Annotated in this window: 47 protein-coding genes and 2 pseudogenes (2 of these 49 running past the window's edge); 25 read left to right on the plus strand and 24 right to left on the minus strand. The window is 62.1% G+C overall.

Annotated features, from left to right (window positions below; all coding sequences use genetic code 11):
* The 8 genes in view from C4J93_RS26405 to tagH are tightly spaced (at most 56 nt apart) and all read right to left on the minus strand, a layout consistent with a single transcriptional unit that may run on beyond the window.
* On the minus strand, positions 1-903 hold the 5' portion of the coding sequence (locus C4J93_RS26405; protein WP_124372294.1) for a serine/threonine-protein kinase. The gene continues 2,076 nt to the left of window position 1, outside the view; the window shows 903 of its 2,979 coding nt (coding positions 1-903); its start codon is at positions 901-903; its stop codon lies beyond the left edge, outside the window.
* Complete coding sequence (locus C4J93_RS26410; protein ID WP_124364994.1) at positions 900-1,619, minus strand: PP2C family serine/threonine-protein phosphatase; 720 nt, start codon at positions 1,617-1,619, stop codon at positions 900-902. The genes C4J93_RS26405 and C4J93_RS26410 overlap by 4 nt, the downstream gene beginning before the upstream one ends.
* Entirely contained in the window at positions 1,620-2,273 is a 654-nt protein-coding gene (gene tagF / locus C4J93_RS26415; protein WP_124372295.1) for a type VI secretion system-associated protein TagF, read from the minus strand.
* A complete protein-coding gene (gene tssM / locus C4J93_RS26420; protein WP_124372296.1) occupies positions 2,270-5,770 on the minus strand; it encodes a type VI secretion system membrane subunit TssM in 3,501 nt (1,166 codons plus the stop codon). Before tssM ends, tagF begins: the two co-directional genes overlap by 4 nt.
* Positions 5,767-7,056, minus strand: a complete 1,290-nt coding sequence (locus C4J93_RS26425) for a DotU family type VI secretion system protein (RefSeq protein ID WP_124364997.1) — start codon at positions 7,054-7,056, stop codon at positions 5,767-5,769. Before C4J93_RS26425 ends, tssM begins: the two co-directional genes overlap by 4 nt.
* A gap of 6 nt (positions 7,057-7,062) precedes the next feature.
* Positions 7,063-8,397: a type VI secretion system baseplate subunit TssK gene (gene tssK, locus C4J93_RS26430; RefSeq protein WP_124368840.1), complete on the minus strand. Its 1,335-nt coding sequence runs from the start codon at positions 8,395-8,397 to the stop codon at positions 7,063-7,065.
* Between the two features lie 18 nt (positions 8,398-8,415).
* The gene (tssJ, locus tag C4J93_RS26435; RefSeq protein WP_124364999.1) at positions 8,416-8,925 is read right to left on the minus strand and encodes a type VI secretion system lipoprotein TssJ; all 510 of its coding nucleotides are present in this window, start codon (positions 8,923-8,925) and stop codon (positions 8,416-8,418) included.
* Positions 8,926-8,981: 56 nt separating this feature from the next.
* On the minus strand, positions 8,982-10,310 hold the full coding sequence (tagH, locus tag C4J93_RS26440) for a type VI secretion system-associated FHA domain protein TagH (protein WP_124372297.1): 1,329 nt from the start codon (positions 10,308-10,310) through the stop codon (positions 8,982-8,984).
* Between the two features lie 389 nt (positions 10,311-10,699).
* Between tagH and tssA the strand changes: the two genes are divergently transcribed.
* The 12 genes and pseudogenes from tssA (at position 10,700) to C4J93_RS26500 (ending at position 27,978) form a co-directional block, all read left to right on the plus strand.
* Positions 10,700-11,719, plus strand: a complete 1,020-nt coding sequence (tssA, locus tag C4J93_RS26445) for a type VI secretion system protein TssA (RefSeq protein WP_124372298.1) — start codon at positions 10,700-10,702, stop codon at positions 11,717-11,719.
* Between the two features lie 54 nt (positions 11,720-11,773).
* Positions 11,774-12,280 carry a type VI secretion system contractile sheath small subunit gene (gene tssB / locus C4J93_RS26450; protein WP_003195557.1) on the plus strand — a complete coding sequence of 169 codons (507 nt, stop codon included), beginning with the start codon at positions 11,774-11,776 and terminating at the stop codon, positions 12,278-12,280.
* Between the two features lie 2 nt (positions 12,281-12,282).
* Entirely contained in the window at positions 12,283-13,779 is a 1,497-nt protein-coding gene (gene tssC, locus C4J93_RS26455; RefSeq protein WP_065953261.1) for a type VI secretion system contractile sheath large subunit, read from the plus strand.
* Positions 13,780-13,927: 148 nt separating this feature from the next.
* Positions 13,928-14,416 carry a type VI secretion system tube protein Hcp gene (locus tag C4J93_RS26460; protein ID WP_124368844.1) on the plus strand — a complete coding sequence of 163 codons (489 nt, stop codon included), beginning with the start codon at positions 13,928-13,930 and terminating at the stop codon, positions 14,414-14,416.
* A 78-nt stretch (positions 14,417-14,494) separates the two neighbouring features.
* The gene (gene tssE / locus C4J93_RS26465; protein WP_042945974.1) at positions 14,495-15,010 is read left to right on the plus strand and encodes a type VI secretion system baseplate subunit TssE; all 516 of its coding nucleotides are present in this window, start codon (positions 14,495-14,497) and stop codon (positions 15,008-15,010) included.
* Entirely contained in the window at positions 15,007-16,866 is a 1,860-nt protein-coding gene (tssF, locus tag C4J93_RS26470) for a type VI secretion system baseplate subunit TssF (RefSeq protein ID WP_124430781.1), read from the plus strand. The genes tssE and tssF overlap by 4 nt, the downstream gene beginning before the upstream one ends.
* Positions 16,830-17,873 (plus strand): type VI secretion system baseplate subunit TssG, encoded by a 1,044-nt coding sequence (gene tssG, locus C4J93_RS26475; protein WP_124430782.1) that lies wholly within the window; start codon positions 16,830-16,832, stop codon positions 17,871-17,873. The genes tssF and tssG overlap by 37 nt, the downstream gene beginning before the upstream one ends.
* A pseudogene (gene tssH / locus C4J93_RS26480) lies at positions 17,866-20,519 on the plus strand (type VI secretion system ATPase TssH). The gene tssG and the pseudogene tssH overlap by 8 nt, the downstream one beginning before the upstream one ends.
* Positions 20,520-20,674: 155 nt before the next feature.
* Positions 20,675-22,615 carry a type VI secretion system Vgr family protein gene (locus C4J93_RS26485; RefSeq protein WP_124372302.1) on the plus strand — a complete coding sequence of 647 codons (1,941 nt, stop codon included), beginning with the start codon at positions 20,675-20,677 and terminating at the stop codon, positions 22,613-22,615.
* A 14-nt stretch (positions 22,616-22,629) separates the two neighbouring features.
* Positions 22,630-23,064: a DcrB-related protein gene (locus tag C4J93_RS26490; RefSeq protein ID WP_124365007.1), complete on the plus strand. Its 435-nt coding sequence runs from the start codon at positions 22,630-22,632 to the stop codon at positions 23,062-23,064.
* A 12-nt stretch (positions 23,065-23,076) separates the two neighbouring features.
* Complete coding sequence (locus C4J93_RS26495; RefSeq protein WP_124430783.1) at positions 23,077-27,465, plus strand: RHS repeat-associated core domain-containing protein; 4,389 nt, start codon at positions 23,077-23,079, stop codon at positions 27,463-27,465.
* A 15-nt stretch (positions 27,466-27,480) separates the two neighbouring features.
* Entirely contained in the window at positions 27,481-27,978 is a 498-nt protein-coding gene (locus C4J93_RS26500) for an Imm26 family immunity protein (RefSeq protein ID WP_256660118.1), read from the plus strand.
* Positions 27,979-28,123: 145 nt separating this feature from the next.
* Here the strand turns inward: C4J93_RS26500 and C4J93_RS26505 are convergent, their stop codons facing one another.
* The 3 genes from C4J93_RS26505 to C4J93_RS26515 form a co-directional block, all read right to left on the minus strand.
* Positions 28,124-28,399, minus strand: a complete 276-nt coding sequence (locus C4J93_RS26505) for an HU family DNA-binding protein (protein WP_003195589.1) — start codon at positions 28,397-28,399, stop codon at positions 28,124-28,126.
* Between the two features lie 190 nt (positions 28,400-28,589).
* Positions 28,590-29,738 (minus strand): NAD(P)/FAD-dependent oxidoreductase, encoded by a 1,149-nt coding sequence (locus tag C4J93_RS26510; protein ID WP_124430784.1) that lies wholly within the window; start codon positions 29,736-29,738, stop codon positions 28,590-28,592.
* 36 nt (positions 29,739-29,774) lie between these two features.
* On the minus strand, positions 29,775-29,942 hold the full coding sequence (locus C4J93_RS26515) for a rubredoxin (RefSeq protein ID WP_095093029.1): 168 nt from the start codon (positions 29,940-29,942) through the stop codon (positions 29,775-29,777).
* A gap of 195 nt (positions 29,943-30,137) precedes the next feature.
* On the opposite strand from C4J93_RS26515, the gene C4J93_RS26520 reads away from it, so the two are divergent.
* Entirely contained in the window at positions 30,138-30,701 is a 564-nt protein-coding gene (locus tag C4J93_RS26520) for a chorismate lyase (protein ID WP_124368850.1), read from the plus strand.
* Complete coding sequence (ubiA, locus tag C4J93_RS26525) at positions 30,701-31,591, plus strand: 4-hydroxybenzoate octaprenyltransferase (RefSeq protein ID WP_124405691.1); 891 nt, start codon at positions 30,701-30,703, stop codon at positions 31,589-31,591. The genes C4J93_RS26520 and ubiA overlap by 1 nt, the downstream gene beginning before the upstream one ends.
* Positions 31,592-31,710: 119 nt before the next feature.
* Here ubiA and C4J93_RS26530 read toward each other — a convergent pair whose 3' ends face one another.
* Positions 31,711-32,088 (minus strand): hypothetical protein, encoded by a 378-nt coding sequence (locus C4J93_RS26530; RefSeq protein WP_124430785.1) that lies wholly within the window; start codon positions 32,086-32,088, stop codon positions 31,711-31,713.
* Between the two features lie 154 nt (positions 32,089-32,242).
* On the opposite strand from C4J93_RS26530, the gene phoB reads away from it, so the two are divergent.
* The 3 genes from phoB to C4J93_RS26545 all read left to right on the plus strand — a co-directional run bounded on the left by phoB (position 32,243) and on the right by C4J93_RS26545 (position 35,910).
* Positions 32,243-32,932, plus strand: a complete 690-nt coding sequence (gene phoB, locus C4J93_RS26535; protein WP_003195617.1) for a phosphate regulon transcriptional regulator PhoB — start codon at positions 32,243-32,245, stop codon at positions 32,930-32,932.
* A gap of 85 nt (positions 32,933-33,017) precedes the next feature.
* Complete coding sequence (gene phoR / locus C4J93_RS26540) at positions 33,018-34,304, plus strand: phosphate regulon sensor histidine kinase PhoR (protein ID WP_256657513.1); 1,287 nt, start codon at positions 33,018-33,020, stop codon at positions 34,302-34,304.
* A 265-nt stretch (positions 34,305-34,569) separates the two neighbouring features.
* The gene (locus C4J93_RS26545; protein ID WP_124365015.1) at positions 34,570-35,910 is read left to right on the plus strand and encodes a hemolysin family protein; all 1,341 of its coding nucleotides are present in this window, start codon (positions 34,570-34,572) and stop codon (positions 35,908-35,910) included.
* Between the two features lie 121 nt (positions 35,911-36,031).
* On the opposite strand, the gene C4J93_RS26550 is transcribed toward C4J93_RS26545, so the two are convergent.
* From C4J93_RS26550 to C4J93_RS26575, 6 genes and pseudogenes are all read right to left on the minus strand, one after another.
* Positions 36,032-36,934 carry a response regulator gene (locus C4J93_RS26550; protein ID WP_124372310.1) on the minus strand — a complete coding sequence of 301 codons (903 nt, stop codon included), beginning with the start codon at positions 36,932-36,934 and terminating at the stop codon, positions 36,032-36,034.
* 166 nt (positions 36,935-37,100) lie between these two features.
* A complete protein-coding gene (gene phoU / locus C4J93_RS26555) occupies positions 37,101-37,862 on the minus strand; it encodes a phosphate signaling complex protein PhoU (RefSeq protein WP_124372311.1) in 762 nt (253 codons plus the stop codon).
* Positions 37,863-37,932: 70 nt separating this feature from the next.
* A complete protein-coding gene (pstB, locus tag C4J93_RS26560) occupies positions 37,933-38,766 on the minus strand; it encodes a phosphate ABC transporter ATP-binding protein PstB (RefSeq protein WP_048723523.1) in 834 nt (277 codons plus the stop codon).
* 118 nt (positions 38,767-38,884) lie between these two features.
* A pseudogene (gene pstA / locus C4J93_RS26565) lies at positions 38,885-40,554 on the minus strand (phosphate ABC transporter permease PstA).
* A gap of 15 nt (positions 40,555-40,569) precedes the next feature.
* Entirely contained in the window at positions 40,570-42,603 is a 2,034-nt protein-coding gene (locus tag C4J93_RS26570; RefSeq protein WP_164487700.1) for an ABC transporter permease subunit, read from the minus strand.
* A gap of 422 nt (positions 42,604-43,025) precedes the next feature.
* Positions 43,026-44,012: a phosphate ABC transporter substrate-binding protein PstS gene (locus C4J93_RS26575; RefSeq protein WP_124430786.1), complete on the minus strand. Its 987-nt coding sequence runs from the start codon at positions 44,010-44,012 to the stop codon at positions 43,026-43,028.
* A 372-nt stretch (positions 44,013-44,384) separates the two neighbouring features.
* Between C4J93_RS26575 and C4J93_RS26580 the strand changes: the two genes are divergently transcribed.
* Both C4J93_RS26580 and C4J93_RS26585 read left to right on the plus strand, forming a co-directional pair.
* Positions 44,385-45,443: a helix-turn-helix domain-containing protein gene (locus C4J93_RS26580; RefSeq protein WP_124430787.1), complete on the plus strand. Its 1,059-nt coding sequence runs from the start codon at positions 44,385-44,387 to the stop codon at positions 45,441-45,443.
* Positions 45,444-45,549: 106 nt separating this feature from the next.
* Positions 45,550-45,930 carry a PIN domain-containing protein gene (locus C4J93_RS26585; RefSeq protein ID WP_256660119.1) on the plus strand — a complete coding sequence of 127 codons (381 nt, stop codon included), beginning with the start codon at positions 45,550-45,552 and terminating at the stop codon, positions 45,928-45,930.
* Between the two features lie 45 nt (positions 45,931-45,975).
* Here the strand turns inward: C4J93_RS26585 and C4J93_RS26590 are convergent, their stop codons facing one another.
* Positions 45,976-47,265: an MFS transporter gene (locus tag C4J93_RS26590; RefSeq protein ID WP_124365020.1), complete on the minus strand. Its 1,290-nt coding sequence runs from the start codon at positions 47,263-47,265 to the stop codon at positions 45,976-45,978.
* A gap of 405 nt (positions 47,266-47,670) precedes the next feature.
* On the opposite strand from C4J93_RS26590, the gene C4J93_RS26595 reads away from it, so the two are divergent.
* Together C4J93_RS26595 and C4J93_RS26600 are read left to right on the plus strand one after the other, a co-directional pair.
* On the plus strand, positions 47,671-48,075 hold the full coding sequence (locus C4J93_RS26595; protein ID WP_003176975.1) for an acyl-CoA thioesterase: 405 nt from the start codon (positions 47,671-47,673) through the stop codon (positions 48,073-48,075).
* Positions 48,076-48,134: 59 nt separating this feature from the next.
* Positions 48,135-49,034, plus strand: a complete 900-nt coding sequence (locus tag C4J93_RS26600) for a D-hexose-6-phosphate mutarotase (protein WP_124430788.1) — start codon at positions 48,135-48,137, stop codon at positions 49,032-49,034.
* A 120-nt stretch (positions 49,035-49,154) separates the two neighbouring features.
* On the opposite strand, the gene C4J93_RS26605 is transcribed toward C4J93_RS26600, so the two are convergent.
* From C4J93_RS26605 to C4J93_RS26625, 5 genes are all read right to left on the minus strand, one after another.
* A complete protein-coding gene (locus tag C4J93_RS26605) occupies positions 49,155-49,691 on the minus strand; it encodes a DUF3299 domain-containing protein (RefSeq protein WP_124365022.1) in 537 nt (178 codons plus the stop codon).
* Between the two features lie 77 nt (positions 49,692-49,768).
* Complete coding sequence (locus C4J93_RS26610; RefSeq protein WP_057006311.1) at positions 49,769-50,014, minus strand: GlsB/YeaQ/YmgE family stress response membrane protein; 246 nt, start codon at positions 50,012-50,014, stop codon at positions 49,769-49,771.
* Between the two features lie 105 nt (positions 50,015-50,119).
* A complete protein-coding gene (locus tag C4J93_RS26615; RefSeq protein ID WP_124430789.1) occupies positions 50,120-51,205 on the minus strand; it encodes a 5-(carboxyamino)imidazole ribonucleotide synthase in 1,086 nt (361 codons plus the stop codon).
* Positions 51,206-51,216: 11 nt separating this feature from the next.
* A complete protein-coding gene (purE, locus tag C4J93_RS26620; protein ID WP_003195648.1) occupies positions 51,217-51,708 on the minus strand; it encodes a 5-(carboxyamino)imidazole ribonucleotide mutase in 492 nt (163 codons plus the stop codon).
* 331 nt (positions 51,709-52,039) lie between these two features.
* A complete protein-coding gene (locus C4J93_RS26625) occupies positions 52,040-52,948 on the minus strand; it encodes a LysR substrate-binding domain-containing protein (RefSeq protein ID WP_057726084.1) in 909 nt (302 codons plus the stop codon).
* Positions 52,949-53,129: 181 nt separating this feature from the next.
* On the opposite strand from C4J93_RS26625, the gene aspA reads away from it, so the two are divergent.
* The 4 genes from aspA to C4J93_RS27545 form a co-directional block, all read left to right on the plus strand.
* Positions 53,130-54,554 carry an aspartate ammonia-lyase gene (gene aspA, locus C4J93_RS26630; RefSeq protein ID WP_124368861.1) on the plus strand — a complete coding sequence of 475 codons (1,425 nt, stop codon included), beginning with the start codon at positions 53,130-53,132 and terminating at the stop codon, positions 54,552-54,554.
* Between the two features lie 392 nt (positions 54,555-54,946).
* Positions 54,947-56,392 carry a sodium:alanine symporter family protein gene (locus C4J93_RS26635; RefSeq protein WP_124430790.1) on the plus strand — a complete coding sequence of 482 codons (1,446 nt, stop codon included), beginning with the start codon at positions 54,947-54,949 and terminating at the stop codon, positions 56,390-56,392.
* A 77-nt stretch (positions 56,393-56,469) separates the two neighbouring features.
* On the plus strand, positions 56,470-57,447 hold the full coding sequence (locus C4J93_RS26640) for an asparaginase (protein WP_124430791.1): 978 nt from the start codon (positions 56,470-56,472) through the stop codon (positions 57,445-57,447).
* Between the two features lie 115 nt (positions 57,448-57,562).
* Positions 57,563-57,671, plus strand: the 5' portion of a protein-coding gene (locus C4J93_RS27545; RefSeq protein WP_256660120.1) for a hypothetical protein. 962 nt of this gene lie beyond the right edge of the window; 109 of the gene's 1,071 nt are visible here — the first part of the coding sequence; the start codon lies at positions 57,563-57,565; its stop codon lies beyond the right edge, outside the window.

The raw sequence follows: 57,671 nt of genomic DNA on the forward strand, positions 1-57,671 counted from the left end.
CTGCGGCTGTGGTTTGTCGGTGGGTATGTCGACGGTGACAGGCGTAATGCCCGCCAGGTCAAAACTCAGTGGAATCGGCAGCGGCCGCACCAAGGTGGCCTCCGGCGACTCCGCCGGCAGGTTGTCCAGGGCCCGCAGTAATGCATCGGCATCCGCGAAACGCTCCGCCGGGTCCTTGGCCAACAACTTGCGCAGCACCTCCTGGTAACGGCCGTGGTGCACCGGCAATTCCGGCAACGGCTCAGTCAGGTGTGCGAGGGCCGTGGAAAGCGCATCGGTTCCACGGTAAGGCAGCTCGCCGACCAGAATCTCGTAGAGCACCACGCCCAGCGCATACAGGTCGGCGCGACCGTCGATCTCCTGGCCGCGCGCCTGTTCCGGGCTCATGTAGCTGGGCGTGCCCACGGCAAAGCCGGCCTGGGTGAATTGGGTGCGGTCGTCCAGGGACTTGGCGATGCCGAAGTCCGACAACACCGCCGTGCCATCGGCGCGGAACAGAATGTTCGCCGGCTTCACGTCGCGGTGCACCAGGCCCTGGGCATGGGCATAACCCAGCGCCGAGGCGATCTGGCGGATCAGCGTCACGCCCTGCTCCGGGGTCAGCCCGGCGGCGATGCGCTCCTTGAGCGTGCCGTTGGGCAGGTATTCCATGGCCATGTAGTACAGCTCATCGACATTACCGATGTCATGGATGGTCACCGTGTGCGGGTGCGACAAGCGCGCCAGGGTCTTGCCTTCGCGCAGGAAGCGCTCGCAGAAGCTCGGGTCAGCCGCCAGCGCCGCCGCCATTACCTTCAACGCCACCTTGCGCTCCAGCGAACGCTGGGTCGCCAGGTACACGTTGGCCATGGCGCCTTCGCCGATCTCGCCCTCGATGTCATAGCCGGGGATGACGATGTTCATGGCGACACCTTCACGACGATGGTGGTGATGTTGTCCGGTGCACCGCGATTAAGCCCCAGGTGCACCAGGCTGCGCACGATTTCATCCGGCGCGTCGTGGCCGAGGACTTCACGGATTTCGTGGTCCTCGACGGTCTTGGTGAGGCCGTCGCTGCACAGCAGGAAGCTGTCGCCGGGGGCGATCAGCAGATCGACCGCCGCCACGTCCAGTTGCGCTTCCACGCCCACCGCACGGGTCACGATATTGGCGCGCGGGTGCACACGGGCATCGGCTTCGCTGAGCAGGCCGCTGTCTTGCAGGTCCTGCACGTAGCTGTGGTCGCGGGAGATGCTTTCCAACTCGCCGTCGCGCAGGCGGTACAGGCGGCTGTCACCGGCCCACAGGCACACCCCGCGCAAGCCGCGCGCCGCCAGCACCACGACGGTGCTGCCCATCATGGTCACACCACGGTTGGCGGTTTCTTCACGGACCGCCGCATTGATGCGGATCAGGTCGTTGCGCAAGGCCGCCGCGTATTCTTCAAGGGAGCGCCCCACCGGCACATTGCGCAGACTGTCGACAATCAGGCTGCTGACATAATCCCCCGCCGCGTGGCCGCCCATGCCATCGGCCACCACCCACAAACGGTTTTGCGGCAGGTCCAGGCACGCGTCTTCGTTGACCTGGCGCACCATGCCCACATGGCTTTTGCTCGCCGATTGATACGTCGCCCCCATCTACACCACACCTTCTTGTCCGAGCAAAAACTGCGCAAAATCGCGGGCGGCAGGCAAGCCCTGACACCGTAATAAACCGGGGGAAATACGCTGCGAACCCCGTCCCCACCAGAGGCTGGCCCCTTCGCAGGCCTGTTCGGCGAGCGCCGTCATGCGCCCGTGGGGCACGCTGGCGGCCACGCGTTGCAGGCCGGCGAAACGGCTGTCGAGCGCACGCGGCTCGGTGGCCGGCACGCCCAGGCGGTCGAGGCCATCGTTGAACCCTTCGAACGTCGCGCCCGCGTCCAGAGTGCTGAGCAGCAGCTCTTCGGTCTGTTCGAACCAGGCATCCGGCCCGCCCACCAGCGCAGCGGGGTTGGTGTCGTGATCAAGCACCGCCACCACCGCCAGCGGAAAATAACGCCCGACCCGATCGATACTCGGCATCACCACACCCGCCGCCGCGTCCGGCCCGCACACGCCTGGCGCGAGTACGAAGCGCCACAGCGGGCTGACCAGATAAGCGTTGAGCCACTCAGCGCCCAGGCTGTTCTGGCTGGCGAGCAAACCCGCCGCCAGCCAGCTGTCCCATGGGCCGATAAAACTCTGGGGCAAGGCGCGGCTGACGAAATCACCGCGGCTGGCCAACTTGCCGTAGAAACCCAGCGTGGTCATAGCCGCTCCGGCAGGCTGAAGCCGCTGAGCACACGGCTCTTGAACGGGTTGAAGGCGCTATTGGCGCGCAGCTCGTAGGCGATGCTCGCGCCGTCGACCCGCAGGCGCAGGTTGAAGCGGTCCGGCGAGTTGCCGGCGGTCAGGTCCGATTGTTCCAGCAGGCGGAACCAGGCCCAGGGGCCGTCGAGGGTCACGCCGGAGCGCCCGCTGGCCGATGGAGGCATGATCGAGATACGCACCACACCACTGCTGCCGGGGTTGGGCCATTGCATCGCCACCGGCCGGCTCGGGCCGTGGTCGTAGCTCAGTTGCTGGCCGTCGAGATCAAGCAGGAACTGGGTGATGGTCGGGTCCATCGACACCGGCTTGAGTTCGAAGCGCACGATGGGCTGGGTGCCCCCCGATCTGAAGAACGCGTCACGGATCGTCGCCGCGCGCTGGAAGGTTTGCAGCACGCCCGGCGCGATGCCGAGCTTCTGCGCCGCGCCCGGCTGCCAGCGCCAGGTCTGGGCCGAGGTGTCGACATAGGGCTGCAGGTATTTGCGAAAGTAGTTATCCATCACCCCGCCGACGCCGAAGAACTGGCCGAAGTCATCCAGGGTCGCGTCCCGCGCACTGCCTGGCGACATCGGGTAGCGCCCGGCCAGGGACTGGCGATACACGTTGACCACTTCGCTGACCCAGGCCGCGTTCAGCTGGTTGCGCACGCCGCCCATCATGCTGTTGGTGGTGGAATTGACCACCGACTTGACCATGCCCTGCACCAGCGCAGGCTGGCGCTCGGCGTTCAGGCTGACCCGCGTGGCCGCCGCTGCCGCCTGGTTCTTTGCCTCGCCCAGCAAGGCATCGCCGCTGGCACCAACCATGGCGCTGACCTGCACATACAGCGCGTTCATGTCCGACAGCAGGCCGTCGATCGCCGCCGGCTCGCCCTCGTTTTTGCTGACGATGCTGTTGAGTTCGGCAAAGTGCGCGGTGACCGGATCATCCGCAGCCGCAGGCGCATTGGCACTCGCTTGCTCCTGGCCGAGCAGGCTGCCCAGGCGCTCCTTGAGCTTGTCGACACCGCCCTCCACCGGCACGCCCTTGGCGGCCAATTGGCGCTCTTCGGCTTGCAGGTCGGTCTCCCTGGCCACCGCCACCAGCAGCTTTTTCAGCGGCGAGGTCGGCCCCGAGATCACGCGCAGCACATCGGCCGCCTGGGCCACGCTGGTGATCGGCACAAAGTCGATGTCCGCCAGCAACGCATCCCATTGGCGCTGGTAATCCTGGAAGTACAAGCGGCGCACATCGGCGGCCAGGCTCACCACGTTCTGTTGATCGGCCTGTGCCTGGCCGAGCACCCATTGTTCTTCAGCCAGGGTACCGGTCTGGTTCAGGCTGCTCAGCAAAAACCCCTGGCGATAGCCCTTGGCGGTGAAAAACCCGCTCAGCGGTTCGCCCAATGGCTTGCCGCTCTTGCGGCTGAACACCAGCGCGGCATCGCGACCGGCCGCTTCGTTGAGGCGAAAGTCCGGGATGCCGTCGGGCAGTTTCTGGCGCTTGACCCGGTCGTAGACGCGCTGGGCCACCGGCAGTTGTCGCAGTTGACGGCGCAGGTCATCGATCAGGCGTGGGTCAAGGCGCGCATTCGGTGGGTGGCGGTCAAACAGTGCCTGCAAATGCCCGGTCAACGCCTGGCGCTGATCGGCAGGCAGGTCACGTGGCAGGTTGCGGTCCCAGTCGAGGGCGATCCAGGCCTTGATAAAGTCTGGGTCGTAGTGCTCGCTGTCGGCCAGCATCAGGTAGGCCTTGAGGCCTTCGTAGAGAAAGTCCGAGTTGCCGCCGCCGTGCAATTGTTCTTCGATGCGCGTGACCAGGCGCGGCGCGAACACCGCGATCAGCAACTTGCGATAGACGCTCGCGGACTCGGCTTCGAGCATGTCGCCCTGGTACAGCCCCAGCCCTTCGGACCAGCTCGGCGAATCGCCTGCCAGGTTCTTCACCGCGTTGAGCAGCGGCAGCACGGCCAAGACTTCACGCTGCGCCGGGCTGAGGTTCTGCACGGCCTGGCCCAGGGGCGCGACCTTCTGATCGACCTGGGCGATATACGCCTGGTTGGCGCGATAACTCACCCACCACAGGCCGCTGACCACCACCACGGTGGCCACAGTGGCGGCCAGCACACCCCGGGCGATCCATTTGCGGCGGCGCTCGACTTTCGGGTTCACCCCCACCAGTCCACGCTCGGCGAAGGCCACGGCGGTGAACAGTTTTTCGATGAAGTAACTGCGCCCGGTGCCGCTCTGGCGCGCCAGGTGCTGACGGTCCAGGTTCATGCTCTGGGCCATGGCGCCGATCAGGCGGTCAATCGGGCTGCCTTCCTGGGTGCCGCTGGTGAAGTACACGCCGCGTAACAGCACGCGCTCTTCGAAGGCGTTGGGTTTGAACACCCCTTCGAGGAAGCTTTGCAGGCAGTCTTTCAGCGCACCGAATTGTTGCGGGAAGCCATAGATCAGGTCGCGGCGCGCCGGGTCGCGCTCTTGTTGCAGGCGTTCCACCAGGCGCTCGTTGAGGCGTTGCTCCAGGCCGACGAATTCGCTCTGCAGATGGGCCAGCGGGCTGTCGCTGTGTTTGCCGTCGTCCAGAGCAAAGGTCATGCCCCACACCTGGGCGCGGTCTTCCTTGCTCAGGTTGTCGAAGAACTCCATGAAGCCCGGCACCAGGTCGAGCTTGGTCAGCATCAGGTAGATCGGGAAGCGCACCCCCAGCTGGGTGTACAGCTCCTGGATACGCAAGCGAATCGCGGCCGCGTGGGCGGCGCGTTCGGCGTCGGTGCCGAGCAGCAGATCCGAGAGGCTGATGGCAATGAACGCGCCGTCGATGGGGCGGCGTGAACGCTGCTTTTTCAACAGGTCGAGAAAGCCCAGCCAGGCGGCCTTATCCACCGTGGAGTTGCTGTCCTGAGTGGTGTAGCGCCCGGCGGTGTCGAGCAAAACGGCCTGGTCGGTAAACCACCAGTCGCAGTTGCGCGTGCCGCCGACGCCGCGCACCGCACCGGCGCCCAACTGCGCAGCCAACGGGAAGTGCAGCCCGGAATTGACCAGCGCGGTGGTCTTGCCCGAACCCGGTGGGCCGATGATCACGTACCACGGCAGCTCATAGAGATTGCGGCGTTCGTCGCCACCCAGCTTGGCCTTCTTGAGCAGCGCCAAGGCCTCGTCCATGCGCTGGCGCAGGGTGCTGAGCTCTTCGGCGGTGGCGACGCTGTTGGGGTCGGCCGGGGTTTCTGCGGCCAGGCTGCGCATCACTTCGGCGGCCTGACGGCGCGCCTGGATGATGCGCAGCACGCGATAGGCGATCCACAGCGCAAACACCAGGATGATCAGCGCCCAGCGGCGCCCTTCCGGCACCAACACATCGAGCAACGGCCCGACGAACCAGATGATCAAGCCCAGGGCGATCAAACCCAGCACGGGGATCACCCAGCGAATCATGAAACTGAACAACGCCTTCACTCGACGCCCTCCGCCAATACGGTGATTTCAACCCGACGATTGCGGGCACGGCCTTCGGCCGTACTGTTGGTCGCCAACGGCTCGGTGTCGCTGCGGCCTTCGGCGCTGAAGCGCTCGGCCTGGCCGGTCTTGGCCGCAAGGATTTCCAGTACCGACTTGGCCCGCGCTTCGGACAGCGCCCAGTTCGACGGGAAGCGCAGCGTGGCAATCGGACGATTGTCGCTGTGACCGGTCACCCGTACCTGGCCCTTGACCTTGCGGACCGCGTCGGCGATACGCAGCATCAGCGGCTGGTAGTCATCGACGATGCTGGAGCTGGCGGATGCAAACAGTTCATCGCCACGAATTGTCACCACCGAGCGATCAACCTTGTCTTCCACGGCCACGCGGCCGGCCTTGATGTCTTCGGCCAGGAACCCGGCCAGACGCGGTCGTTCGATCACTTTTGGCTGCGCCACCGGACGGTCGATGGCCTGCACCGGGATCTCGCCCAGGGCATGGATATTCTTGAACACCGGTTCAGCCTGCGACGCCAGCAGCATGCGCAGGCCAAACAGCAACGCCAGCAGCAGCGCCAGGCCGATCGCCACGGCAATCCACGGCGGCATGAATTGCGCCAGGCGATCGCGGGCCACGGTCACGCCGCGCCAGTGCGGCGACAGCTCACGCTCGTGCTCGCCCCGCGCAGTGCGAATCGCGGCGGCGGTGCGCTCGCGCAAGGCTTCCAACTGGCTGCGCCCGTCGGTCATCACGCGGTAGCGGCCTTCGAACCCCAGGCACATGCACAGGTACAACAGCTCCAGCAGGTACAGGCGTTCCCGTGGGCTTTGCAGGCAGTGGTCCAGTAATTGGAAGACCTTTTCGCCGCCCCAGGCTTCGTTGTGTACGGTGATCAGCAAGCTCTGTTTGCCCCAATCGCTGGTGCTGCCCCAGGGCGTGCTCAACACGGCTTCATCGAGGGCGGTGCACAGCGCGTAACGGGCCAGCAGCACTTCGTTACGCGCCACACCGGCGGCTTCGGCGCGCTCTTCGAATTGGCGCAGATAGGCCAACAACTGCGCGCGCAGGCTGGCTGGCGCCGGGTGCGCGATGGTGTTGCGCAACCGCGTCAGCAAGGCCAGCAGCGGGCCGGCGGCGCTTTCCAGCGGGTTCAGGCCCTGGCTTTTGCCGGTGAGCATCGGTGCGGCCGGCATCGACAAGGGCGCCGGCTCCGCACGCGCAGGTTCCGGCGCACGGCCGCCTGGGCGCGGCATGAACTGAGTGCGGTCATCATCATTGGGATGCATCGCGGTTTATCCTCGGATCGCCCAGAAGGCCAGGTTCAAGCCCGGGAACTGCCCGGCGATGTGGAAGGCGAAACCGCCGGAATTGCTCAACTGCTGCCAGTGCTCGCTGCCCCGGTCCAGCTCGTAATAGGTGCTGCCCGCGTGATACGGCAACTGGCGTGGCGCCACCGGCAACGGCAGCAGGCCAATGCCCGGCAACTGCAGGTTGACCAGGTCGCGGATGTGCTCCACCGAGCCGACCTTGCTCTGCTGGCCAAAGCGCGCACGCAGGGTTTCGCCGGGCACGTCGGCACGCACCACGAGGATGAAGCTGGCGTTGTCGAGCAGGGTCTTGTCGGCCAGCATCGCCACATGGATGCCGTAGGCCTTCTCCACGATCGGGATCGGCGTGGCCTTGCTGTCGATCAGCATCGACAACGCTTCGCGCAGGGCCGCCATCACCGGGGCGAAGCTTAGGGCCAGGTCGTCGTGCTGGTAGTGCGGGTATTCCTGGGGGCGCCGGCCGGAGGTGGAAAACGTCGAAAACTCACCGGCAAGGCTGACCAGCTCGCTGAAGAGGCGTTCCGGGTGCAGCGGGCTCAACTGGCTGAAGTGCTGGATCAGCGGCTGGGCGCGGTTGACCAGTTGCAGCAGCATGAAGTCGGCGATTTCCGAAGCGCCACCGGCACCCGAGGCCACCACACGACCGGCCAGGGCTTCGCCACGTTGGTGCAACAGGCCGAGCAGCTCACTGCGAAATGCGCTCAGCGGTTTGCTCGCGGCCACGTCCAGCACCGGCGGAATGTAGCTGTCATCGAGCACCAGTGCGCGGTCGGCGCGCTTTTCCTTGATGCGCACCAGGCCAATGGCGGCGTAGTCGCTGATGCCGTCCTGGGCGGTCAGCAAACGCAACGCCCGCGAGCCCACGGCCACCGGCGCGCGGTTTTCGAAGGGTGCGTTGTCGTCGCGCACTTCACGCACCTGGCTCACGTAGCGCGCAGCTTCGAGGGCCTCGCCGGCATCCACGGTGTCACGCGCGCCGGCGCGTTTGAGCGGCAGGGCCAGGTACACCAGGCCGTCGCGCAGGTTATCGTCGATATTCAGCGGGCTCGGCGCCAGGTCGTCCTGGGGAATATTGAATGGCGTGCCGTCAGGCAACAGGCCACGCGCCGACACAATGGCCAGCTTGCCCTGGGCGAGCAGGCCCTGGTCGATCAGCAACTCGGAAAAGCCCCAGGCGCCAGCGGACAGCGGACGACTGCGGGCGTCGATCAGGTTTTCCAGGTAACGGTCATGCTGCTGGAAGTGCTGCGTTCCGATGAACATGCCTTCCGACCAGACCACGCGATTGTTCCAGGACATGGGGGCTCCGATTGCTTGTTAGTGGGCTGGGCTGGCGGGGGTAGCCACGACGTCTGCGCGCACGGCACGCACATCAAGGCTGATCTGATATTCGGTGTATTGGCGTGGCGGCACGTTGATAACGGTGCGCCATTGCGCGCGGTCCAGCTCGCGATAACCCACCAGCAGGCCGATCTGGCGCGTGGCCGGGTCGAGATCGCGCTGGATGCTCAGCTGTTGGCCGGGCTGGATCACCACTTCGTCCTGGTCGAGCAGGTCCAGGCCAAGGGTGGATTGCGCACGATCAGCCAGGGCGAAGTAATCGGAGCGGGCGAAGGTAGCGGCGTTTTTCAGCTCGAAAATACGCACCCGTACAGGGGCGGCCTGGCCATTGGCGCCGGGGTTGAGCCCGGCAATCGCGTGAAAATGCAATTCGACGGCAGCCGTGTCCGCTTCAGCCTCGGCAGCGGCTTCGGGTTTGGCCGCGTCCTTGGCACACGCCGCCAGCAGCAGCGCGGTGGCGGCTACGAGTAAAAACCTGGGAATCATCCTGCGTCCTCAATGACGTGTTTAGCTATCCGTTTTATCCATCAGTGCGACGCGGTTCAGCGTCGCTGTCGTGCGCTGTGTTCTTCGTAGGCCCGGCTGAATTCGCGGCCGAACAGGTCCTGGAAATCTTCCTGGGCCTCGCGGGAAATAGTGTTGTAAAGCTCGGTGAATTGCTGCCAGTACTGGGCCTGGCGCGAACCGTTGAAAATACTCGAGAGGCCAGCGGGCTTGCCCATGCGCTCTTCCAACTGCGCCGGTTCAAAGCGCAGCAGCAGATGCTTGAGCGCGGCTTCCACGCCGGCCATTACCGCCAATTGGTGGGTGCGCAGGTCGTCGAAACTGTCACGTACCGCGACATCAGGCGCCATAAACGCCTGGTTGCCGTGACGAAGCAGCAGCAGTAACGCTTCGTCGGCATTCGGGGCGAATTTCAACGGGTTGTTTTCGGCGGGGCGGATCATGGTTTGCTGCATGCGGAATTCGCCCTTGAGGCTGGCGCGGGCACGCAATACGTCGATCAGGCCTTCGACCATCAGCCGGTAACTGCGGCCGATGTTTTCCATCTGGGCGCAGGCAGCGGCCTGGTCCAGGCGCAGCTGATCGAGGCCGGCACCGCGCAGGAATGCTTGCAGCAGGTCGGGCTGTGGCTGGGCGTCGCCGACGGGGCGCGCAACAGGCTCAACCACGGGCGGCGGCGGGGGAATCGGCGCGGGAGCTGGCGCAGCATTGATGAGCGGCGCGGGCGCGTCGCCAAACGGGTCCCAGTCTTCGGGAATCACCGAACCTTGTACCACCGGTGTGTCGACAACCGGCACGGCGACCGGCTCCGGCGCACGGAAGTCGTGTTGTTCGGACGGCACATGGTCCGCCACGGTGGGCGGTGGCACGGCAGCAGGGCTGAGGAAGTCGAACAGGTCCGGCAGGGTTTCCATCGACGAGGCGCCATGGAACTGCGGCGCGATCATTGGCGTCGGCGCTGATGGGCTCGCCACCGCGCCCATCAGCGCTTCAAAGCTGTTCGGCGACTCACCGGCAAACGGCTGGCTGTCGACGGCCTGCACGTTGAAATCAATACGCGCCTGAATTTCGTAATCGCCGATCCGGATCAGCTCGCCATCCTGCAGCGGCTCGCTGTTACCCCGGCGCAAACGGATACCGGCGTTAACCAACTCCACGCCGTTGGTGCTGTTATCAGTCAGGTAATAACGGCCGTCTTTGTATTGAATAACGCAATGTTGGGAGGAGACGAGGCGCTCGGGGTCGGGCAGTACCCAGTCGTTTTCCGAACTGCGGCCGATCGCCATCGAGCCCTGGTTCATGGACTTTTCGGAGCACTGCCCAGGGGTAATCTTGTGATAACTAGTGATAGTCAAACACAGCGACATCTTGCCTCCTTGCTGATACATCGCGCGCGGTCGATCCAAGGGCTACGCTTGCCTGGATACTCCGCCAGGTCGTGGGGACGACCGTCTAAATCTGCAATTGCCAGCATGATCGCTGATCTTATCTGGCTTGCATGACAAAAATCCTCTGCGGGCGCACCGTTCGACCCACCAGTCGCGCAGGTTGTTAAGCACCGCACATCTGTCACAGAGGGCGAATAGCTTACCTTGACAAGGCATAAGTACTACACCAAAAATGCACAACTTCTTGAACATCAATGATGGCACGATAGTGGCATTCTGATGGTATCACCAAGAACATGCAAAGTTCACCGCGCAACTAATGCATGCATTGCCCGGCATCTAACGGGCTGATAGGGAGATCGAACTCAGTGGATGTGCCATTGTTGCTCACCGCCGTTTCCGCGTCCTCGCCCTGTGGCGAAGACATGGAATATGACGCGCAATTTCTGCAATTGGAACGTGATGCCAAGGGCCAGCCCGAGCGCAGCATGGGCGATTCGATCCTGCCCGCTGAGCCACCCGAATGGCGCAGCATCCAGCAGCAGAGCCTCGACTTGCTGCAGCGCAGCAAAGACCTGCGCATCACCCATTTCCTGCTGCAAAGCTCGCTCGCCCTGCAAGGCGTGGTCGGGCTGGCCGACGTCCTGACCCTGATCGATGCGTTATTGCGCCAATACTGGGCCGACCTGCACCCGCGCCTGGATGCCGATGACGATAACGACCCCACCGTGCGCATCAACGCGCTGTCCGGCTTGACCGGCGACACCACGATTCGTCTGCTGCGCGAGAGCATCCTCACGCGTTCGCGCACCTTCGGCCCGGTGAGCCTGCGCGCCGCGTTGAACGCCAGCGGCCTGCTGAGTTTTCCCGATGAACAACTGGGCGCCCAGCAACTCAACGCTGCGTTCCTCGACAGCGACCCGGAGCAACTGCAGGCCACCCGCGACGCCTTGAGCGCGGCGCGTGCCGCCTGCGAAGCCATCGAACAACAGGTCAACGAGCAGGTCGGTTCCGCCCGGGGCGTGGACCTCAGCGCGTTGAAACAGCCGCTCAAGCAGGCCTTGCAACTGCTCAACCAAGCGGTGCCAGGCACCGACAGCAGCAGCGAACCCGAGGCCGTCAGTGAAGACAACGCCCCCTCGGTGGACTACGCCGCCGCCCCCGCAGCACCCCGCCCTGCCGGCGATATCGCCAGCCGCGATGAGGTGCTTCGCAGCCTCGACAAAATCCTTGCGTATTACACCCGGCACGAGCCTTCGAGCCCGCTGCCGGTGCTGTTGAACCGTGCGAAGAATCTGGTGCACGCCGATTTCGCGGCCATCGTGCGCAATCTGATTCCCGACGGCATGTCCCAATTTGAAAACCTGCGCGGCCCGGACAGCGAGTAAGCCGCCGGACCGTGCAGTAACAACACCGTCGCTCAAGCGACCAGGAGCAGCAACGTGGCGAAGCAAAGTTCTCAGAAATTCATCGCGCGCAACCGCGCGCCTCGAGTGCAGATCGAGTACGACGTCGAGCTCTACGGCGCCGAGAAAAAGGTCCAGCTGCCCTTCGTCATGGGCGTGATGGCCGACCTCGCCGGCAAGCCTGCCGAGCCGCTGGCACCCGTGGCCGATCGCAAGTTCCTTGAAGTGGACGTCGACAACTTCGACTCCCGCCTCAAGGCCATGCAGCCACGCGTGGCGTTCCACGTACCCAATGAGCTGACCGGCGAAGGCAACCTGAGCCTGGACATCACTTTCGAAAGCATGGACGACTTCAGCCCGGCCGCCGTGGCGCGCAAGGTCGATTCCTTGAACCAGCTGCTCGAAGCCCGCACCCAACTGGCCAACCTGCTGACCTACATGGACGGCAAGACCGGCGCCGAAGAAATCATCATGAAGGCGATCAAGGACCCGGCACTGCTCCAGGCACTTGCCAGTGCGCCCAAGCCTGCAGGGGAGCAGTAAGCATGACTGACAATACCGTTCGCGAAGGCGCGTCCAACCTGGGCGCCACCGAAGAAACCAGCGAGTTCGCCTCGCTGTTGATGCAAGAATTCAAGCCCAAGACCGAGCGCGCCCGCGAAGCCGTGGAAACCGCCGTGCGCACCTTGGCCGAACAGGCTTTGGCGCAAACCGACCTGGTGTCCAACGATGCGATCAAGTCGATCGAATCGATCATCGCCGCCATCGACGCCAAGCTCACCGCCCAGGTCAACCAGATCATCCACCATCAGGATTTCCAGCAGCTGGAAAGCGCCTGGCGTGGCCTGCACTACCTGGTCAACAACACCGAGAGCGATGAGCAGCTGAAGATTCGCGTGCTCAACATCTCCAAGCCGGACTTGCACAAGACCTTGAAGAAATTCAAAGGCACGGCGTGGGACCAGAGCCCGATCTTCAAGAAGATGTACGAAGAAGAGTACGGCCAGTTCGGCGGCGAACCTTACGGCTGCCTGGTAGGCGACTACTACTTCGACCAGTCGCCCCCGGACGTGGAACTGCTGGGCGAGCTGTCGAAAGTCTGCGCCGCCATGCACTCGCCGTTCATCGCTGCGGCTTCGCCGACCGTGATGGGCATGGGCTCCTGGCAGGAACTGTCGAACCCGCGCGACCTGACCAAGATCTTCACCACCCCGGAATACGCCGGCTGGCGCTCGCTGCGTGAATCGGAAGATTCGCGCTACATCGGCCTGACCATGCCGCGCTTCCTGGCGCGCCTGCCGTACGGCGCCAAGACCGACCCGGTGGAAGCCTTCGCCTTCGAAGAAAACACCGACGGCGCCGACAGCTCCAAGTACACCTGGGCCAACGCCGCGTACGCGATGGCGGTGAACATCAACCGTTCGTTCAAGCACTACGGCTGGTGCTCGCGCATCCGTGGCATCGAGTCCGGCGGTGAAGTGGAAAACCTGCCGGCCCACACCTTCCCGACCGACGACGGTGGCGTGGACATGAAGTGCCCGACCGAAATCGCCATCAGCGACCGCCGTGAAGCGGAACTGGCGAAGAACGGTTTCATGCCGCTGCTGCACAAGAAAAACACCGACTTCGCTGCGTTCATCGGCGCCCAGTCGTTGCAGAAACCGGCCGAGTACGATGACCCGGACGCTACCGCCAACGCCAACCTGGCCGCGCGCCTGCCGTACCTGTTCGCCACCTGCCGTTTCGCGCACTACTTGAAGTGCATCGTGCGCGACAAGGTCGGCTCCTTCAAAGAGAAGGACGAAATGCAGCGCTGGTTGCAGGACTGGATCCTCAACTATGTCGACGGTGACCCGGCGCACTCCACCGAAACCACCAAGGCCCAGCATCCCTTGGCAGCCGCCGAAGTGATCGTGGAAGAAGTGGAAGGCAACCCGGGGTACTACAACTCCAAGTTCTACCTGCGCCCGCACTACCAGCTCGAAGGGCTGACGGTGTCGTTGCGTCTGGTATCGAAGCTGCCTTCGGCCAAGAGCGCTTAAGTAACTCGCTCGTTCCCACGCTCCGCGTGGGAATGCCGCCCGGGGACGCTCTGCGTCCCAGTAACGCAGAGCGTCACAGGATGCGTTACCACGCAGAGCGTGGGAACGATCACCAAATCAAGTGGCCAGGGCCACACAGGGAGAAAACATGGCTGTTGATATTTTCATCAAGATCGGCGACATCAAGGGCGAGTCCATGGACAAGACCCACAAGGACGAGATCGACGTGCTGAACTGGAGCTGGGGCATGGCCCAGTCCGGCAACATGCATGTGGGCGGTGGCGGCGGCGCGGGCAAGGTGAATATCCAGGACCTGTCGCTGACCAAATACGTCGACAAGGCGTCGCCGAACCTGATGATGCACTGCGCCAGCGGCAAGCACATCGACAAGGTCAAGCTGACCGTGCGCAAGGCCGGTGGCGAAAGCCAGGTCGAGTACATGGTGATCAACCTGGAAGAAGTCCTGGTGACCTCGCTGAGCACCGGCGGTTCGGGCACCGATGACCGCCTGACCGAGAACGTCACCCTGAACTTCGCCCAAGTGATGGTCGACTACCAACCGCAGAAAGCCGACGGCACCAAAGACGGCGGCGCGATCAAGTTTGGCTGGAACATCCGTTCCAACACCAAGCGCTGATAGCCCTTGTGACCGTGGTTTCACGCCACGGTCGCAAACCTTATGTTCCTCTCGCAACCCGTCCGTGGAGCTGCTTTGGTGGTAACTGAAATCGCTTCCCGCGACCGTCTGCAACCGTCCCTGCTGGACCGGCTGACCGACGACGACCCAACCAATCCAAAGGAAAGCGCCGACAAACGCGTGCTGTCCCTGACCCAATTGAAAGCCTCGGTATTGCGCGACCTGGCGTGGCTGCTCAACACCACGTCGTTGCTCGATGCCGATGCCACGCTGCACACCCCGGCCGGCACCTCGGTGGTCAATTACGGGCTGCCGGCGCTGGCGGGCAACAGCGTTTCCAGCGTAGACATCAAGGCCCTGGAAGCGCTGATCTACCAAGCCATCGCGACGTTCGAGCCGCGCATCCTGCGCCACACGCTGCGCGTCAAAGCCCGCGTCGGCCAGGGTGAAATGAACCACAACGCCTTGAGTTTCGAGATCGAAGGCGACCTGTGGGCCCAGCCGGTGCCGTTGCGCCTGCTGCTGCAAACCGACCTGGACCTGGAGTCCGGCCATGTGCGCGTGGTGAATGCCGACCAACGGAGGCGCCCATGAACCCGCGCCTGCTGGAGCTGTACAACCAGGAACTGCACCATGTGCGCGAAAGCGCCGCCGAGTTCGCCAAGGAATACCCGAAGATCGCCAGTCGGCTGACCCTGTCCGGCATGGACTGCGCCGACCCGTACGTCGAACGCCTGCTCGAAGGCTTTGCCTACCTCACCGCCCGCGTGCAGCTCAAGCTCGACGCCGAGTACCCGACCTTCACCCACAACCTGCTGGAAATCGCCTACCCGCATTACCTGGCGCCCAACCCGTCGATGACCGTGGTGCAACTGCAGACCGACCCCGACGAAGGCTCCCTCGCCAGCGGCTTCCCCCTGCCCCGCGACACAGTACTGCGCGCCGCCCTGGGCCGTGAAACCCAGACCTGCTGCGAGTACCGCACTGCGCACCCGGTGACGCTGTGGCCGTTGCAGGTGAGCAATGCCGAATACTTCGGCAACCCTGCCGCCGTGCTCGGCCGCCTGGCCGCCGCCGAACCGAAAGCCAAGGCCGGCTTGCGCCTGACCCTGCGCACCGGCGCCGAGTTGCCATTCAACAGCCTCGACCTGGATAACCTGCCGCTGTACCTCAGCGGCGCCGATGAGCAACCGTTCCGCCTCTATGAACAATTGCTGGGCAACGCCTGCGCGGTGTTCGCGCGCAAGCCCGGCGGTGATTGGGTTGAGCGCTTGTCTCAGGACGCCTTGCGCTCACGGGGCTTTGACGACGCCGACGCGGCCATGCCGGTGGTGGCGCGTGCGTTCCAGGGCTATCGGTTGTTGCAGGAATACTTCGCCCTGCCCCACCGCTTCCTGTTCGTTGAATTCGCCGAACTGAGCCGTGCGGTCAAACGCTGCGACGGCCAGGAGCTGGAACTGATCGTGCTGTTCGACCGCCACGAGCCGAGCCTGGAAGGCAGTGTTGGCGCGGCGCAGTTCCTGCCGTTCTGCACGCCGGCGATCAACCTGTTCCCCAAACGCGTAGACCGCATCCACCTGTCCGACCGGGTCAACGAACACCATGTGATCGCCGACCGCACGCGGCCGATGGATTTCGAGATTCATTCGTTGAGCGGCATCACCGGCCATGGCACCGGGCCGGAGCAGCCATTTTTGCCGTTTTACGCGGTGCGCGATCCCTCCCGCTACGGCCGCGACCAGGCCTATTACACGGTGCGCCGCGAACCGCGTGTGCTGTCCAGCGACCAGCGCCGCAACGGCCCGCGCTCTACCTACGTGGGCAGCGAAACCTTCGTCAGCCTGGTGGACAGCCGGCAAGCACCGTACCGCCATGATCTGCGCCAGTTGGGTGTGACCGCACTGTGCACCAACCGCGACCTGCCGCTGTTCATGAGCGTGGGCAACGGCAAGACCGACTTCACCCTGGCCGACAGCGCCCCGGTGCTCTCGGTGCGGTGCGTCGCCGGTCCCAGCCGCCCGCGCCCCAGCCATGCCCACGATGCCAAGGCCTGGCGCCTGATCAGCCAGTTGTCGCTCAACTACCTTTCCTTAAGCGAACAGGGCCAGGGCGCCGGCGCCTTGCGTGAGCTGTTGCGCCTGTACGGCGACAGCAACGACGCCGCCCTGCAATTGCAGATCGAAGGCTTGCGCGAAGTCAGCAGCAAGGCGGTGACCCGACGCCTGCCGATGCCGGGCCCGATTGTGTTTGGCCGCGGGTTGGAGATCACCCTGGAATTCGATGAAAACGCGTTTCGCGGCACCGGTGTGTTCCTGCTCGGTGCGGTGCTGGAACGCTTCCTGGCACGCTACGTGTCGATCAACAGTTTTACCGAGACGGTGATCCGTACCACCGAACGCGGCGAGATCATGCGATGGAAAGCCAAGCCCGGACGTCGTCCGACCCTGTGAGTACCCTGGACGCGATGCACCAGGAGCCCTGGGAATATGACTTCTTCCAGGCACTGCGGCGTATCGAGTGCGAATCGCCGGACCTGCCGCGCCTGGGCCATTCCCTGCGCCTGGCGGATGACCCGCTGCGCCTGGGGCAACAGGCCGATTGCACCTTCGCCCCGGCTACGCTGGCCTCGGTCGGCCCCGGCGGTGACGGCAAGCCGGCGCGGCTGGAGCAGTTCTTCTTCGGCCTCGGCGGCCCCAACGGCCCGTTGCCGCTGCATATCACCGAGTACGTGCGCGAGCGCCAGCGCAACAATGCCGACAGCACCAGCAAACAGTTCCTGGATGTGTTCCACCATCGCCTGCTGACCCTGTTCTACCGGGCCTGGGCCGAGGCACGCCCGACGGTCAGCCATGACCGCCCGGACGATGACTACTGGTCCGCACGCCTCGCCGCCTTGAGTGGCCGCGGCATGCCGAGCTTGCTCAACCAGGGCTTGATCCCCGACACGGCGAAGCTGCATTACAGCGGCCACCTGTCGGCGCAGACCCGTTACCCGGATGGCTTGAAGGCCATCCTCAGCGAGTACTTCGGCTTGCCGGTGGAAATCGAAGAATACGTCGGCCAATGGCTGGAATTGCCCGAACGCAGCCGCGTCGGCGTCAGCGCCAACCGGCTCGGCGTGGATTTCTGCCTGGGCAGCCATGTGTGGGACCGCCAGCACAAATTCCGCATTCGCCTCGGGCCGCTGAAACTCGACGATTACATGGGCATGCTGCCCGGCCATCAGCCGTTCAACGAGCTGGTGGCGTGGGTCGCCGAGTACCTGGGCCATGAACTGGACTGGGACTTGAACCTGGTTCTGCAACAACCCGAAGTCCCGGCGCTGCAACTCAACGGCCAGTTCCGCCTGGGCTTCAACACCTGGCTCGGCCAACCTGCGCATGACGCCAACGACCTAATCCTGGCCCGGCATTACGCCGATCACGCCACCACCTCAAGGAATCCAGAGCATGGGTGAAATCAGTCGCGCCGCACTGTTCGGCAAACTCAACAGCGTGGCCTACAAGGCCATCGAAGCCGCCACCGTGTTCTGCAAACTGCGGGGCAACCCGTATGTGGAGCTGGCCCACTGGTTTCACCAGTTGCTGCAGCTGCAGGACTCGGACCTGCACCGCATCATCCGCCAGTTCAACGTGGAGCCGGCGCGCCTGGCCCGCGACCTCACCGAAGCCCTGGACCGCCTGCCGCGCGGCTCGACCTCGATCACTGACCTGTCGTCCCATGTGGAAGAAGCGGTGGAGCGCGGTTGGGTGTATGGCAGCCTGATGTTCGGCGAAAGCCAGGTGCGCACCGGTTACCTGGTGCTGGGCATCCTGAAAACCCCGAGCCTGCGCCATGCGCTGCTGGGCTTGTCGGCCGAATTCGACAAGATCAAGCCCGAGGCCTTGAGCGAGCGGTTTGATGAATACGTCGGCGACTCGCCTGAGAATGCCCTTGGCGCCAGCGATGGTTTCAATGCCGGTGTTCCCGGCGAAGCCAGCGGCGCCATGGCCCCAGCGCGATGGGCAAGCAGGAAGCGCTCAAGCGCTTCACCGTCGACCTGACCGAACAGGCGCGCAGCGGCAAGCTCGACCCGATCGTGGGGCGCGATGAAGAGATTCGCCAACTGGTGGATATCCTCATGCGGCGGCGCCAGAACAACCCGATCCTCACCGGTGAAGCCGGGGTGGGCAAGACGGCCGTGGTCGAAGGTTTCGCCCTGCGCATCGTCGCCGGCGATGTACCGCCGGCGCTCAAGGACGTGGAACTGCGCAGCCTCGACGTGGGCTTGCTGCAAGCCGGCGCGAGCATGAAAGGCGAGTTCGAACAGCGCCTGCGCCAGGTCATCGAAGACGTGCAGGCCTCGGCCAAGCCGATCATCCTGTTTATTGACGAAGCCCACACCCTGGTCGGTGCCGGTGGCGCTGCCGGTACGGGCGATGCGGCCAACCTGCTCAAGCCTGCGTTGGCCCGTGGCACCCTGCGTACCGTGGCCGCCACGACCTGGGCCGAGTACAAGAAGCACATCGAAAAAGACCCGGCCCTGACCCGCCGCTTCCAGGTGGTGCAAGTTGCCGAGCCGTCGGAAGACAAAGCGCTGCTGATGATGCGCGGCGTGGCCTCGACCATGGAGAAACACCATCAAGTGCAGATTCTCGATGAAGCCTTGGAAGCCTCGGTGAAGCTGTCCCACCGCTACATCCCCGCGCGCCAGTTGCCGGACAAATCCGTGAGCCTGCTGGACACTGCCTGCGCCCGCGTCGCCATCAGCCTGCACGCGGTGCCTGCCGAAGTGGACGACAGCCGCCGCCGTATCGAAGCGCTGGAAACCGAACTGCAAATCATCGCCCGGGAACATGCAATCGGCATTGCGATTGGCGCGCGTCAAACCAACAGCGAAGCGCTGCTGACGGCCGAGCGTGAGCGCCTGGCCAGCCTGGAAGACCGTTGGGCCGACGAGAAAGCCTTGGTGGATGAGCTGCTCGCCACCCGCGCGACGCTGCGCGAAAAAGTCGGCGACGTCGACAGCGGCAACGATGAATTGCGCGCCCAACTGGTGGACCTGCAACAGCGCCTCAGCGCCCTGCAAGGCGAAACCCCGTTGATCCTGCCCACCGTGGATTACCAGGCCGTCGCCTCGGTGGTCGCCGACTGGACCGGTATTCCGGTGGGCCGCATGGCGCGCAACGAACTGGAAACCGTACTCAACCTCGACCAGCACCTGAAGAAACGCATCATCGGCCAGGACCACGCCCTGCAGATGATCGCCAAGCGCATCCAGACCTCCCGCGCCGGCCTCGACAACCCGAGCAAGCCGATTGGCGTGTTCATGCTGGCCGGCACCTCGGGTGTGGGCAAGACCGAAACCGCCCTGGCCCTGGCCGAAGCCATGTATGGCGGCGAGCAGAACGTGATCACCATCAACATGAGCGAGTTCCAGGAAGCCCACACGGTTTCCACCCTCAAAGGTGCGCCACCGGGCTATATCGGCTATGGCGAAGGCGGCGTGCTGACTGAAGCGGTGCGGCGCAAACCCTACAGCGTGGTGCTGCTGGACGAGGTGGAAAAAGCCCACCCGGATGTGCATGAAATCTTCTTCCAGGTATTCGACAAGGGCGTGATGGAAGACGGCGAAGGCCGCGTGATCGACTTCAAGAACACCTTGATCCTGCTGACCACCAACGCCGGCACCGAGCTGATTTCCCGCGTCTGCAAAGACCCGGCGAACATCCCCGAGCCCGAGGAAATCGCCAAGGCCCTGCGCCAGCCGCTGCTGGAGATTTTCCCACCCGCGCTGCTCGGCCGCCTGGTAACCATTCCCTATTACCCGCTGAGCGACGAGATGCTCAAGGCGATCACTCGCCTGCAACTGAACCGCATCAAGAAGCGCGTGGAGAATACCCACAAGGTCGCCTTCGACTACGACGAGGCGGTGGTCGACCTGATCGTCTCACGCTGCACCGAAACCGAAAGCGGCGGGCGCATGATCGACACCATCCTGACCAACAGCCTGCTGCCGGACATGAGCCGTGAATTCCTCACGCGCATGCTCGAAGGCAAGGCGCTGGCGGGGGTGCGCATCAGCAGCCAGGATAATGAATTGCACTACGACTTCAGCGATTAACCTGACGGAATGCGATTAAAACTGTGGGAGGGGGCTTGCCCCCGATGGCGGTGGGTCAGCCAGAAATTTCTAACCTGATACACCGCCATCGGGGGCAAGCCCCTCCCACATTTTTGAACCGGTTTCTTCAGTTATTTAGTCATAAGAGACGCCCGATGCTATTCAACCAAGCCTCACGCCTGGCCAAAATCACCAGCCCCCTCGGGCCGGATGTGCTGCTGCTCAATGAAATGGGTGGCGGTGAAGAGTTAGGAAGGCTGTTCAACTATGAGCTGCAACTGACGTCCCTGGACGCCAACATCGACCTCAACCAGTTGCTGGGCAAGCCAATGAGCATCGGTCTGCAACTGGCCGACGGTGGCGAGCGGCACTTTCACGGCATCGTCGCGCGCTGCAGCCAGAACATCGACCAGGGCCAGTTCGCCAGTTACCAGGTGACGCTGCGCCCCTGGCTGTGGCTGCTCAGCCGCACCTCCGACTGCCGGATTTTCCAGAACCTGAGCATCCCGCAGATCATCAAGCAGGTGTTCCGCGACCTGGGTTTTTCCGACTTCGAAGATGCCCTGAGCCGGCCGTATCGCGAGTGGGAATACTGCGTGCAGTACCGCGAGACCAGCTTCGATTTTGTCAGCCGCCTGATGGAACAGGAAGGCATCTACTACTTCTTCCGCCACGAGCAGGACCGTCACGTGCTGGTGCTGGCCGACGCCTACGGCGCCCACACCTTGGTGCCCGGCTACGCGTCGATCCCGTATTACCCCAAGGACGAGCAGCAGCGCGAACGCGACCATATGCATAACTGGCACCTGGCGCAGGAGGTACAGCCGGGGTCGCTGGAGCTCAACGACTACGACTTCCAGCGCCCCAGCGCCAGCATCGACGTGCGCTCGGCCATGCCGCGCCCGCACACCGCCGGCGACTATCCGCTGTACGACTATCCCGGCACCTACGTGCAGAGCGCCGACGGCGAACACTACGCGCGCACCCGCATCGAAGCCCTGCAAACCCTGCATGAACAGATCGAGTTCGCCGGCAATGCCCGTGGCCTGGGTTCGGGCCACCTGTTCAGCCTCACCGGCTTCAGCCGCCAGGACCAGAACCGCGAATACCTGATCGTCGGCTGTCGCTACTACATCGTTCAGGAAAGCCTGGAAAGCGGCGGCGGCGCAGGCGGCGCGCAGTTTGAAAGCAGCCTCACCTGCATCGACGCCCAGCAAAGCTTCCGCCCGCTGGCCAACACCCACCGCCCCGTCGTTAAAGGCCCGCAGACCGCACTGGTGGTGGGCCCCAAGGGCGAAGAAATCTGGACCGACCAATACGGCCGCGTGAAGGTGCACTTCTACTGGGACCGCCACGACCAGTCCAACGAGAACAGCTCGTGCTGGATCCGCGTATCGCAATCCTGGGCCGGCAAGAATTGGGGCTCGATGCAGATCCCACGGATCGGCCAGGAAGTGATCGTCAGCTTCCTCGAAGGCGACCCGGACCGACCGATCATCACCGGGCGCGTGTACAACGCCGAGCAGACGGTGCCCTACGACCTGCCGGAGAACGCCACCCAAAGCGGCATGAAAAGCCGATCCAGCAAAGGCGGCACGCCGGCCAACTTCAATGAAATCCGCATGGAGGACAAGAAGGGGCTGGAGCAGTTGTACATCCATGCCGAGCGTAATCAGGACATCGTGGTGGAGGTGGATGAAAGCCATTCGGTGGGGCATGACCGTAACAAGAGTATTGGGCATAACGAGACGGTGACCATCGGCAATAATCGCCTGCGCATCGTCAAGCAGGAGGACATCCTCTCGGTGGGCCAGCGCAAGACCGACAGCATCAGCCAGAGCTACGTGATCGAAGTGGGCGAAAACCTGCGCCTGGTCTGTGGCGAAAGCATCCTCGAGCTCAACGCCAGCGGGCAGATCAATCTGACCGGTGTGCAAATCAGCTTCTACGCCAGCGGTGATGCCGAGTTCAATACCGGCGGCGTCCTGCACCTCAACAACGGTGGCGGCGCGGGCGCCACGCCTGATGGCCAGGGCGTGAAAGCCAGCATCGACGCCAATATCAAAGCCGCGTTTCCCACGCCTAAGAGCTCCTGACGAGACCTGTTTTTATGACGTACCGAATCAATGAATTCCAGTTTCAGTTGCCTGCCGGCGAGCTGCAGGACGCGACGATCAACATCCTCAAGTTCCCTGAGCTGGGCACGTCCCTGATCGTCAGCCGTAGCTTGCTCGCCGAAGGCGAAACCCTGCACAGCAACTTCAACGACCAGCTCCAGCGCCTGGAAAAACAGGTGCAGGAGTTGCGCTATCAACCCGGCGTTGATGTGCGTTTGGGGGCGAATCAAGAGGTGGAAGGCATCGAGCTGCGCAGCCAGTTCAACAAGGGTAATGACAAGGTCTTCCAGTTTCAGTTGGCGCTGGTGATTCCCGGCACGCGCAAGATGCTTGCCTTGAGTTACGTGAAGGCGGACGCGCTGGGTGATGCCGAAGCGGCGCATTGGGCACTGATAAAAAACTCGCTGTCGTTCGACGCTGTGTCCTGATGAGCAGCCTGCATGTCTGACGCGTTATGGGCAGCCCGGATGGGCGATGCGCTGGCCCACACCTCGATGATGGCCGACATCCTCGGCGGCGTGCTGGAGGTGGCGGCGAATATCGCGATCACCGCCGTGGCCACGTTTGCCGTGGTCGCAGCTACCGGCATTACCGTCGCTACGGGCGGGTTGGGATGCTTCCTGCTGGGCGCAGTGGTGGGCACGATAGTCGGCCTTCTCATGAGCAAGAGCGGGGCGGACAAAGGGCTAACGGATTTATGCGATGCCTTCAGCAACGCCCTGTTCCCTCCCACGGTGCAGGCAAATATTCTCACCGGCTCCACCGATACGCTTACCAACAATATTCCCGCCGCCCGAGCCGCCGGGGCGATCAGTTCCCATGTCGCGCCCGCCGGTACCGAACTGGAAGCTCCAGAGCCGGAACCCGAAGCCAGCTACCTGGACATGGCCGAGAGTTTCTTCTCACAGATGTGGCGCCCGACCGTTGCCACACCTGCTCCCGGCGCCGTGCCCAAGCCCCTGGACCTGGTCGTGTGCATGAAGCACCCGCCGATGCCGCCGCAGTTTCTGGCCGAGGGCTCGGACAAGGTCACGATCAACGGCCAGCCGGCGGTGCGCAGCGGTGATCGCAGCACCTGCGATGCGACCGTGGTGTCGTCCGGGTTGATTTCCTCCAACGTGACCATCGGCGGCGGTTCAGTGGTGGTGCGCGAGATTCGCAGCGGCAAGACGCCAGGCGTGGGGCTGGCGGTCACAGCGCTATTGATGCTCAAGGGCGGCAAGGGCAAGTTCTTCAGCAAGCTGCCGTGCATGCTGATCGGCGGTGCCACCTCGATGGCCGTCAGCAGTGCGATGGGCGCACTGGCCAATGCGGCGATGGGCTCGTCGAACCCGGTGCATGCGGCGACTGGCGCCAAAGTGCTGGGCGGCGATGACGAGCTGGATTTCGTACTGCCCGGCATCTTGCCGATTGACTGGCAACGCATCTTCAACAGCCGTGACGAGCGCACTGGCAGTCTGTTCGGTGCGGGCTGGAGCGTGCCGTATGAGGTGTGCGTCGAGGTCCGTGCTCATCCCGAAGGCGGTGAAACGCTGGTGTACACCGACGAGCAGGGACGCCCCATCGACATGGGTTCCATTCCCTTGGGTGGCGCAGTGTTCAGCGCCGGTGAAGGGCTTGCGGTGCGCAGACACCTCAACGGGCAGTTGTTGATCGAAAGTGATGATGGCCTGTACCGCCTGTTTGAACCCACGCCGACCCATGCTGCGCGGTTGCGCCTGGTTCAGTTGGGTGACCGCAATGACAACCGCATTTATGTCGACTATGACGCAGCTGGGCGCCTGCTGCGCCTGCGCGATACGTTTGACCTGGTGCGGGTTGAGCTGGTCCGCGACCTCGACTGCGTGACCCGGATCGAACGCCTGTACCCCGATCAACGTCGCGAAGTGCTGGTCAGCTATGGCTATGACGTGACCGGTCAGTTGGCTGAGGTTCGCGATGCAACCGAGCAGGTACAACGGCGCTTCGCCTACGATGCCGGACGGCGGATGGTGGAGCACCAGTTGCCCACCGGGTTGCGCTGCTTCTATGAGTGGGCCTTGGTTGAAGGCCTGGAATGGCGAGTCGTTCGACACTGGACCGATGAGGGCGACGCTTACCAGTTCGACTATGACTTGCAGGCCGGCCTCACCCGCATCACCGATGGCTTGCAGCGCGTCAGCACGCGCCTGTGGAACACTCAGCACCAGATCATTCGATACAGCGACAACCTCGGCCAGACCTGGCTTTTCGACTGGAACGACGAACGCCAATTGCTCAGCGCCACTGACCCGTTGGCGGGCCGCTACGAATACAGCTACGACGATTCCGGCAACCTTATCGGTGAAACCGACCCGCTGGGCCGCAGCGACTCCACCTTGTGGCTGGAGCATTGGGCGCTGCCGCTGGTGGAAACCGATGCCGCCGGCAACAGTTGGCAGTATCGCTATGACCAACGCGGCAACTGCATCGCCGAAACCGATCCGCTGGGCTACGTCACGCGTTACCGCTATGACGCCCACGGTCAGGTCGTCGACATCATCGACGCTACCGGCAAGCGCAAAAAGCTGCGCTGGAACCCGTTCGGGCAATTGGTCGAGCATGTCGATTGCTCGGGTTACCCAACGCGGTTCAGCTACGACGAGCGCGGTTATCTGCAGGTCATCACCGATGCGGTCGGCGAGCGCACGCAGTTCAGCTATGACGCCCAGGGCCGTTTGCTCAGCAGCCAACTGCCGGACGGACGCACCGAACAGTTCCAGCGTGATGCCAGCGGGCAGTTGGTGGGCTATACCGATCCCGCCGGGCATACCACGCTTTATCAACACAACCGGCGTGGCCAGGTACGCCAGCGCACCGATGCCCATGGCCGACAGGTGCAGTTCGGCTATGACAGCTACGGGCGGTTGCAAGCGCTGGTCAATGAGAACGGTGAAAGCTATCGATTTGCGTGGGATGCCGGCGATCGGCTGGCTGAACAGCAAGACCTCGACGGCAGCGCCAAACGCTATGCCTACGACCCGCTCGACAATGTCACTACGGTGACGGCCATGCCTGCGCCGTTTGGTAATGGACTGGCGGTTGTTCCTGAAACGCCACCCGCCCCCATCGTTCATCGGCTGGAGCGCGATGCGGTCGGCCGACTCACTGCTAAAACCACCGACGATGGTCGTACCGACTACAGCTACGATGAAGTGGATCAACTGACGGCAGTCACCTTCACCGACATGCAAGGCAATGCCCAGGCCCTGGGGTTCAGTTACGATCCGCTTGGCCAGTTGCTTGCCGAACAGAGCTCGGCAGGCACCCTGCAACACCACTACGACGAACTCGGCAACCTGATCCAGACCCAACTGCCGGACGGCCGTTGGCTCAATCGCCTGTACTACGGCAGCGGCCACCTGCACCAGATCAACCTCGACGGCCAGGTCATCAGCGACTTCGAACGCGACCGTCTGCACCGCGAAGTGCTGCGCACCCAGGGCCAGCTCAGCACCCGCAGCGAATACGACCGCAGCGGCCGACTGCGCTCACGCCAACGCCGCCTGGCGAGTCAGCCCTCGTTGATGCCAACCGCCGCGCAAAAGCACTTCGAGTACGACCCCACCGACAACCTGATCGGCAAACTCGACCAGCAACCCGCTACACAACACCGCCAGCTGCTGCACTACGACGCCACCGGCCGCATCATCGCCAGCCAGGACAGCCTCCATGGCCAGCGCGAAACCTTCGCCTACGACGCCGCCGCCAACCTGCTCGACGGCCCGCAGGCCGGTGCGGGGCTCGTGGTGCATAACAAGCTGCTGACCTATCAGGACAAGCGTTATCGGTACGACGCGTTTGGGCGGATGATCGAGAAACGCAGTGCCAAGCGCGGCGTGCAGCGCTTTGCGTATGACGCTGAAAGCCGATTGATTGAAGTGCGTAATGACAATGGCAGCATCGTCAGGATGACGTATGACCCGCTGGGGCGCAGGGTTGAGAAAACCGAGCATGGCAGCGATGGGTATCCGCTGGGAGAAACGCGGTTTACCTGGGATGGTTTGCGGTTGCTGCAGGAGCATAAGCACAGTCAGACGAGTCTTTATGTTTATCAGGACGAAGGCTACGAGCCTCTGGCACGCGTCGACGGAAGCGGGCCGCTGCAGAAAATTCGCTATTACCACAACGACCTGAACGGCCTGCCGGAGCAGCTCACCGAGGCCGACGGACACAACGTCTGGCAGGCGACCTATCGGGTGTGGGGCAATACGCTGGAAGAGGTGCGCGAGCCTTATTACATTGAAGAGCAGAATCTACGGTTTCAGGGACAGTACCTGGACCGGGAGACGGGGCTGCATTTCAATACGTTCAGGTTTTATGATCCGGATGTGGGGCGGTTTACGACGCCGGATCCGATTAGCCTCCAAGGTGGCTTGAACCTTTACCTGTATGGGGAAAACCCCTTCACTAGCCTGGATCCATTGGGCTGGGCGCCTACTCCCCTGAACAAGCCTGGGTTTTATGTATATGGACTCTATGCACCCAACGCCAAAACCCCATACTACATTGGCCATACCGAGCAAATACCATCAGTACGTGAAGGTCAGCACGCCAGGACCACCCGTTTGGGAAATGGGGAGTTGAGAGTGTTGAAGGGCCAGGACGGAAAGATGACTTACTCTCAGGCGAAAGGCTATGAACAGGCCTATCGGGAAAAATATAAAACCAAGGGAAAATTTCCAAACAACGTCATCGAACCGATCAATAAGAGCCGCACCGACTCACGGGGCAAAGCTCATTATAAAAATTACCGCGCTGCGGCCAAGGCGCTGGGCATCAAACCGAGCAAGGTTAAATCCTGTACGTAGAGAAGAGACCGCTGCATGAAAACACTTACAGCCCCCAAGCCAGGCGATCTGTTTTATATCCCGGCCGTCAATGCTTCAGATGAACCAGGGTTTGTGATCGCACGTTATATCGAGCTCATTCCCCCGGCGCTTGGGCATTTGATCGAGGTTTTTGCGAAATTCCATACACAAATACCCGAGTCGATTAACGACATAGACACTTCAAAACGCCTATTTCGCCCAATTTTTTGCAGCATGCGTTTTTCAGGCATTCCTCGTTGGAAGATTCTTTTCAGCGATCCAAACTACCAAAAAGCGATCTCCAGATATGACGAGATTCAATTTGCGTTTGATTCTGAAATTTGGACAGGGGGGGTCAGCAAGCCCGCGAGCGAACGGCAGTTAGCCAACATTGAGCCCTCCATTTGCTGGCGTATGGATCACCTCATCTTCAGGGTGATTGCCCATCTTCGAGGTGCGCTGGCAGAGAATGAGCCGATGGATTATGAGCGCTTGCCCCCGACTTGCGGGTAGACAGCACCGCTGCATCGGAACGAGTAAACAAAGCTGTCATCAGCGCGCAGGCCTTATTCAAGGCCCACTAAAAATGGGCACCCAACCCAGTTGGCGTGCCCATTCTTCTTACCCTCCCGCCTCCCTTCGAGAACGGCACCGTTTCTTACGGGTTGACGCTGTCTTTGAGCGACTTGCCCGGCTTGAACGCTACGGTGTTGCTGGCCTTGATCTTCACAGGCTCACCGGTTTGCGGGTTTTTGCCGGTGCGGGCGCCGCGATGGCGTTGCAGGAAAGTGCCGAAGCCGACCAGGGTGACGCTGTCCTTGCGGTGCAGGGCGCCGGTGATTTCTTCGAGAACGGCGTTGAGTACGCGGTTGGCCTGTTCTTTGGTGAGATCGGCTTTTTCAGCGATGGCGGCTGCGAGATCTGGTTTACGCATATATGAAGCCTCTTTGACGGTTTTTTGTTGTTATGTCCGTGCTGCTCTCTGGTGGAGCAGCGCCAAGGCGCCGCAGGCTCTACTCTGCGGCAGACGGGAGTGAGGATGGCATGCCCTCGCACGCTCCGCCAGTCTCGCCGCGACCTTTCTATGGGTAAGAAGGGGCTGATTCCGACAGAACGACCAGCATTTACGCCAGCAGTGGCGGAAGTTCCTTGTTCAATGCCAGTTTTTCCATGACGGCGGTACCGGTCAGCGCATAGCCCAGCAGGCGACCGCTGGCGTCGCGGCACAGGGCCTTGATGTCGGCGCCCTCGCCTTCGACATTCCACACGCCTTCGCTGCCGCGTGGAGGCGGTGAGACCACCAGCGGGCAGACGGGGGTTTTCACGGTGATCGGCATCGGCCCGTAGCTGACGGCCGTGGCGTTGCCGGCCAGGGTCTGGGCCAAGGCGCGGGCGCAACTCATCAAGGGCATGACGTACAGCAGGTTCAAGCCATCGACTTCGGCGCAGTCGCCCAAGGCGTAGATATTGGCGTGGGAGGTCTTGAGGTGACGGTCCACCATGATGCCGCGGTTGACTTGCAGGCCGGCCGCCGCCGCCAGGTCTATGCGCGGGCGCAGGCCGATGGCGGACACCACCAGGTCGCACTGGATCACTTCACCGTCGGACAAATGGGCTTCGAGACCGTCAGCGCTGCGCAGCAGGCGGTTGAGCACCGGCCCCAGGTGGAAACGCGCGCCAAGCCCTTCCAGCCCGGCTTGCACCGCAGCCGCAGCCGCCGGATGCAGCAGGGTCGGCATAACCTGTTCGCACGGCGCGACCAGATCGACTTCATAGCCGCCAAGGATCAGGTCGTTGGCAAATTCACAGCCGATCAGGCCGGCGCCGAGCAGCAGCACGCGGCGTTTGCCGGCAGCTGCGGCGCGAAAGCGGGCGTAGTCTTCGAGATCATTGATCGGGAAAACCAGGCCGGCGCCGTCACCCTCCACGGGTACGCGGACAGTCTCTGCGCCCCATGCCAGGATCAAGTCACGATAGGCCACCGATTCCTCGCCGATCCACAGACGCTTGTGGCCTGGGTCAATGCCGCTGATACGCGTGTGGGTGCGCACTTGCGCCTTGAGTTGCTCGGCCATGGCACCAGGTTCAGCCATGCTCAGGCCATCGGCTTCCTTGTTCTTGCCAAACCCGGTGGAGAGCATGGGCTTGGAGTAGGAGCGCCCGTCATCTGCGGTGATCAGCAGCAATGGGGTGTCGCCGTCGAGCTTGCGAAACTCCCGAGCTACGTTGTAACCGGCCAATCCTGTGCCAATGATCACGACAGGTGCGTTCATTCCATTCTCCTTGTAGTAGGTTTCGTAAACTTCGAATTAGCCGATTTCGATCATTTCGAAATCCATCTTGCCCACACCGCAGTCCGGGCACAGCCAATCTTCCGGGACGTCCTGCCACGGGGTGCCAGGCGCGATTCCGTCATCCGGCCAGCCATCCGCTTCGTTGTAAATCAGGCCACAGACGATACATTGCCACTTCTTCATTACTTGCTTCCTCAGGGTCCAGGCATCTTGGCCGACGGTCGATAAACCTGCGCTGCCGCTCGGCTCAGGGCGTTTTGTACTGATCGCGGCCGGCAGATGCAAGCACGATCGGCGCAAACGGCCGGTTCAGCGCGGCAAAAGTTCAGGTCGCCATGGTAAGCTCGCCGCCTCTTTTGCTGCCAATATTGACTCGCCGTGCCGCACTCAATCGCCCCTTCCGATGCTTGCCGATGGTTGCCCCAGAGCCTGCTGAGCCCAATGCCTGCGCCCCTGACCCTCGATTGGCTGTTCGATGAAGGCTCGCTGACGCGGCGGCTGACGGGGCTGTCCGAGAACGGCTTCAGCGTGACGCCGCTGCTCGAGGGCTGGCAAGCGTTGCGCGACGATGAATGCGCGGCGCTGGACCTGCCCCCGGCGACTATCGGCTGGGTACGCGAGGTGTATTTGCGCGGGCATGGCCAACCTTGGGTATTTGCCCGCAGTGTCGCGTCGCGCGACGCGTTGCAGGGCGACGGCTTGCATATGGATGAGTTGGGCAGCCGGTCGCTGGGCGAGTTGTTGTTCTGCGACCGCGCCTTTACCCGCCAGCCGATCGAGGTGTGCCATTACCCAGGGCCATGGCTACCCACGGCGGATCAGGCCGACGGGCTGTGGGCACGTCGCTCGCGCTTTGATCGCGGCTCGCTGAGCGTGCTGGTGGCGGAAGTCTTCCTGCCGAGTTTCTGGCAGGTGCTGCATGACCATCCGGAGAACCGCTGATGTACCAACGTGCACTCAAATCCTTGAATCGCCTGAATCCCAGGGCCTGGGATTTCATTCAGCTGACGCGCATGGACAAGCCTATCGGCATCTACCTGCTGCTGTGGCCGACGCTATGGGCGCTGTGGATCGCCGGCAAGGGCTCGCCGTCGCTGCTCAATATCCTGATTTTCGTGCTGGGCGTGGTGCTGACCCGTGCCGGTGGCTGTGTGATCAATGACTGGGCCGACCGCAAGGTCGACGGCCATGTGAAACGCACCGAGCAACGTCCGCTGGTCAGCGGCAGGATCAGTTCGAAAGAGGCGTTGGTGTTTTTTGCGCTGTTGATGGGCGTCAGCTTCCTGCTGGTGCTGCTGACCAACGCCAGCACCATCCTGCTATCCCTCGGCGGGCTGGCGCTGGCGGCGAGCTATCCGTTCATGAAGCGCTACACCTATTACCCGCAGGTGGTGCTGGGCGCGGCGTTTTCATGGGGCATGCCGATGGCGTTCACGGCCGAGACCGGCCACCTGCCGGCCGAGGCGTGGCTGCTGTACATCGCCAACCTGTTGTGGACCGTGGGTTACGACACCTATTACGCGATGACCGACCGCGACGACGACGTGAAGATCGGAGTGAAATCCACCGCGATTCTGTTTGGTGATGCTGACCGTGTGATCATTCTCACCCTGCAGGGCCTGGCGCTGGTGTGCCTGTTGCTCGCGGGGGCTCGGTTCGAACTGGGCGGCTGGTTCCACCTCGGGCTGCTGGCGGCGGCGGGCTGTTTTGCCTGGGAATTCTGGTACACCCGGGACAGGGATCGCATGAAGTGCTTCAAGGCCTTCTTGCACAACCATTGGGCGGGGTTGGCGATTTTCGTGGGGATTGTGGCTGACTACGGGTTGCGATGAGAGGATTGCGGTGACGGTTCTGACGCTATCGGGGGCAAGCTCCCTCCCACATTTGAAAGCGTTCACAAATCAATTGTGGGAGGGGGCTTGCCCCCGATGGTCTTAGAGGCGCAACAGCCTCAAGGCTTGATGATGTGCCAAACCCCACCCTTGCCATCACCGGTCTTGTCCCCGGCCTTCTTGTCATCCTTGTAGGTGTAGACCGGCTTGCCTTTGTAGGCCCATTGGCTGGTCTGGTCGTCGCGGGTGATGACTGTCCAGTCGCCAGCCGTGGTATCGGTAGACTCCGCCTTCAGTGGCGGCCAGTTGGTCGCGCACTGGTCCTTGCACACTGATTTGCCATCGGCATCCTTGTCGAAGGTGTAGAGGGTCAAGCCCTTGTGATCGACCAACATCCCATCTTTCGTCATCGCAGGTTCTGCGGCGAAGGCCAGGCCCGGCAGTGTCAATGCGGCCGCTACCAGCAGGGCTTTCCAGGAAATCGTGCTGTAAGTCATCGGAACCTTCTTTTTGTGGTTGTCAGGATTCGGACCCAAAGGGTAGTCCAGAGTGCCATGAATTGCCCAAGCGACTAAATTACTGTCACACGACTGCAATAATTCCGTTATCTAATGCGGCGCAAGACAGTTAAATGACAAGAGGATTTTGAGCATGGTTGGCAGGAGCATTCTGATTGTTGACGACGAAGCGCCCATTCGCGAGATGATCGCCGTTGCGTTGGAAATGGCCGGCTACGACTGCCTGGAGGCGGAGAACTCCCAGCAGGCCCATGCCATTATCGTCGACCGCAAGCCGGACCTGATCCTGCTCGACTGGATGCTCCCCGGCACCTCCGGCATCGAACTGGCCCGGCGCCTCAAGCGTGACGAGCTGACCGGGGATATCCCGATCATCATGCTCACCGCCAAGGGCGAAGAGGACAACAAGATCCAGGGCCTGGAAGTCGGCGCCGATGACTACATCACCAAGCCGTTTTCCCCTCGAGAGCTGGTCGCGCGCCTCAAAGCCGTACTGCGCCGGGCCGGCCCGACCGATGGCGAAGCGCCTATCGAAGTCGACGGCCTGATCCTGGACCCGATCAGCCACCGGGTGACCATCGACGGCAAGCCGGCCGAAATGGGCCCGACCGAATACCGCCTGCTGCAGTTTTTCATGACTCACCAGGAACGTGCCTACACCCGCGGCCAACTGCTGGACCAGGTGTGGGGCGGCAATGTGTACGTGGAGGAGCGCACGGTCGACGTGCATATCCGCCGCCTGCGCAAAGCCTTGGGCGATGCCTATGAGAATCTGGTACAAACCGTGCGCGGCACGGGTTACCGGTTTTCCACCAAGGGCTGAGCCGGCCCGCCGTCTCCTGACTTAACAGCTGACAAGGACGCATGTTCAAGTGAACCAAAACTGGCATGGCACCCTGATTCGCCACATGCTCCTGCTGATCACCGGTTGCCTGCTGGTCGGGCTGATCAGTGGTTATTACGGCTGGAGCCTGGCCATCGGCATCGCGCTGTACCTGGGCTGGACCCTCAAACAATTGCTGCGCCTGCATGAATGGCTGCGCCAGCACAAACCCGACGAAGCACCGCCCGATGGCTATGGCCTGTGGGGCGAGGTGTTCGACAGCATCTACCACCTGCAACGCCGCGACCAACGGGTGCGCGGGCGCCTGCAAGCGGTGATCGACCGGGTACAGGAGTCCACTGCCGCGCTCAAGGACGCGGTGATCATGCTCGACAGCGACGGCAACCTGGAATGGTGGAACCGCGCCGCCGAGACCCTGCTGGGCCTCAAGACGCCCCAGGACAGCGGCCAGCCGGTGACCAACCTGGTGCGCCATCCGCGCTTCAAGGAATACTTCGAGCAGGACAACTACGAAGAAGCCCTGGAAATCCCCTCGCCCACCAACGACCGCGTGCGTATCCAGCTGTACCTGACGCGCTACGGCAACAACGAACACTTGATGCTGGTGCGCGACGTGACCCGCATCCATCAGTTGGAACAGATGCGCAAAGACTTCGTCGCCAACGTTTCCCACGAGTTGCGCACACCGTTGACGGTGATCTGCGGCTATCTGGAGACGCTGCTCGACAATGTCGAGGCGATCAACCCGCGCTGGAGCCGTGCCCTGCAGCAAATGCAGCAGCAAGGCTCACGCATGCAAACCCTGCTCAACGACCTGTTGCTGCTGGCCAAGCTTGAAGCCACTGATTATCCGTCGGACAACCACCCCGTGGCCGTGCAGAGCCTGCTGTACACCATCAAGAATGACGCCAAGGCCCTGTCCGGCGAGCGCGGCCAGCACATTACCCTGGAAGCCGACCCGCTGGTGTTGCTCAAGGGCAGCGAGGGCGAGCTGCGCAGTGCGTTCTCCAACCTGGTGTTCAACGCGGTGAAATACACCCAGGACAACGGCAATATCCGCATCCGCTGGTGGGCTGACGCACACGGCGCGCACCTGAGCGTGCAGGATTCCGGTATCGGCATCGACGCCAAGCACCTGCCGCGCTTGACCGAACGCTTCTACCGCGTCGATTCCAGCCGCAACTCCAACACCGGCGGCACCGGGCTGGGCCTGGCGATCGTCAAGCATGTGCTGCTGCGCCATCGCGCCCGCCTGGAAATCAGCAGCGTGCTGGGGCACGGCAGCACGTTTACCTGCCACTTCCCCCCCGCGCAGGTGACCCGCTCGCAGGTGATCGGCACCGACGAATAACCCGCAGACGCCACAAGATAAAGGTGGGAGGGGGCTTGCTCCCGATAGCGGTGCAACAGTATGAGAAGTGCCGACTGACCCACCGCTATCGGGAGCAAGCCCCCTCCCACAGTGGATTTGCTTGGTTTTGGAGGGTGTATTCCAGGCCCCGCCCGGCAGTGAGTACTAGGCAAGCGCCCCGTCAGCCGCTACATTGGCCGACTTGGGCCTGCTTTTCAGGCCTGCTCCCCCCTTATTGAACATACGGAACCTGCAAAACCCCATCATGGACCCTTCCCCTGGTATCACCCTCGCTACACTTTTCGCCGATTTCGGCATGATTCTATTTGCACTGGTCCTGGTACTGCTCAACGGTTTCTTCGTTGCGGCGGAATTTGCCATGGTCAAACTGCGCTCGACGCGAGTCGAGGCCATCGCCCACACCAACGGCTGGCGCGGGCAGATCCTGCGCACCGTGCACAGCCAGCTCGACGCTTACCTGTCGGCCTGCCAGCTGGGCATCACCCTCGCCTCCCTGGGCCTGGGCTGGGTCGGTGAGCCGGCCTTCGCCCATATCCTCGAGCCGTTGCTGGGCGCCGCAGGCGTTGAGTCGCCGGAAGTGATCAAGGGCGTGTCGTTCTTTGCCGCCTTCTTCGTGATTTCCTACCTGCACATCGTGGTCGGTGAGCTGGCCCCCAAATCCTGGGCCATCCGCAAGCCCGAATTGCTGTCGCTGTGGACCGCCGTGCCGCTCTACCTGTTCTACTGGGCGATGTACCCGGCGATCTACCTGCTCAACGCCAGCGCCAATGCTATCTTGCGCATCGCAGGTCAAGGCGAGCCCGGCCCGCATCACGAACACCATTACAGCCGCGAAGAACTCAAGCTGATCCTGCACTCCAGCCGTGGCCAGGACCCCAGCGACCAAGGCATGCGTGTACTCGCCTCCGCCGTGGAAATGGGCGAACTGGAAGTGGTGGACTGGGCCAACTCCCGGGAAGACCTGGTCACCCTGGACTTCAACGCGCCCCTCAAGGAAATCCTCGCGCTGTTCCGCCGCCATAAATTCAGCCGTTACCCGGTGTATGACGCGGTGCGCAATGAGTTTGTGGGCCTGTTGCACATCAAGGACCTGCTACTTGAACTGGCGGCCCTGGACCATATCCCCGAGTCGTTCAACCTGGCCGAACTGACCCGCCCGCTGGAGCGCGTATCGCGCCACATGCCGTTGTCGCAGTTGCTGGAGCAGTTCCGCAAAGGCGGCGCGCACTTCGCCCTGGTGGAAGAAGCCGATGGCAAGATCATTGGCTACCTGACCATGGAAGACGTGCTGGAAGTGCTGGTGGGCGATATTCAGGACGAACACCGCAAGGCCGAGCGCGGCATCCTCGCCTACCAGCCGGGCAAGCTGCTGGTGCGTGGCGACACCCCACTGTTCAAGGTAGAGCGCCTGCTCGGCGTCGACCTGGACCACATCGAAGCCGAAACCCTGGCCGGCCTGATCTACGACACCCTGAAACGGGTGCCGGAAGAGGAAGAAGTGCTGGAGGTTGAAGGCTTGCGGATCATCATCAAGAAGATGAAAGGGCCGAAGATCGTGCTGGCCAAGGTGTTGATGCTGGATTGACTACCCATTGTGGGAGGGGGCTTGCTCCCGATAGCGGTGTGTCAGCCACCCGATACAGTGACTGATACTCCGCAATCGGGGGCAAGCCCCCTCCCACATTGGTTACTGGCCATCCTTCGGATCACGCACCCGGCACGAAATGCTTCTGCGCCGTGCCCCGCGCGATCAGGCGGGAGATGTAGTCCAGCTTCTGCGCATCCTGGTCGATAAACCGGAAGGTCAGCTGCAGCCAGTCGCTGTCGGGCTTGGGCTCGTAGGCAACGATTGCGTGCAGGTAGCCATTGAGGCGCGCCACTTCAGCGTTTTCGCCTTGCTCCAGGTCGAGCACGGCGCTTTCCAGCACCTGGGGCAGGACCTCACCGCGACGCACCACCAACAACGCCTCCTTGATGCTCAGCGCCTTGATCACGCATTGCTGGGTGCCGCTGGACAGGCGCAACTGGCCTTGACCACGTCCGCCGGCAGGCGAAGGGGCCGGGGCGGCGGTGACAGGCGCGCTGTTGAGCAGGCCCCTGCTCGGGGCTGCGGCCGCTGGTGCCGGCTTGACGGCGTCAGGCTTGCCACCGGTCAGCGCGCTCAGGGAGTCGTTGCCGAAGGCCGAGTTCATCTTGGTTGGCGCGCTGGCGATCAACGCGTCGAGGCGGCCGATCTTGTGCAGCGCCTGCTTGACCTTGTTCAGCAATTGTTCGTTGGTGAACGGCTTGCTGACGTAACCGGAAACCCCGGCCTGGATCGCCTGCACCACGTTTTCCTTGTCGCCGCGGCTGGTCACCATCACGAACGGCATGGCCTTCAGATGGGCTTGCTCGCGGCACCAGGTCAACAGCTCAAGCCCGGACATCTCCGGCATTTCCCAGTCGCACAGCACCAGGTCGAAAGACTCGCGCATCAGAATGGATTGCGCCTTCTTGCCGTTCACCGCATCTTCGATCTGGATCCCGGGGAAGTAATTGCGCAGGCACTTCTTCACCAGGTCGCGAATAAACGAGGCGTCATCCACCACCAACACACTGACTTTGCTCATCGACCCTTCATCCTATAAAACCTTGCTGGCAGTACGCCTGACTGATGGCAGTTTGCCAAAACTCTGCAGTCACGTTAGGACTTATTTGGCCCTATCCGCAATAAATTCCGCTCGCCGCAAACGAAAACGCCCGGCCAATGGCCGGGCGTTAATTTCTCGGGCAACCTTACTTATCGTCAGATTCGCTCGGAACATTAGGGATAAGATCAGCATTGCCTTCAACTTCGGCTTTCATGCGCTTGAGGCCCATGTGCCGAACGTCGGTGCCGCGCACCAGGTAAATCACCAATTCCGAGATATTGCGCGCATGGTCGCCGATGCGCTCCAGGGAGCGCAGCACCCAGATGATGCTCAAGACACGCGAGATAGAGCGCGGGTCTTCCATCATGTAGGTGGCCAGTTCACGCAGGGCGGTCTTGTATTCGCGATCGATGACCTTGTCGTACTGAGCCACCGACAGCGCCAGGTCCGCATCGAAGCGCGCAAACGCGTCGAGGGCATCGCGCACCATGTTGCGCACCTGGTCGCCGATATGGCGCACTTCCACGTAACCACGCGGCGCTTCGCCTTCTTCGCACAGCTGGATGGCGCGGCGGGCGATCTTGGTGGCTTCGTCGCCGATACGCTCGAGGTCGATCACCGACTTGGAGATGCTGATGATCAAGCGCAGGTCGGACGCCGCCGGTTGGCGCCGCGCCAGGATGCGCAGGCACTCCTCGTCGATGTTGCGTTCCATCTGGTTGATCTGGTCATCGATTTCACGCACTTGCTGGGCCAGGCCCGAGTCGGCCTCGATCAGCGCGGTGACCGCATCGTTGACTTGCTTCTCCACCAGGCCGCCCATCGCCAGGAGGTGGCTGCGCACTTCCTCAAGCTCGGCGTTGAACTGCGCGGAGATGTGGTGGGTAAGGCCTTCTTTGCTAATCATGTTGGCGTCCTTGGAGCGTCCGGTAAGGTGCGGAGAACCGCAGCGTCAGTGCAATCAGAACCACAGCTTCCTAGCCATAGCGACCGGTGATGTAGTCTTCGGTCTGCTTCTTCGCCGGATTGGTGAACAGGGTATCGGTATCGCCAAACTCCACCAGCTTGCCCATGTACATGAACGCGGTGTAGTCGGAAACCCGCGCCGCCTGCTGCATGTTGTGGGTCACGATGACGATGGTGAACTTGGACTTGAGCTCGTAGATCAGTTCTTCGACTTTGAGCGTCGAGATCGGGTCGAGCGCTGAGCACGGTTCGTCGAGCAACAGCACTTCAGGCTCCACGGCGATGGTGCGCGCGATCACCAGGCGCTGCTGCTGGCCGCCGGACAGGCCCAGGGCCGACTCGTGCAGACGGTCCTTGACCTCATCCCACAGCGCGGCTCCCTTGAGCGCCCATTCCACGGCTTCATCGAGGATGCGCTTCTTGTTGATGCCCTGGATGCGCAGGCCATAGACCACGTTTTCATAGATGGTCTTGGGAAACGGGTTGGGCTTCTGGAACACCATGCCCACCCGGCGGCGCAACTCGGCCACATCTTCGCCCTTGCGGTAGATGTTGGTGCCGTAGAGGTTGATCGCGCCTTCCACACGGCAACCGTCCACCAGGTCGTTCATGCGGTTGAAGGTGCGCAGCAATGTGGACTTGCCGCAGCCCGACGGGCCGATGAAGGCGGTCACGCGCTGCTTGGGGATGTTCATGCTGACGTCGAACAGCGCCTGCTTTTCACCGTAGTAGAGGCTCAGGCCGGGCACTTCGATGGCCACGGTTTCCTGGGCCAGACTCAGGCTCTGCTTGTCGCGACCCAGGGCAGACATGTTGATGCCGTGGGAATGGGTTTCATGTTGCATGGGATGCTCCCTGTGCTACCAATTCATTTCATTGAACCGCCGGGGCGGCTTACTCAAATTCTGTGTATGGCGCGGTCCAATGTGGGAGGGGGCAATCCCCCTCCCACATTGGATCGTGTCAGCTGTCCAGCGCCTTGTACTTCTCGCGCAGGTGGTTACGTATCCACACCGCCGACAGGTTGAGCGTGGCGATCACCAGCACCAGCAGCAACGCGGTGGCGTACACCAGCGGCCGCGCCGCTTCAACGTTGGGGCTCTGGAAGCCGACGTCATAGATATGGAAGCCCAGGTGCATGATCTTCTGGTCAAGGTGCAGGTATGGGTAGTTACCGTCCAACGGCAGCGACGGGGCCAGCTTCACCACGCCGACCAGCATCAGCGGCGCCACTTCACCGGCGGCACGGGCCACGGCGAGGATCATGCCGGTCATCATCGCCGGGCTGGCCATCGGCAGCACGATCTTCCATAGCGTCTCCGCCTTGGTCGCGCCGAGTGCCAGGGACCCTTCACGCACGGTGCGAGGTATGCGCGCCAGGCCTTCTTCAGTCGCCACGATCACCACCGGCACCGCCAGCAGCGCCAGGGTCAGCGAGGCCCAGAGCAGGCCCGGCGTGCCGAAGGTCGGCGCCGGCAAGGCTTCGGCGAAGAACAGCCGATCCACCGAGCCACCCAGTACATACACGAAGAAGCCCAGGCCGAACACGCCGTAAACGATGGCCGGCACGCCCGCCAGGTTGTTGACCGCGATGCGGATGATCCGCGTCAGGGCGTTCTGCTTGGCGTACTCACGCAGGTACACCGCCGCCAGCACGCCGAACGGCGTCACGATCATCGCCATGATCAGGGTCATCATCACGGTGCCGAAGATCGCCGGGAAGATCCCGCCTTCGGTGTTGGCTTCCCGTGGGTCGTCGCTCAAGAACTCCCAGACCTTGCTGAAGTAGAAGCCGATCTTGGTCATCGTGCCCATGGCGTTCGGCTGGTAGGCATGCACCACCTTGCCGATGCCGATTTCGATTTCCTTGCCGTTGCCGTCACGAGCCGTCAGCGCGTCACGGTTGAACTGCGCGTGCAGGTCGGCCAGGCGCGCTTCGATGTCCTGATAGCGGGCATTCAGTTCGGCGCGGTCGGCGTCCATGTCGGCTTGGGCGGCGGCGTCGAGCTTGCCTTCCAGTTCCAGCTTGCGGCCGTGCAGGCGGACGCGCTCCAGCCCGGCGTTGATCGCGCCGATATCGGTTTTTTCCAGGCTCTTGAGCTGGGCGGCGAGCTTGTTGACCCGATCTACGCGAGCTTGCAGCTCCGGCCACGCGGCCTCGCCTTCGGCGACGACCTTGCCGTCCTGCTTGACGTTGACCAGGGTGCCGTAGAAGTTACCCCACTCACGTCGCTCGATGGTCATCAACTGCACCGGTTTGGTCTGGTCCTTCAACCATTCACCGACGATCCAGGTGAAATCATTGCCGTTCAAGTCGCGGTTGCCGACCTTGATCAGCTCGCGAGTCATGAACTCCGGCCCCTCGTCGGGCACCGGCAGGCCAGCGCTTTTCAGGCGCTCGCGGGGACTTCTTCCTTCTGCACCACTTCGCCGATGACGATATGGTTTTCCTGGCCCGGCACGTTGTAGTTGGCCTGGATCAGGTCAGCCGGCCAGAAGTGGCCCAAACCGCGCACCGCAATCACCGCCAGCAAACCCAGGGTCATGATGACCGCGATGGACACCGCGCCACCGCTGATCCAGACGCCCGGGGCGCCGCTCTTGAACCATCCATTCAGGGAGTTCTGTTTCACAGACTTCTACCTTTCTTAAAGCGACGAGTATTTCTTGCGCAGACGCTGACGAATCAGCTCGGCGAGGGTGTTCATGATGAACGTGAACAGCAGCAGCACCAGCGCCGAGAGGAACAGCACGCGGTAGTGACTGCCGCCTACTTCCGACTCGGGCATTTCCACCGCGACGTTGGCCGCCAACGTGCGCAGGCCTTCGAACAGGTTCATCTCCATCACCGGCGTGTTACCGGTGGCCATCAGCACGATCATGGTCTCGCCGACCGCGCGGCCCATGCCGATCATCAGGGCAGAGAAGATGCCCGGGCTGGCGGTGAGGATGACCACGCGGGTCATGGTCTGCCATGGCGTGGCGCCCAGGGCCAGGGAGCCCAGGGTCAGGCCGCGCGGCACACTGAACACGGCGTCTTCGGCGATGGAGTAGATGTTCGGGATCACCGCAAAGCCCATGGCCAGGCCGACCACTAGGGCGTTGCGCTGGTCGTAGGTGATGCCCAGGTCGTGGGAGATCCACATGCGCATGTCACCGCCGAAGAACCAGGTTTCCAGGTACGGGCTCATGTACAGCGAGAGCCAGCCCACGAACAGGATCACCGGGATCAGGATCGCGCTTTCCCAGCCATCGGGAACGCGCAGGCGGATCGACTCAGGCAAGCGGCTGAACACAAAGCCGGCCACCAGGATGCCGATCGGCAACAGCATCAGCAGGCTGAAAATCCCCGGCAAGTGCCCTTCCACATAGGGCGCCAGGAACAGGCCGGCGAAGAAGCCGAGGATCACCGTCGGCATCGCTTCCATCAACTCGATCACCGGCTTGACCTTGCGGCGCAGGGTCGGGGCCATGAAGTAAGCCGTGTAGATGGCGGCGGCAACGGCCAGCGGCGCGGCGAGCAACATCGCGTAGAACGCGGCCTTCAGCGTACCGAAGGTCAGCGGTGCCAGGCTCATCTTGGGTTCGAAGTCGGTGTTGGCGGCGGTCGATTGCCAGACGTATTTAGGCTCGTCGTAGTTCTCGTACCAGACCTTGCTCCACAGCGCGCTCCAGGACACTTCCGGGTGCGGATTGTCGAGCAGCAGCGGTTGCAGCTTGCCACCGGCCTCGACGATCACGCGGTTGGCCCGTGGTGACAGGCCGAACACGCCCTGGCCGTCGACCACCGGGTCGACCAGCAAGGTGCGGTGCGCGGTGCTGTGGAACACGCCGAACTGGCCGGAAGCGTCGAGGGCGGTGAAGCCTTTGCGACGTTCCTCAGCCGTGATTTCCACGATGGGCGCAGTGCCCATCTGGAAGGTCCGGATTTGCTTCAGGCGCTGCTCGCCATCCGGGTCGCGGGCCATGAACCACTGGGCCAGGCCACCTTTGGAGTTACCGACGATCAGCGAGATGCCGCCCACCAGCTGGGTGCTGGCGGTGACTTCGGCATTGCCGTCTTCAAGCAGTTTGTAGCGACCGTTGAGGCTCTTGTCGCGCAGGCTGAACACATCGGCCAGGGCGCGACCGTTGATCACATACAACCATTGCTGGCGCGGGTCGATGAAGATCGCCTTCACCGGCTCGGTCATTTGCGGCAGTTCGACACGCTTCTGCTCGCTGGTGACTTCGCCGGTCATCATGTTTTCTTCACGGCTCAGGGTCAGCACGTTCAAGTGCGAACCGGCCGAGCCGGCCACCACCAGGGAGGTATCGGTGGCATTGAGCGCGACGTGCTCCAACGGGCGGCCGGCCTCATCCAGTACGATCGGCGTTTCACCGTAGGGGTATTCGATCGCAGGGCTGATGGTTTTCTTGCCGTCCGGGTAGGACACCTTGTAGGTGTGGCGGAACACCATGGACTGGCCGTTGGACAGACCCAGGATCACCAACGGGCTGCCCGGCTGGTCTTCACCGATGGACACCACCTGGGTACCGGCCGGCAGTGGCAGGTCGACGCGCTTGAGTTCAGCGCCAGTGTCGACTTCAAAGAACAGCGCCTGGCCCTTGTCGGAAACCCGCATGGCGACCTGGTTCTGTTCTTCAAGCGAGATCAGCAAGGGCTTGCCGGCGTCCTGCATCCAGGCGGGCGTCAGCGCGTCTTCCTTGGTCAGCGAGGCGCCCTGGAACAGCGGCGCAACGACATAGGCGAGGAAGAAGAAAATCAGGGTAATGGCAGCCAGCACGGCGAGACCGCCGACCAGTACATACCAACGGGTGAAACGATCCTTGAGCGCGCGAATGCGGCGCTTGCGTTGCAGCTCAGGCGTATTGAAATCAATGCGCTTGGGGGGAGAAGTCGTCGTCATGGTGGAATTGGCCAGATCATTCATGCGCACACCCTAGCGATCCTGTATGACAGAAAGATGACAATGCAGTGACGCAAGAAATCCGCCGCGTAGCAAAGCTGGCAGCGGACAAAAAAATTAGGGCTGCAGGGGCCGTGAGTGGGAGCCAATTTCTCGCTCCCACAAGGCCCGCTGCTACACCAGGTAAAGCAGGCTTAGTTGCCTTCTGTCAGACCCAGGTCAGCCAGGGCCTTGGCGGCCACTTTGGCTGGCAGTGGGATGTAGCCATCCTTGACCACCACTTCCTGGCCCTGCTTGGACAGCACCAGTTTCACGAACTCAGCTTCCAGCGGAGCCAGCGGCTTGTTCGGAGCTTTGTTGACGTACACGTAGAGGAAACGCGACAGCGGATACTTGCCGTTGAGGGCGTTTTCTTCAGTGTCTTCGATGAAGTCAGTGCTGCCTTTCTTGGCCAACGCCACGGTCTTCACGCTGGCGGTCTTGTAGCCGATGCCCGAGTAACCGATGCCGTTCAGCGAGGAGCTGATCGACTGCACGACCGAAGCCGAGCCCGGTTGTTCGTTCACGTTAGGCTTGTAGTCGCCTTTGCACAGGGCTTCTTCCTTGAAGTAGCCGTAAGTGCCGGACACCGAGTTACGCCCGAATAGTTGCACCGGCTTGTTGGCCAGGTCGCCGGTCACGCCCAGGTCACCCCAGGTTTTCACGTCGGCTTTGGCGCCGCACAGACGCGTCGAGGAGAAAATCGCATCGACCTGTTCCATGGTCAGGTGCTGGATCGGGTTGTCCTTGTGCACGAAGACTGCCAGGGCGTCCACGGCAACCGGGATAGCGGTTGGCTTGTAGCCGTACTTCTGCTCGAAGGCCGCCAGTTCCGTGTCCTTCATCTTGCGGCTCATCGGGCCCAGGTTGGAGGTGCCTTCAGTCAGCGCAGGTGGCGCAGTGGCGGAGCCGGCAGCTTGAATCTGAATGTTGACGTTCGGGTATTCCTTTTTGTAACCCTCGGCCCACAGGGTCATCAGGTTGGCCAGGGTATCGGAACCGACGCTGGACAAGTTGCCCGACACACCAGTGGTCTTCACGTAAGCCGGGATGGCCGGGTCAACACCAGCAGCCACCGCGTTGGCAGTTGCAACGCCAGCAGCGACGAACGTCATTGCCGCCATCAAACGCTTCAGTTTCATGCCTTACTCCTAGCAGATAGGGATAGTTGGATCGGGGCCAAGTATCGGTAGGCCGTGTGAACACTCTATGTCTGGAATGTGACAATTAGATGAAAGGCCAGTATTGGAAGAGGACGGGCATTTGAGAGGCAAACGCTCGGAAATACTGGGTTGCATGAGCAGATGAGCGTCATGGGCCTATGGTTTAGAAACACTCTGTAATTGTTAACCAGAGATTTCCCACAACTATTTAGGGTTGTCGCTCGGAACCGGCCTTACTAACCTCCCTCGCGCCAACGCAAACTCACCCGCCGGGATTCGAACAGCCAACATAGGCCTTAGGTTGACAAACAAATACAAAAGCATAGCCTTGTCAACCTAAGGAGATCTCACATGATTAATGATCGAATTCGCCGCGCAAGGTTGTTGCGTGGTATGTCGCTGGAAGCGCTCGCGCTCAGACTTGGCGATATAACCAAGCAAGGTCTGAGCAAATATGAAAAAGGGTCGAGTACCCCCAACTCCCAGCGCCTTTTGCAATTGGCAAAGGCGCTGGAGGTGAGCCCGGAGTATTTTTTCCGTACCCAGGCATTGCCACTCGCTCCGCTGGAATTTCGTAAGTTGGCGAAGATGCCGCGATACCGTCAGGTCCAGGTCGAGGAGCAGATTCGAGAGCATCTGGAACGTTATATCGCCCTTGAAGAGTGCTTCGACCCGGTGGACATCCAAACTGCTAAAACGCCTGCGCAGATGTTGTCGGTATCGTCTATTGGCGAAGCTGAACGGGCGGCAGATGAGCTCCGCCGATATTGGGACATCGGTGAAGATCCTATCGCCCATCTGACCGAGCAGTTGGAAGAGCACGGCATCAAGGTAGTGATGCTGAACGGCCCAGATGATTTTGATGGCGCCTGTGCCGCTACTCATGACGGCCAACACGTGTTGATTGCATTGAATGCGCAACGACCCGGTGAGCGCATTCGCTTCACTGCAGCCCATGAATTGGGACATTGGGTGATGCGCCTGCCAGATGATATGTCCGAGCGCGATAAGGAAAACTGCTGCCACCGCTTTGCAGGGGCTTTTCTTTATCCTGCTAAAAGTGTCACCGGAGACTTTGGCAGCCATCAGCGATCACGTGTTCACCCCCGTGAGCTTTTGATCGTCAAACGGCAATACGGGCTATCCATGCATGCGGCGCTCCGTCGTTTGAAAGACCTCAACCTGTTGGGTGAAGGTGGCTATAAGTCCCTGACTATTCAATTCAGCAGCAATGGCTGGCGAAAGGCGGAGCCTGAACCGCTGCCTTGCAAACCCCCTCAGCGTTTCGAATCACTGGTATTTTGGGGGTTGGCAGAGGGTCTTATTACCAAGTCACGAGCGGCTGAGTTACTGCGTCGTCCAGTGAAAGCTCTGGATCCCAATTTTCTGGGCTCACTGGAGAGTGCATGAGCCTGATCTATATCAGCGACACCAACATCTGGATTGACTCAGAAACGCTGGATTGCTGGATCATATGTTCAGATTGCCATTCACTCTTTGTTGCACTGATTTCGTCATGCACGAACTGGAGGACTTTCCCCGTGACGAGCTGCTCGCGCGGGGCCTGCTTGTCGAATCATTCGATGAGGACGGCGTAAGAAAGCTCGTAGAACTCAAAGTCGAACACAACAACAGCTCATTGGCTGACGTTTCCTGCTACCTGCTGGCACAAGCAACCGGCAGGCCGTTACTGACGGGTGATGGGAAGCTCCGCCGCCAGGCAATTCGAGACGGCCTGCAAGTGCACGGTGCACTTTGGTTGCTCGATCTTATGGTCGACTACCAAGTAATCAACAGCCGCGACGCAGCAATGGCCCTGGATAACATGCTCACGGGAGGAGCTCGTTTACCAGCATCAGAATGCCAGACAAGGCTCTCCACATGGCGCCCCCTGTAAAAAACTGGAAGGTACATCCGTGTACATAGAAGGCCTCCTAATCGCTCAACGCCCGCGTTTCCACAGATACCCACCCACCACCATCCCCATCACACACAGGACAGCCACGTAGTACGCCGGCCCCATCGGGCTCTCCTTCATCAGCAGCGACACCGCCAGCGGCGTCAGCCCGCCGAACACGGCGTAGGCCACGTTGTAGGAAAACGACAAGCCGCTGAAGCGCACCACCGGCGGGAAAGCTTTCACCATCACGTAAGGCACCACGCCGATAGTGCCTACAAACAGGCCGGTCAAGGCGTACAGCGGGAACAGCCAGTCCGGATGGGCCATCAGGCTGTGATAAAGCGTCCAGGACGTGGCCAGCAGTAAGGCGCAACCGCTGATCAGCACCCGGCCGGCGCCGAAGCGGTCTGCCAGTGCGCCGGCGGCGATGCAACCCAGGCTCAGGGTGACGATGGCCAGGCTGTTGGCCTGCAACGCCACCGTGGGGCTGAAGTGGTAAACGGTCTGCAGCACGGTCGGGGTCATCAGGATGACCACCACGACGCCCGCCGACAGCAGCCAGGTCAGCAGCATCGACAACACGATCGCGCCCCGGTGATCGCGCAGTACCGCGCGCAATGGCAGCTCGGCGGCCAGGGTCTTGCGTTGCTGCATTTCGGCGAAGATCGGCGTTTCATGCAGCCAGCGGCGCAGGTACACCGACAGTAAGCCGAACACGCCGCCGAGCAGGAACGGAATACGCCAGGCAAACTCTGAAACCTGCTCCGGGCTGTAGATCGAGTTGATCGCCGTGGCCACCAGCGAACCCAGCAATATACCGGCGGTGAGGCCGCTGGTCAGCGTGCCGCAGGCGTAGCCGATATGGCGTGGTGGCACGTGTTCGGAGACGAACACCCAGGCGCCCGGTACTTCACCGCCAATGGCCGCGCCCTGGATGATACGCATCAGCAGGAGCAGGAGCGGCGCCCACAAGCCGATCTGCGCGTAGGTCGGCAGCAGGCCCATGATCAAGGTCGGCACGGCCATCATGAAGATGCTCAGGGTGAACATTTTCTTGCGGCCCAGCAGGTCGCCGAAGTGCGCCATGATAATCCCGCCCAGGGGGCGCGCCAGGTAGCCGGCGGCGAAGATGCCGAATGTCTGCATCATGCGCAGCCATTCGGGCATGTCGACGGGGAAGAACAGTTTTCCGACCACCGTGGCGAAAAACACGAAAATGATGAAGTCGTAGAACTCCAGCGCCCCGCCCAAGGCAGACAGCGACAGGGTTTTGTAGTCGTTGCGGGTCAGCGGGCGCGAAGGTTGCGCGCTGCTTGCGGGCACGGAGGACATGGCAAGGCTTCTCTTATAGTAGTCATCGTAAAGGACTGCGCGCCTGTGACTTGCGGCGGGTTTGGCAAGATAGCAAATCGCTTGAAAAAGCACAGCGCCATGAGAACAGTTGCGCGCAAAAGCCCCGATACAGCGTCTATTTACCGACCAAATGAGCCTCAGGTGGTCGTCGTCGCGCCAGCGTCTCGATATACTCGCCCGTGCAAGCGCAGGAACCCCAGCCTTGAGGGGCTGCTGTGCCAAAACGTTGTTGGGCGCCATCCAGCCGATTTGGCAGAGTTTCCCTTTAGTTCGCCTTACGAGAAACGCATCGAGCGGTGTATGTTGGTGCTGAAACGTTTTTCCAGAAGACGGCTATCCACTTGAAATACCCATGAAGCGTCACGGGTCAGAGGCACCCTCGGCATGATCGAACTCGAACAAGAAGATCCTATCCCGCAAGGCGATCTCGCCTTGCAAATCACCGCGCTTCCGCGTGAAACCAATGGTTTTGGCGATATTTTCGGTGGCTGGCTGGTCGCGCAGATGGACCTGGCCGGCACTGCCATGGCCAGCAAGGTCGCGGGCGGGCGCGTGGCGACCGTGGCGATTGATCGCATGGCCTTCCTGGTACCGGTCGCGGTGGGCGCGCAGTTGTCCTTCTATACCCAGGCCCTGGAAATCGGCCGCAGCTCGATCCAGATGATGGTCGAAGTGTGGAGCGACGACCCGCTGTCCAGCGAATGGCGCAAGGTCACCGAGGCGGTATTCGTGTTCGTCGCCATCGATGGCAGTGGCCGCACGCGCTCGGTTCCATCGCGCGCACGTTAAACCTCACCGGGTTTTGACGGTCAATTGCCCCATTGCCTGTCCACTGAGAGTGCTTTGTTATGCCGACGCCCCACGTTGAAACCATGAAAATCGACGAGCTGGACTGCTGGCGTATCCGCCACAACGGCGCCGAATTGATGGTGGCCCAACAGGGTGCGCATCTCTTCAGCTACCAGCGCGACGGCGAGCAGCCGCTGATCTGGCCGAATCCTGAAGCGGTGTTCAAAAAAGGCAAAGGCATCCGCACCGGCGTACCGGTTTGCTGGCCGTGGTTTGGCGTATTCGACCGCAACCCGCAGAGTGTTAAGGCCATGCGCCACAGCGATCAGCCGGCCGGTGCCCACGGTTTTGTGCGTACGGCGCTGTGGGAGTTAGCCGCGACCGAGCTGCAAGGCCAAGCGCTGCGGGTAGACCTTGTGCTGCCGGTACCCGCCGGCGGCTTTCCGGGTTGGCCCCATCAGGTCGACTTGAAGCTGAGCCTGGTGCTGGACGACCAGTTGCATATCCATCTGACCAGCCATAACCGTGGCACTGACACGGTGACGCTCAGCCAGGCGCTGCACACCTACTTCGCCGTCAGCAATGTACGCAACGTGCAGGTCGAAGGCCTGGACGGGTCGGCGTACATCGACACCGCCGATGGCTGGACCGAGAAACAGCAATCCGGCCTGCTGCACTTCACCGCCGAGACCGACCGCATCTATCTGGATACGCCGGCTGAACTGAGCATTGTCGATAAAGACTGGGGGCGCCGCGTGCAACTCGCCAGCCAGGGCTCGAAATCGACGGTGGTCTGGAACCCCTGGACCGAACGCGCCAAGGCCTTCGATGACATGGCCGACGATGGCTGGCAGGGGATGCTGTGCATCGAGACGGCGAATGTGCTGGAAGATGTGGTGGCCTTGAAGCCAGGCGAAAGCCACACCTTGGGCGTGAGCATCGTCAGCATCCCTTTGTAAACCCAATCGAAAATGTGGGAGGGGGCTTGCTCCCGATAGCGGTGGATCAGTCACCTGATGGGTTGACTGAAACACTGCCATCGGGAGCAAGCCCCCTCCCACATTGATTTGTGGTGTGGTTTAGAGATCCGACTCCTTCACCACCCTCACCTTCCCTGCATCCAGTGCATACGCCGCATCCGCCAGATCGTTGTTCACCTTCTCTACTTTCAACGTGCCCGTGACCCACAGCGGCGTATAGATATCCTCCAGCTTCAATCCCTTGGGATACCGCACCAGCACCAGTTGGTTAGGCGGCGGTGGCGGCACGTGGATGCAGGCGCCTGGGTAGGGCACCAGGAAAAACAGCGTGCTGCGGCCCTTGGCGTCGGTTTCCAACGGCACTGGGTAGCCGCCGATACGGATGTTCTTGCCGTTCATGGCCGCCACGGTCTTGGTGGAATACATCACCGCCGGCAAGCCTTTGCTCTGCTTCAGGCCGCCTTTATCGGTAAAGGTGCCTTGGGCTTCGGGGGAGTTGTGATCGATCTCGGGCATGGCCTCGAGGGCTTTCTGATCCGACAGCGGCATCAGGTCAAGCCAGTCGGTTTCCGGCAGTTCGCCAGCGTGTACCAGGCCTGGGCCCAGCAAGAGGAGAGTCAACAAAAGATGGCGCATGCAGAGGCTCGGCAAGTTCAGGTGGCGAGCATTCTAGCCCTCTGCGCCTGCGCAGCGCAGAGGACTTTGTCGGCTGGTTACTTCCTTTTGATCAGGCCGTAGATCACCAGCAGCACAATGGCACCGACCAGCGCGCCGATAAAGCCTGCGCCTTGACCGGCCTGGTAGATCCCCAGGGCCTGGCCGCCATAGGTCGCGGCCAGGGAGCCGGCGATACCCAGCAGGATGGTCATGATCCAACCCATGCTGTCGTCGCCAGGCTTGAGGAAACGCGCCAGCAGGCCGACGATCAAGCCGATAAAAATGGTTCCGATAATACCCATGGCATTTCCCTCTGATTGGTATGAGACATGCCAAAGCCTAGTCAGACTTCGGCATCCTGCAATCAGAGAGACGCCGAGGCTTAATGGTTCCCGTGGCGGCGCGGCTTATTGTTCGGCGATCAAGGCTTCGACCTTGAGGATCTGCGCCTGAAGGGTCGCGCGGTCCTTGCAACGCAGGTTGGCGTGACCCACCTTGCGCCCGGACTTGAAGGCCTTGCCGTAGTGATGCACATGGCAATCGTCGATCGCCATTACCCGCTCAACCGGCGGTACCACGCCGATGAAGTTGAGCATGGCGCTCTCGCCCACCTTGGCCGTGGAGCCCAACGGCAAGCCCGCCACCGCCCGCAGGTGGTTTTCGAACTGGCTGCACTCGGCGCCTTCGGTGGTCCAGTGCCCGGAGTTGTGCACGCGCGGGGCGATTTCGTTGGCCTTGAGGCCACCATCGACTTCAAAGAATTCGAACGCCATCACGCCGACGTAATCCAGCTGCTTGAGCACGCGGCTGGAGTAGTCTTCGGCCAGCGCCTGCAGCGGGTGATCAGTGCTGGCCACCGAGAGCTTGAGGATGCCGTTGACGTGGGTGTTGTGCACCAACGGGTAGAAGCGGGTTTCGCCATCACGGGCGCGCACGGCGATCAGCGAGACTTCGCCGGTAAACGGCACAAAGCCTTCCAGCAGGCAGGCGACGCTGCCCAGCTCGGCGAAGGTGCCGGCCACATCGGCAGCGGTGCGCAGCACTTTCTGGCCCTTGCCGTCGTAGCCCAGGGTGCGGGTTTTCAGCACGGCCGGCAGGCCGATACTGGCGACGGCGGCGTCCAGGTCCGCCTGGGACTGGATATCGGCGAAGGCCGGCGTCGGGATGCCCAGGTCCTTGAACATGCTCTTTTCGAACCAGCGGTCGCGCGCGATGCGCAGGGCTTCGGCGCTCGGGTACACCGGTACGAACTGCGACAGGAAGGCCACGGTTTCGGCCGGGACGCTTTCGAACTCGAAGGTCACCAAGTCAACTTCGTCGGCCAACTGGCGCAGGTGGTCCGGGTCGCTGTAGTCCGCGCGCAGGTGTTCACCCAAGGCGGCCGCGCAAGCGTCCGGCGCCGGGTCCAGGAAAGCGAAATTCATCCCCAGCGGGGTTCCCGCCAGAGCGAGCATGCGGCCCAACTGGCCGCCACCGATTACACCGATTTTCATCGTCAACAACCTCAGGCGATACGTGGGTCTGGATTGTCCAGCACGCTGTCTGTCTGCTCAGCACGGAATTTTTTCAGCACCGCATGAAACTGCGGATGCTTGGCGCCCAGGATGCTGGCGGACAGCAACGCGGCGTTGATCGCGCCGGCCTTGCCGATCGCCAGGGTCGCCACCGGGATGCCGGCGGGCATCTGCACGATGGACAACAGCGAATCCACGCCCGAGAGCATCGACGACTGCACCGGAACGCCCAGCACGGGCAAGTGAGTCTTGGCTGCACACATGCCTGGCAAGTGCGCCGCACCGCCGGCACCGGCGATGATCACCTCGATGCCACGGGATTCTGCTTCATCGGCATACTGGAACAGCAGGTCCGGGGTGCGGTGGGCGGAGACCACCTTCACTTCATACGGAATGCCGAGTTTTTCCAGCATATCGGCGGTGTGGCTAAGGGTGGACCAATCGGACTTGGAGCCCATGATCACGCCAACCAATGCACTCATCGTCGTGCCTCTTCTCTCTGGGCGCCCGCAGGCGCGTCAAAAAACAACAAGCCACGCGGGAAATCCGGCGTGGCTTGGTGTACGAATTAAGGCCGGTTGGACCGGCCGAAGGCCGCGCAGTATACCGTAATAATCCAGATAAACAGCCCCTTGGACGACCATCTGCCCAGCGGTGCAAAGTGGCGGTTTTATTGACTTAGGAGTCAGCCAAATCACCACAAAACCCTGTGGGAGGGGGCTTGCTCCCGATAGCGGTGGTTCAGCGACCTATCAGTACCAGACACACCGCTATCGGGAGCAAGCCCCCTCCCACATTTGAGCTATGTTCGGCTCAGGTATTCTGTGCCGCGCCACCTTCCAGCTTGCGCCACAACAACCGCACATTCGCCTTGCGCACCAGCGCACAACGGTACAGCCGAATCTCCAGCGGCACGTGCCACTGCGATCCGCCACACACCACCAATTCGCCCCGGGCCAGTTCCGCCCGCACGCTCAATTGCGGCACCCAGGCGATACCCAATCCTTCCAGCGCCATGCTTTTGAGGCTGTCGGCCATGGCCGTCTCGTAGATCGTCGTGAAACGCAGGGCGCGTTGGCGCAGCAGTAAATTCACCGAACGGCCCAGGAACGCGCCGGCGCTGTAGGCCAGCAACGGCACGCTGCCCTCGCCTTCCAGGTCGAACAATGGCTTTCCATCCGCATCGGCGGCGCACACCGGGAGCATTTCGGTGTTGCCCAGGTGCAGCGACGGGAAGATCTCCGCGTCCATCTGCATCGCCGCATCCGGGTCATAGAACGCCAGCATCAGGTCGCAACCGCCTTCGCGCAGCGCATGCACGGCATCGCCGACGTTGGTCGCCACCAGCCGCGTGGCGATGTTCAGGCCTTCATTGCGCAACTGCGCGATCCAGCGTGGGAAAAAGCCCAGCGCCAGGGAGTGCGCGGCGGCCACTTGCATGACTTCGCCCTGCCCGCCTTCCAGGTGATGCAAATGGCGCAGCACTTCACCGAGCTGCTCGACCACCGTGCGGGCGGTGACCAGGAACAACTGGCCCGCCGCCGTCAGCTCCACCGGCGTGCGCGAGCGGTTGACCAGGGTCAGGCCCAACGCGGCTTCCAGGCTGCGAATGCGTCGGCTGAACGCCGGCTGGGTGACAAAGCGCCGCTCCGCCGCCTGGGAAAAACTGCGCGTCGCCGCCAAGGCGCTGAAGTCTTCCAGCCATTTGCTTTCAAGGTTCATCACTGCCTCCACGGGAATGCACCATTTTGGCACACACGCCCGTCATGGTAACCGGGTCACATCCACATTATGCCGTTTGTGCATAGGCCAGTGTTTAACAGCATTGGCCCAAAAACTTCTACAAGCCTAGCATTCGCAGCGTTCCGGCCAGTTCCGGGTCCATATCGAGATGATTTCCGTCATGTCCTCCGCTGCATCATTCCGCACAGAAAAAGACCTGCTTGGCGTACTCGAAGTACCCGCTCAAGCGTATTACGGCATCCAGACCCTGCGAGCGGTGAATAACTTCCGCCTCTCGGGCGTTCCGATTTCGCATTACCCGAAATTGGTGGTCGGCCTGGCAATGGTCAAGCAAGCGGCCGCTGACGCCAACCGCGAACTGGGCCAACTCAGCGAAGCCAAGCACGCGGCCATCAGCGAAGCCTGTGCCCGCCTGATCCGCGGCGATTTCCACGAAGAGTTCGTGGTGGACATGATTCAAGGCGGCGCCGGCACTTCCACCAACATGAATGCCAACGAAGTCATCGCCAACATCGCGCTGGAGGCCATGGGCCACCAGAAGGGCGAGTATCAATACCTGCACCCCAACAACGACGTGAACATGGCGCAGTCGACCAACGACGCCTACCCGACCGCGATCCGCCTGGGTCTGCTGCTGGGCCATGACGCGCTGCTGGCCAGCCTCGACAGCCTGATCCAGGCGTTCGCCGCCAAAGGCGTCGAGTTCGGGCATGTGTTGAAAATGGGCCGTACCCAATTGCAAGACGCCGTGCCGATGACCCTCGGCCAGGAATTCCGCGCCTTCGCCACCACCCTCGGTGAAGACCTGGCTCGCCTGAAAACCCTGGCGCCGGAGCTGTTGACCGAAGTGAACCTGGGCGGCACCGCCATCGGTACCGGCATCAATGCCGACCCGCGCTACCAGGCCCTGGCCGTGCAACGCCTGGCCCTGATCAGCGGCCAGCCGCTGGTACCGGCTGCCGACTTGATCGAAGCCACCTCCGACATGGGCGCCTTCGTGCTGTTCTCGGGCATGCTCAAGCGTACCGCCGTGAAGCTGTCGAAGATCTGCAACGACCTGCGCCTGCTGTCCAGCGGCCCACGTACCGGGATCAACGAGATCAACCTGCCGGCACGCCAGCCAGGCAGCTCGATCATGCCCGGCAAGGTCAACCCGGTGATCCCGGAAGCGGTGAACCAGGTGGCTTTCCAGGTTATCGGTAACGACCTGGCGCTGACCATGGCAGCCGAAGGCGGCCAACTGCAGTTGAACGTGATGGAGCCGCTGATCGCGTTCAAGATCTTCGACTCGATCCGCCTGCTGCAACGCGCCATGGACATGCTGCGCGAGCATTGCATCGTCGGCATCACCGCCAACGAAGCGCGCTGCCGCGAGCTGGTGGAACATTCCATCGGCCTGGTCACCGCGCTGAACCCTTACATCGGCTACGAAAACGCCACCCGCATCGCGCGCATCGCCCTTGAAAGCGGCCGCGGCGTGCTGGAACTGGTGCGCGAAGAAGGCTTGCTCGACGACGCCATGCTCGACGACATCCTGCGCCCCGAAAACATGATCGCTCCACGCTTGGTCCCGTTGAAGGCCTAAGTGTTTGTTGCACCGCTCACCAGGTTGAGGGACTAGACACCTCTCACCTTTTGAGGGCCTGAAGGCTCGTTCTTCAGGCCCTTTTTTTTGCTCTGAGGTTGTGAAATGACGCCCATAAAAAATCCAATATCGCACCGCAAACCCACCTCTCCTGTAACGGCTTGGCTGAAACCTTTAATCGGCCCAGGCAGACGGATCACATTCGCCTAGGTATAGTGCCGCCCCTCTTCGCGTCTGCGGCCGTCGGTAACGAGGCCCGGGTACAACGCGAAACCGCATGAATAACAACACCCGCAAAAGGATCGGGGTCGAACGTCGTGCACTGCCTGGTGCCATACGATGTGTCGGACCGTCCTGCGTTTGCCATTAGAAAAATCAGCGAGGAACACTCCATGCTCGAAGTCATCAACGACTTCCTCTCAGGGAAAGTACTGATCGTGCTCATTGTCGGGCTCGGCGGTTATTTCACGATTCGCTCGCGTTTCGTGCAGTTGCGTCACTTTTTCCACATGTTCTCGGTGTTTAAAGACAGCCTGAAGAGCAGCTCCGGCCAACTCAGCTCGTTCCAGGCGCTGATGCTCAGCCTGGCCGGCCGCGTGGGTGCCGGTAACATCGCTGGTGTCGGCATTGCCGTAACCCTGGGTGGCCCGGGTGCCGTGTTCTGGATGTGGGTCACCGCGCTGGTGGGCATGTCGTCGAGCTTTATCGAGTGCTCACTCGGTCAGCTGTACAAACGCACTGACGCCGAAGGCACTTACCGTGGCGGCCCGGCTTACTACATTCAGCACGGCCTGCATAAGCGCTGGCTGGGCATGGTCATGGCGTTCCTGTTGCTGGTGACCTTCGGCTTTGCCTTCAACGGCCTGCAAGCTCACGCCGTGACTCACTCGCTGAATAACGCTTTCGGCCTCGACACCACCTACACCGGCCTCGCGCTGGCGGTATTGCTGGGCCTGGTGTTCATTGGTGGTATCAAGCGTATCGCCTCGATCGCCGACCTGCTGGTGCCGGTCAAGACCCTGGTCTACATCGCCGTGACCCTGTACGTGATCGTGCTGCAATTCGACCACGTGCCGGCCATGCTCGCGACGATCGTCAAAAGCGCGTTCGGCCTCGACCAGGCCTTCGGTGGCCTGGTGGGCAGCGCGATCATCATGGGCGTCAAACGCGGCGTGTTCGCCAACGAAGCCGGCCTGGGCAGCGCGCCTAACGTGGCAGCCGTGGCGTCGGTGGAACACCCGATCGCCCAGGGTGTGGTGCAAGCGTTCAGCGTGTTCCTCGACACCTTTGTGATCTGCACCTGCACCGCCTTGCTGATCCTGCTGTCCGGCTTCTACACCCCAGGCTTCGAAGGCGACGGCATTGCCCTGACCCAGAACTCCCTGGCGGCAGTGGTGGGTGACTGGGGCCGCATGTTCATCTCGGTGGCCCTGGCGTTGTTCGTGTTCACGTCGATCATGTACAACTACTACCTGGGCGAGAGCAACCTGCGCTTTTTGGTCGGCAACAACCGCAAGGTGCTGATGGGCTACCGCGCACTGGTGCTGGTGCTGATTTTCTGGGGTTCCATCGAGAACCTGGGCACCGTGTTCGCCTTCGCCGACATCACCATGACCATGCTGGCGTTCGTCAACCTGTTCGCCCTGGCGTTCCTGTTCAAGATCGCCATGCGCATCCTGAACGACTACGACAATCAGCGCGCCGCAGGCATCAAGACCCCGGTGTTCGACTCCAGCCAGTTCCCTGATCTGGACCTGGACCGCAAGGCCTGGCCGGCGAATCCGGTAAAACCGCAAGCGACCCCGGCGGCTGAATTGAACGCTCAAGTGCAACGCTGAGCGTAGACAGATGACACGCCGCCTGGCCTTGGGCATGCTCTGGGCCCGGCGGCGTTTTTCGTTCAGGAGATTTTCAAATGCAACCAGCCAATAACGTCATGGTGCTCTACACCGGTGGCACCATCGGCATGCAGGCCAGCGCCAATGGCCTGGCACCCGCTTCCGGATTCGAAGCCCGCATGCGTGACCAGTTCGCCAACCTGCAAGCGCCCGCCTGGCGTTTCCGGGAAATGTCCCCGCTGATCGACAGCGCCAACATGACCCCCGCCTACTGGCAGCGCCTGCGCACCGCCGTGGTCGAAGCCGTTGACGAGGGCTGCGACGCGGTGCTGATCCTGCATGGCACCGACACCCTGGCCTACAGCGCGGCAGCCATGAGTTTCCAACTGCTGGGCCTGCCGGCACCGGTGGTGTTTACCGGCTCAATGCTGCCGGCCGGTGTGCCCGACAGCGATGCCTGGGAAAATGTCAGTGGCGCCTTGGCCGCGCTGGGCGAAGGCCTGGCACCGGGCGTGCACCTGTACTTCCACGGCGCGCTGATGGCGCCGACCCGTTGCGCGAAAATCCGCAGCTTTGGACGCCACCCCTTCGCCGCGCTGCAGCGCAACGGCGGCGCGGCCAAGGCCGAGTCGCTTCCCGCCGCCCTGGATTACCGCCAGCCCAAGGCCCTGGCCAACGTCGGCGTGTTGCCGCTGGTGCCAGGGATCGGCGCCGGGCAACTGGATGCGCTGATCGACAGCGGGATCGGCGCGCTGATCCTGGAATGCTTCGGCAGCGGCACCGGGCCCAGCGACAACCCGGCGTTTCTCGCCAGCCTCCAACGTGCGCAGGACCTGGGCATCGTGGTCGTCGCCATCACTCAATGCCATGAAGGCGGCGTGGAACTGGATGTGTATGAAGCCGGCAGCCGCCTGCGCGGCGTGGGCGTGTTGTCGGGCGGCGGCATGACCCGCGAAGCGGCCTTCGGCAAGCTCAACGCCCTGCTGGGTGCCGGCCTGGCCACCGCCGATACCCGCCGCCTGGTCGAACTGGACCTGTGTGGGGAGCTGCGCTGAGCCAGCGTCGACCGCTACATAATCACCCCCTGCCCTGACTGGCCGGTACCTAGCATGGAACACCCGAGTGGAGACCTCGGGTCGCTTCCATCAACCGGCCAGACAGGGATGCCCCATGACTACGCACAGCCGAACTTTTGAGCAGCCATCCGTCAAGCCTGCGGACCTGACACTGGACCTGCTCACCCAACTCACTGCACGGCCCTCATTCAGAGAAGTGGCCT

It is taken from the genome of Pseudomonas sp. R2-37-08W, from assembly GCF_003851705.1.
In the GTDB taxonomy this organism is placed as follows: domain Bacteria; phylum Pseudomonadota; class Gammaproteobacteria; order Pseudomonadales; family Pseudomonadaceae; genus Aquipseudomonas.

Coding starts and splice junctions, on each gene's coding strand:
- tssG (WP_124430782.1), top strand. CDS start 16,830: ATGGAAAGCCAAGCCCGGACGTCGTCCGACCCTGTGAGTACCCTGGAC.
- C4J93_RS26590 (WP_124365020.1), bottom strand. CDS start 47,265: ATGTCCTCCGTGCCCGCAAGCAGCGCGCAACCTTCGCGCCCGCTGACC.
- C4J93_RS26635 (WP_124430790.1), top strand. CDS start 54,947: ATGCTCGAAGTCATCAACGACTTCCTCTCAGGGAAAGTACTGATCGTG.
- tssJ (WP_124364999.1), bottom strand. CDS start 8,925: ATGATTCCCAGGTTTTTACTCGTAGCCGCCACCGCGCTGCTGCTGGCG.
- C4J93_RS26510 (WP_124430784.1), bottom strand. CDS start 29,738: ATGAACGCACCTGTCGTGATCATTGGCACAGGATTGGCCGGTTACAAC.
- C4J93_RS26640 (WP_124430791.1), top strand. CDS start 56,470: ATGCAACCAGCCAATAACGTCATGGTGCTCTACACCGGTGGCACCATC.
- C4J93_RS26485 (WP_124372302.1), top strand. CDS start 20,675: ATGCTATTCAACCAAGCCTCACGCCTGGCCAAAATCACCAGCCCCCTC.
- aspA (WP_124368861.1), top strand. CDS start 53,130: ATGTCCTCCGCTGCATCATTCCGCACAGAAAAAGACCTGCTTGGCGTA.
- C4J93_RS26615 (WP_124430789.1), bottom strand. CDS start 51,205: ATGAAAATCGGTGTAATCGGTGGCGGCCAGTTGGGCCGCATGCTCGCT.
- tssK (WP_124368840.1), bottom strand. CDS start 8,397: ATGTCCTGGAACAATCGCGTGGTCTGGTCGGAAGGCATGTTCATCGGA.
- C4J93_RS26460 (WP_124368844.1), top strand. CDS start 13,928: ATGGCTGTTGATATTTTCATCAAGATCGGCGACATCAAGGGCGAGTCC.
- phoR (WP_256657513.1), top strand. CDS start 33,018: ATGCTCCTGCTGATCACCGGTTGCCTGCTGGTCGGGCTGATCAGTGGT.
- tssF (WP_124430781.1), top strand. CDS start 15,007: ATGAACCCGCGCCTGCTGGAGCTGTACAACCAGGAACTGCACCATGTG.
- C4J93_RS26585 (WP_256660119.1), top strand. CDS start 45,550: ATGCACGAACTGGAGGACTTTCCCCGTGACGAGCTGCTCGCGCGGGGC.
- C4J93_RS26580 (WP_124430787.1), top strand. CDS start 44,385: ATGATTAATGATCGAATTCGCCGCGCAAGGTTGTTGCGTGGTATGTCG.
- C4J93_RS26410 (WP_124364994.1), bottom strand. CDS start 1,619: ATGGGGGCGACGTATCAATCGGCGAGCAAAAGCCATGTGGGCATGGTG.
- C4J93_RS26425 (WP_124364997.1), bottom strand. CDS start 7,056: ATGCATCCCAATGATGATGACCGCACTCAGTTCATGCCGCGCCCAGGC.
- phoB (WP_003195617.1), top strand. CDS start 32,243: ATGGTTGGCAGGAGCATTCTGATTGTTGACGACGAAGCGCCCATTCGC.
- C4J93_RS26505 (WP_003195589.1), bottom strand. CDS start 28,399: ATGCGTAAACCAGATCTCGCAGCCGCCATCGCTGAAAAAGCCGATCTC.
- ubiA (WP_124405691.1), top strand. CDS start 30,701: ATGTACCAACGTGCACTCAAATCCTTGAATCGCCTGAATCCCAGGGCC.
- C4J93_RS26625 (WP_057726084.1), bottom strand. CDS start 52,948: ATGAACCTTGAAAGCAAATGGCTGGAAGACTTCAGCGCCTTGGCGGCG.
- C4J93_RS26605 (WP_124365022.1), bottom strand. CDS start 49,691: ATGCGCCATCTTTTGTTGACTCTCCTCTTGCTGGGCCCAGGCCTGGTA.
- C4J93_RS26600 (WP_124430788.1), top strand. CDS start 48,135: ATGCCGACGCCCCACGTTGAAACCATGAAAATCGACGAGCTGGACTGC.
- tagF (WP_124372295.1), bottom strand. CDS start 2,273: ATGACCACGCTGGGTTTCTACGGCAAGTTGGCCAGCCGCGGTGATTTC.
- C4J93_RS26570 (WP_164487700.1), bottom strand. CDS start 42,603: ATGCAGGACGCCGGCAAGCCCTTGCTGATCTCGCTTGAAGAACAGAAC.
- C4J93_RS26490 (WP_124365007.1), top strand. CDS start 22,630: ATGACGTACCGAATCAATGAATTCCAGTTTCAGTTGCCTGCCGGCGAG.
- tagH (WP_124372297.1), bottom strand. CDS start 10,310: ATGTCGCTGTGTTTGACTATCACTAGTTATCACAAGATTACCCCTGGG.
- C4J93_RS26545 (WP_124365015.1), top strand. CDS start 34,570: ATGGACCCTTCCCCTGGTATCACCCTCGCTACACTTTTCGCCGATTTC.
- tssC (WP_065953261.1), top strand. CDS start 12,283: ATGACTGACAATACCGTTCGCGAAGGCGCGTCCAACCTGGGCGCCACC.
- C4J93_RS26610 (WP_057006311.1), bottom strand. CDS start 50,014: ATGGGTATTATCGGAACCATTTTTATCGGCTTGATCGTCGGCCTGCTG.
- C4J93_RS26515 (WP_095093029.1), bottom strand. CDS start 29,942: ATGAAGAAGTGGCAATGTATCGTCTGTGGCCTGATTTACAACGAAGCG.
- C4J93_RS26550 (WP_124372310.1), bottom strand. CDS start 36,934: ATGAGCAAAGTCAGTGTGTTGGTGGTGGATGACGCCTCGTTTATTCGC.
- pstB (WP_048723523.1), bottom strand. CDS start 38,766: ATGCAACATGAAACCCATTCCCACGGCATCAACATGTCTGCCCTGGGT.
- C4J93_RS26495 (WP_124430783.1), top strand. CDS start 23,077: ATGTCTGACGCGTTATGGGCAGCCCGGATGGGCGATGCGCTGGCCCAC.
- C4J93_RS26595 (WP_003176975.1), top strand. CDS start 47,671: ATGATCGAACTCGAACAAGAAGATCCTATCCCGCAAGGCGATCTCGCC.
- C4J93_RS26575 (WP_124430786.1), bottom strand. CDS start 44,012: ATGAAACTGAAGCGTTTGATGGCGGCAATGACGTTCGTCGCTGCTGGC.
- phoU (WP_124372311.1), bottom strand. CDS start 37,862: ATGATTAGCAAAGAAGGCCTTACCCACCACATCTCCGCGCAGTTCAAC.
- purE (WP_003195648.1), bottom strand. CDS start 51,708: ATGAGTGCATTGGTTGGCGTGATCATGGGCTCCAAGTCCGATTGGTCC.
- C4J93_RS26500 (WP_256660118.1), top strand. CDS start 27,481: ATGAAAACACTTACAGCCCCCAAGCCAGGCGATCTGTTTTATATCCCG.
- C4J93_RS26530 (WP_124430785.1), bottom strand. CDS start 32,088: ATGACTTACAGCACGATTTCCTGGAAAGCCCTGCTGGTAGCGGCCGCA.